This is a genomic window from Sphingomonas fuzhouensis (assembly GCF_034659795.1).
Lineage (GTDB): Bacteria > Pseudomonadota > Alphaproteobacteria > Sphingomonadales > Sphingomonadaceae > Sphingomonas > Sphingomonas fuzhouensis.
Map to the genome: position 1 here is coordinate 300,867 of NZ_JAXSQY010000001.1, position 53,629 is coordinate 354,495.

General features: G+C 67.2%; 58 protein-coding genes and 1 pseudogene (2 of these 59 only partly in view). 46 read left to right on the top strand and 13 right to left on the bottom strand.

Features of this window, described 5'->3' with window-relative positions; translation table 11 throughout:
* Positions 1-63 carry the start of an isochorismatase family protein gene (locus tag U1H82_RS01445; protein ID WP_322963145.1) on the bottom strand. The gene continues 507 nt to the left of window position 1, outside the view, so only the first 63 of its 570 coding nucleotides appear in the window; it begins with the start codon at positions 61-63; its stop codon lies off the left edge, out of view.
* Positions 64-209: 146 nt separating this feature from the next.
* Between U1H82_RS01445 and U1H82_RS01450 the strand changes: the two genes are divergently transcribed.
* Entirely contained in the window at positions 210-1,592 is a 1,383-nt protein-coding gene (locus U1H82_RS01450) for a hypothetical protein (protein ID WP_322963146.1), read from the top strand.
* Between the two features lie 47 nt (positions 1,593-1,639).
* Complete coding sequence (locus tag U1H82_RS01455) at positions 1,640-1,978, top strand: DUF3140 domain-containing protein (protein ID WP_322963147.1); 339 nt, start codon at positions 1,640-1,642, stop codon at positions 1,976-1,978.
* Positions 1,979-2,011: 33 nt separating this feature from the next.
* Here U1H82_RS01455 and U1H82_RS01460 read toward each other — a convergent pair whose 3' ends face one another.
* Positions 2,012-2,278 (bottom strand): hypothetical protein, encoded by a 267-nt coding sequence (locus U1H82_RS01460; RefSeq protein WP_322963148.1) that lies wholly within the window; start codon positions 2,276-2,278, stop codon positions 2,012-2,014.
* Positions 2,279-2,426: 148 nt separating this feature from the next.
* On the bottom strand, positions 2,427-4,181 hold the full coding sequence (locus U1H82_RS01465; protein WP_322963149.1) for a fatty acyl-AMP ligase: 1,755 nt from the start codon (positions 4,179-4,181) through the stop codon (positions 2,427-2,429).
* Positions 4,182-4,310: 129 nt separating this feature from the next.
* Between U1H82_RS01465 and U1H82_RS01470 the strand changes: the two genes are divergently transcribed.
* The 5 genes and pseudogenes from U1H82_RS01470 to U1H82_RS01490 form a co-directional block, all read left to right on the top strand.
* Positions 4,311-4,841: a regulatory protein RecX gene (locus U1H82_RS01470; RefSeq protein ID WP_322963150.1), complete on the top strand. Its 531-nt coding sequence runs from the start codon at positions 4,311-4,313 to the stop codon at positions 4,839-4,841.
* 132 nt (positions 4,842-4,973) lie between these two features.
* Positions 4,974-5,543 carry a cold-shock protein gene (locus U1H82_RS01475; protein ID WP_322963761.1) on the top strand — a complete coding sequence of 190 codons (570 nt, stop codon included), beginning with the start codon at positions 4,974-4,976 and terminating at the stop codon, positions 5,541-5,543.
* Positions 5,540-6,022 carry a DUF192 domain-containing protein gene (locus U1H82_RS01480; protein WP_322963151.1) on the top strand — a complete coding sequence of 161 codons (483 nt, stop codon included), beginning with the start codon at positions 5,540-5,542 and terminating at the stop codon, positions 6,020-6,022. The genes U1H82_RS01475 and U1H82_RS01480 overlap by 4 nt, the downstream gene beginning before the upstream one ends.
* Positions 6,023-6,283: 261 nt before the next feature.
* A complete protein-coding gene (locus tag U1H82_RS01485) occupies positions 6,284-6,676 on the top strand; it encodes an NADH:ubiquinone oxidoreductase subunit NDUFA12 (RefSeq protein WP_322963152.1) in 393 nt (130 codons plus the stop codon).
* Between the two features lie 206 nt (positions 6,677-6,882).
* Positions 6,883-7,116, top strand: a pseudogene (locus U1H82_RS01490) (DUF2155 domain-containing protein); the annotation flags it as partial.
* A 35-nt stretch (positions 7,117-7,151) separates the two neighbouring features.
* On the opposite strand, the gene aat reads toward U1H82_RS01490, so the two are convergent.
* The 3 genes from aat to U1H82_RS01505 all read right to left on the bottom strand — a co-directional run bounded on the left by aat (position 7,152) and on the right by U1H82_RS01505 (position 9,124).
* Complete coding sequence (gene aat / locus U1H82_RS01495) at positions 7,152-7,910, bottom strand: leucyl/phenylalanyl-tRNA--protein transferase (protein ID WP_322963153.1); 759 nt, start codon at positions 7,908-7,910, stop codon at positions 7,152-7,154.
* Entirely contained in the window at positions 7,907-8,620 is a 714-nt protein-coding gene (locus U1H82_RS01500) for a ParA family protein (RefSeq protein WP_322963154.1), read from the bottom strand. Before U1H82_RS01500 ends, aat begins: the two co-directional genes overlap by 4 nt.
* A gap of 117 nt (positions 8,621-8,737) precedes the next feature.
* Positions 8,738-9,124: a hypothetical protein gene (locus U1H82_RS01505; protein ID WP_322963155.1), complete on the bottom strand. Its 387-nt coding sequence runs from the start codon at positions 9,122-9,124 to the stop codon at positions 8,738-8,740.
* Positions 9,125-9,292: 168 nt separating this feature from the next.
* Between U1H82_RS01505 and U1H82_RS01510 the strand changes: the two genes are divergently transcribed.
* From U1H82_RS01510 to U1H82_RS01615, 22 genes are all read left to right on the top strand, one after another.
* The gene (locus U1H82_RS01510; protein ID WP_322963156.1) at positions 9,293-10,258 is read left to right on the top strand and encodes a cysteine synthase A; all 966 of its coding nucleotides are present in this window, start codon (positions 9,293-9,295) and stop codon (positions 10,256-10,258) included.
* Between the two features lie 63 nt (positions 10,259-10,321).
* Entirely contained in the window at positions 10,322-10,600 is a 279-nt protein-coding gene (locus U1H82_RS01515) for a hypothetical protein (RefSeq protein ID WP_322963157.1), read from the top strand.
* Between the two features lie 457 nt (positions 10,601-11,057).
* Positions 11,058-11,543: a division/cell wall cluster transcriptional repressor MraZ gene (locus U1H82_RS01520; RefSeq protein ID WP_322963158.1), complete on the top strand. Its 486-nt coding sequence runs from the start codon at positions 11,058-11,060 to the stop codon at positions 11,541-11,543.
* Positions 11,540-12,508: a 16S rRNA (cytosine(1402)-N(4))-methyltransferase RsmH gene (gene rsmH / locus U1H82_RS01525; protein ID WP_322963159.1), complete on the top strand. Its 969-nt coding sequence runs from the start codon at positions 11,540-11,542 to the stop codon at positions 12,506-12,508. The genes U1H82_RS01520 and rsmH overlap by 4 nt, the downstream gene beginning before the upstream one ends.
* Entirely contained in the window at positions 12,505-13,170 is a 666-nt protein-coding gene (locus U1H82_RS01530) for a hypothetical protein (RefSeq protein ID WP_322963160.1), read from the top strand. The genes rsmH and U1H82_RS01530 overlap by 4 nt, the downstream gene beginning before the upstream one ends.
* Complete coding sequence (locus U1H82_RS01535) at positions 13,167-14,885, top strand: peptidoglycan D,D-transpeptidase FtsI family protein (RefSeq protein WP_322963161.1); 1,719 nt, start codon at positions 13,167-13,169, stop codon at positions 14,883-14,885. The genes U1H82_RS01530 and U1H82_RS01535 overlap by 4 nt, the downstream gene beginning before the upstream one ends.
* A 10-nt stretch (positions 14,886-14,895) precedes the next feature.
* Positions 14,896-16,326: a UDP-N-acetylmuramoyl-L-alanyl-D-glutamate--2,6-diaminopimelate ligase gene (locus U1H82_RS01540; protein WP_322963162.1), complete on the top strand. Its 1,431-nt coding sequence runs from the start codon at positions 14,896-14,898 to the stop codon at positions 16,324-16,326.
* Positions 16,323-16,454, top strand: coding sequence for a hypothetical protein (locus U1H82_RS01545; protein ID WP_322963163.1), 132 nt, complete (start codon positions 16,323-16,325; stop codon positions 16,452-16,454). Before U1H82_RS01540 ends, U1H82_RS01545 begins: the two co-directional genes overlap by 4 nt.
* Positions 16,451-17,824 carry a UDP-N-acetylmuramoyl-tripeptide--D-alanyl-D-alanine ligase gene (locus U1H82_RS01550; RefSeq protein ID WP_322963164.1) on the top strand — a complete coding sequence of 458 codons (1,374 nt, stop codon included), beginning with the start codon at positions 16,451-16,453 and terminating at the stop codon, positions 17,822-17,824. Before U1H82_RS01545 ends, U1H82_RS01550 begins: the two co-directional genes overlap by 4 nt.
* 4 nt (positions 17,825-17,828) lie before the next feature.
* The gene (mraY, locus tag U1H82_RS01555) at positions 17,829-18,899 is read left to right on the top strand and encodes a phospho-N-acetylmuramoyl-pentapeptide-transferase (RefSeq protein ID WP_056434228.1); all 1,071 of its coding nucleotides are present in this window, start codon (positions 17,829-17,831) and stop codon (positions 18,897-18,899) included.
* Positions 18,896-20,182, top strand: a complete 1,287-nt coding sequence (gene murD, locus U1H82_RS01560; protein WP_322963165.1) for a UDP-N-acetylmuramoyl-L-alanine--D-glutamate ligase — start codon at positions 18,896-18,898, stop codon at positions 20,180-20,182. Before mraY ends, murD begins: the two co-directional genes overlap by 4 nt.
* Positions 20,179-21,408 (top strand): peptidoglycan glycosyltransferase FtsW, encoded by a 1,230-nt coding sequence (locus U1H82_RS01565; protein WP_322963167.1) that lies wholly within the window; start codon positions 20,179-20,181, stop codon positions 21,406-21,408. Before murD ends, U1H82_RS01565 begins: the two co-directional genes overlap by 4 nt.
* The gene (gene murG / locus U1H82_RS01570) at positions 21,405-22,556 is read left to right on the top strand and encodes an undecaprenyldiphospho-muramoylpentapeptide beta-N-acetylglucosaminyltransferase (RefSeq protein WP_322963168.1); all 1,152 of its coding nucleotides are present in this window, start codon (positions 21,405-21,407) and stop codon (positions 22,554-22,556) included. Before U1H82_RS01565 ends, murG begins: the two co-directional genes overlap by 4 nt.
* Positions 22,553-23,968 (top strand): UDP-N-acetylmuramate--L-alanine ligase, encoded by a 1,416-nt coding sequence (murC, locus tag U1H82_RS01575; RefSeq protein WP_322963169.1) that lies wholly within the window; start codon positions 22,553-22,555, stop codon positions 23,966-23,968. The genes murG and murC overlap by 4 nt, the downstream gene beginning before the upstream one ends.
* Positions 23,965-24,852 carry a UDP-N-acetylmuramate dehydrogenase gene (gene murB, locus U1H82_RS01580; RefSeq protein WP_322963170.1) on the top strand — a complete coding sequence of 296 codons (888 nt, stop codon included), beginning with the start codon at positions 23,965-23,967 and terminating at the stop codon, positions 24,850-24,852. The genes murC and murB overlap by 4 nt, the downstream gene beginning before the upstream one ends.
* 169 nt (positions 24,853-25,021) lie before the next feature.
* Positions 25,022-25,954: a D-alanine--D-alanine ligase gene (locus tag U1H82_RS01585; RefSeq protein WP_322963171.1), complete on the top strand. Its 933-nt coding sequence runs from the start codon at positions 25,022-25,024 to the stop codon at positions 25,952-25,954.
* Entirely contained in the window at positions 25,951-26,895 is a 945-nt protein-coding gene (locus tag U1H82_RS01590; protein ID WP_322963172.1) for a cell division protein FtsQ/DivIB, read from the top strand. Before U1H82_RS01585 ends, U1H82_RS01590 begins: the two co-directional genes overlap by 4 nt.
* Positions 26,896-26,916: 21 nt before the next feature.
* A complete protein-coding gene (gene ftsA / locus U1H82_RS01595) occupies positions 26,917-28,176 on the top strand; it encodes a cell division protein FtsA (protein ID WP_322963174.1) in 1,260 nt (419 codons plus the stop codon).
* A 120-nt stretch (positions 28,177-28,296) separates the two neighbouring features.
* A complete protein-coding gene (ftsZ, locus tag U1H82_RS01600; protein ID WP_322963175.1) occupies positions 28,297-29,835 on the top strand; it encodes a cell division protein FtsZ in 1,539 nt (512 codons plus the stop codon).
* Between the two features lie 182 nt (positions 29,836-30,017).
* Positions 30,018-30,506: a cupin domain-containing protein gene (locus tag U1H82_RS01605; RefSeq protein ID WP_322963176.1), complete on the top strand. Its 489-nt coding sequence runs from the start codon at positions 30,018-30,020 to the stop codon at positions 30,504-30,506.
* Positions 30,507-30,626: 120 nt separating this feature from the next.
* On the top strand, positions 30,627-32,621 hold the full coding sequence (locus tag U1H82_RS01610; RefSeq protein ID WP_322963177.1) for an SPOR domain-containing protein: 1,995 nt from the start codon (positions 30,627-30,629) through the stop codon (positions 32,619-32,621).
* On the top strand, positions 32,618-33,784 hold the full coding sequence (locus U1H82_RS01615; protein WP_322963178.1) for a deoxyguanosinetriphosphate triphosphohydrolase: 1,167 nt from the start codon (positions 32,618-32,620) through the stop codon (positions 33,782-33,784). Before U1H82_RS01610 ends, U1H82_RS01615 begins: the two co-directional genes overlap by 4 nt.
* Before the next feature lie 101 nt (positions 33,785-33,885).
* On the opposite strand, the gene U1H82_RS01620 is transcribed toward U1H82_RS01615, so the two are convergent.
* A complete protein-coding gene (locus tag U1H82_RS01620; protein WP_322963179.1) occupies positions 33,886-34,473 on the bottom strand; it encodes a hypothetical protein in 588 nt (195 codons plus the stop codon).
* A 157-nt stretch (positions 34,474-34,630) separates the two neighbouring features.
* Positions 34,631-34,930 (bottom strand): hypothetical protein, encoded by a 300-nt coding sequence (locus U1H82_RS01625; RefSeq protein WP_322963180.1) that lies wholly within the window; start codon positions 34,928-34,930, stop codon positions 34,631-34,633.
* Between the two features lie 229 nt (positions 34,931-35,159).
* Between U1H82_RS01625 and argS the strand changes: the two genes are divergently transcribed.
* Genes argS through U1H82_RS01640 form a run of 3 tightly spaced genes read left to right on the top strand, consistent with a single transcriptional unit; the run spans position 35,160 to position 38,642 of the window.
* Positions 35,160-36,884, top strand: a complete 1,725-nt coding sequence (gene argS / locus U1H82_RS01630) for an arginine--tRNA ligase (protein ID WP_322963181.1) — start codon at positions 35,160-35,162, stop codon at positions 36,882-36,884.
* Entirely contained in the window at positions 36,884-37,627 is a 744-nt protein-coding gene (locus tag U1H82_RS01635; RefSeq protein ID WP_322963182.1) for an SPOR domain-containing protein, read from the top strand. Before argS ends, U1H82_RS01635 begins: the two co-directional genes overlap by 1 nt.
* A gap of 10 nt (positions 37,628-37,637) precedes the next feature.
* Positions 37,638-38,642 carry a glycoside hydrolase family 3 N-terminal domain-containing protein gene (locus U1H82_RS01640; RefSeq protein WP_322963183.1) on the top strand — a complete coding sequence of 335 codons (1,005 nt, stop codon included), beginning with the start codon at positions 37,638-37,640 and terminating at the stop codon, positions 38,640-38,642.
* 3 nt (positions 38,643-38,645) lie between these two features.
* Here U1H82_RS01640 and U1H82_RS01645 read toward each other — a convergent pair whose 3' ends face one another.
* Positions 38,646-39,278, bottom strand: a complete 633-nt coding sequence (locus U1H82_RS01645) for a TetR/AcrR family transcriptional regulator (RefSeq protein WP_322963184.1) — start codon at positions 39,276-39,278, stop codon at positions 38,646-38,648.
* A gap of 97 nt (positions 39,279-39,375) precedes the next feature.
* Between U1H82_RS01645 and U1H82_RS01650 the strand changes: the two genes are divergently transcribed.
* The 5 genes from U1H82_RS01650 to tatC all read left to right on the top strand — a co-directional run bounded on the left by U1H82_RS01650 (position 39,376) and on the right by tatC (position 42,363).
* Complete coding sequence (locus tag U1H82_RS01650; RefSeq protein WP_375339493.1) at positions 39,376-40,104, top strand: segregation and condensation protein A; 729 nt, start codon at positions 39,376-39,378, stop codon at positions 40,102-40,104.
* Positions 40,101-40,715, top strand: a complete 615-nt coding sequence (gene scpB / locus U1H82_RS01655) for an SMC-Scp complex subunit ScpB (protein ID WP_322963185.1) — start codon at positions 40,101-40,103, stop codon at positions 40,713-40,715. Before U1H82_RS01650 ends, scpB begins: the two co-directional genes overlap by 4 nt.
* A 141-nt stretch (positions 40,716-40,856) precedes the next feature.
* On the top strand, positions 40,857-41,093 hold the full coding sequence (locus tag U1H82_RS01660; RefSeq protein WP_042489978.1) for a Sec-independent protein translocase subunit TatA: 237 nt from the start codon (positions 40,857-40,859) through the stop codon (positions 41,091-41,093).
* 32 nt (positions 41,094-41,125) lie between these two features.
* On the top strand, positions 41,126-41,581 hold the full coding sequence (gene tatB, locus U1H82_RS01665) for a Sec-independent protein translocase protein TatB (protein ID WP_322963186.1): 456 nt from the start codon (positions 41,126-41,128) through the stop codon (positions 41,579-41,581).
* Positions 41,578-42,363 carry a twin-arginine translocase subunit TatC gene (gene tatC, locus U1H82_RS01670; protein WP_322963187.1) on the top strand — a complete coding sequence of 262 codons (786 nt, stop codon included), beginning with the start codon at positions 41,578-41,580 and terminating at the stop codon, positions 42,361-42,363. Before tatB ends, tatC begins: the two co-directional genes overlap by 4 nt.
* A 488-nt stretch (positions 42,364-42,851) precedes the next feature.
* Here the strand turns inward: tatC and U1H82_RS01675 are convergent, their stop codons facing one another.
* The 3 genes from U1H82_RS01675 to U1H82_RS01685 form a co-directional block, all read right to left on the bottom strand.
* Positions 42,852-42,986 (bottom strand): entericidin A/B family lipoprotein, encoded by a 135-nt coding sequence (locus U1H82_RS01675; protein WP_322963188.1) that lies wholly within the window; start codon positions 42,984-42,986, stop codon positions 42,852-42,854.
* Positions 42,987-43,270: 284 nt separating this feature from the next.
* Positions 43,271-44,857 carry a sensor histidine kinase gene (locus U1H82_RS01680; protein ID WP_445977867.1) on the bottom strand — a complete coding sequence of 529 codons (1,587 nt, stop codon included), beginning with the start codon at positions 44,855-44,857 and terminating at the stop codon, positions 43,271-43,273.
* A 12-nt stretch (positions 44,858-44,869) separates the two neighbouring features.
* Positions 44,870-45,040, bottom strand: a complete 171-nt coding sequence (locus tag U1H82_RS01685) for a NepR family anti-sigma factor (protein WP_322963191.1) — start codon at positions 45,038-45,040, stop codon at positions 44,870-44,872.
* 247 nt (positions 45,041-45,287) lie between these two features.
* Between U1H82_RS01685 and U1H82_RS01690 the strand changes: the two genes are divergently transcribed.
* The 4 genes from U1H82_RS01690 to U1H82_RS01705 all read left to right on the top strand — a co-directional run bounded on the left by U1H82_RS01690 (position 45,288) and on the right by U1H82_RS01705 (position 48,146).
* Positions 45,288-46,088 carry a response regulator gene (locus tag U1H82_RS01690; RefSeq protein ID WP_322963192.1) on the top strand — a complete coding sequence of 267 codons (801 nt, stop codon included), beginning with the start codon at positions 45,288-45,290 and terminating at the stop codon, positions 46,086-46,088.
* A gap of 51 nt (positions 46,089-46,139) precedes the next feature.
* Positions 46,140-46,277 carry a hypothetical protein gene (locus tag U1H82_RS01695; protein WP_322963193.1) on the top strand — a complete coding sequence of 46 codons (138 nt, stop codon included), beginning with the start codon at positions 46,140-46,142 and terminating at the stop codon, positions 46,275-46,277.
* Positions 46,278-46,383: 106 nt separating this feature from the next.
* Complete coding sequence (locus tag U1H82_RS01700; protein WP_322963194.1) at positions 46,384-47,031, top strand: sigma-70 family RNA polymerase sigma factor; 648 nt, start codon at positions 46,384-46,386, stop codon at positions 47,029-47,031.
* A 110-nt stretch (positions 47,032-47,141) separates the two neighbouring features.
* The gene (locus tag U1H82_RS01705) at positions 47,142-48,146 is read left to right on the top strand and encodes a DUF6624 domain-containing protein (RefSeq protein WP_322963195.1); all 1,005 of its coding nucleotides are present in this window, start codon (positions 47,142-47,144) and stop codon (positions 48,144-48,146) included.
* A gap of 5 nt (positions 48,147-48,151) precedes the next feature.
* Here the strand turns inward: U1H82_RS01705 and U1H82_RS01710 are convergent, their stop codons facing one another.
* On the bottom strand, positions 48,152-48,316 hold the full coding sequence (locus U1H82_RS01710; protein ID WP_322963196.1) for a hypothetical protein: 165 nt from the start codon (positions 48,314-48,316) through the stop codon (positions 48,152-48,154).
* A 112-nt stretch (positions 48,317-48,428) separates the two neighbouring features.
* On the opposite strand from U1H82_RS01710, the gene U1H82_RS01715 reads away from it, so the two are divergent.
* The 5 genes from U1H82_RS01715 to erpA form a co-directional block, all read left to right on the top strand.
* Entirely contained in the window at positions 48,429-51,104 is a 2,676-nt protein-coding gene (locus U1H82_RS01715; RefSeq protein WP_322963197.1) for a bifunctional [glutamine synthetase] adenylyltransferase/[glutamine synthetase]-adenylyl-L-tyrosine phosphorylase, read from the top strand.
* A complete protein-coding gene (locus U1H82_RS01720; RefSeq protein ID WP_322963198.1) occupies positions 51,088-51,546 on the top strand; it encodes a peroxiredoxin in 459 nt (152 codons plus the stop codon). Before U1H82_RS01715 ends, U1H82_RS01720 begins: the two co-directional genes overlap by 17 nt.
* Positions 51,543-52,367 (top strand): ferritin-like domain-containing protein, encoded by an 825-nt coding sequence (locus tag U1H82_RS01725; RefSeq protein WP_322963199.1) that lies wholly within the window; start codon positions 51,543-51,545, stop codon positions 52,365-52,367. Before U1H82_RS01720 ends, U1H82_RS01725 begins: the two co-directional genes overlap by 4 nt.
* Before the next feature lie 138 nt (positions 52,368-52,505).
* Positions 52,506-53,210, top strand: coding sequence for a M23 family metallopeptidase (locus U1H82_RS01730; protein WP_375339477.1), 705 nt, complete (start codon positions 52,506-52,508; stop codon positions 53,208-53,210).
* Positions 53,211-53,409: 199 nt separating this feature from the next.
* Positions 53,410-53,629 carry the 5' portion of an iron-sulfur cluster insertion protein ErpA gene (gene erpA, locus U1H82_RS01735; RefSeq protein ID WP_322963202.1) on the top strand. It continues 119 nt past the right edge of the window, so 220 of the gene's 339 nt are visible here — the first part of the coding sequence; its start codon is at positions 53,410-53,412; its stop codon lies off the right edge, out of view.

Genomic DNA, 53,629 nt, shown 5'->3' on the forward strand with positions numbered 1-53,629 from the left:
GTCGATCCGGTGCTGCATCTCCCTCTGCATGTCGATGATGATGAGTGCGCGATCGGTCGTCATGCTGGGCCCTTCATGTCGCGGGCCGATGATGCCCGCCGCGCGACCTTTCGGCCTGGCGATGACGCGCCGCAAGACGCTTGCGGGCAGCGGCACGCCGCATTCCGCTTGCGAAACAGTCGGTTTTGGCCGCATCGGTCGCATCCGTCATGACCAGAGCCTTTTCCCACCGTCTGCGCATCATCGTCGCGGCCTTGTTGCTGTTCGGGCTCAGCCTGATCGTCTTCGCGCCGGGCTATGTCGAATATGACAGTGTCGGCCAATATAGCCAGGCGCTGACCGGCCACTATGACGACTGGCACCCGCCGATCATGGCGCGGCTCTGGTCGCTGTTCGGACATCATGGGGCGGGGCCGATGCTGGCGCTGCAACTGGCGGGATGGTGGCTGGGGCTGGGGGCACTGGCGGCGGCGATCGTCGACCGGCGACCCCGCGCCGCGCTGATGGTGCTGGCGGTCGGATTGGTGCCGCCCTGGCTCGGCTGGCAGGTCGCGATTCTGAAGGATGCGCAGATGACCGCCGCGGCGGTGGGCGCCGTCGGGATCATCGGCTGGTGGCGGTTGCGCGACGAGCCGGTGCCGCGCGGGGCCTGGGTGGGGGCGGGGCTGCTGCTCGCCTATGCCGCGCTGGTCCGCGCCAACGCCATCTTCGCGATCGCGCCGCTCGTCGCATTGCTGGTGACGGAACGCTGGCCGCGCCGGATCGCAATCACCGTGGCGCTGACCCTGGTGACGCTGGCGGTGGCGCCCGTCATCAACCACCGCGTCCTGGGTGCGGCGAATAGCGGCGTGGCGCGGACCCAGGCACTATATGACCTGGCGGGGATCGCGGTGCGGGTGCCCTATGATCCCCGGCTGGGCCTGTCCCCGGCCGAGGTGGCGGAAATCCGCGCCAAGCATTGCGTCAAGCCGTTCTTCTGGGACCCGCTGGGCGAGCCCAGCCGCTGCGGCACCCGGCTCCAGCGTTATGAGACGACGCCGCCGGGGCAGATCTATGCCCGGCTCGCACCCGCCATCCTGCATCATCCGCTGGCCTATGCGGCGCAGCGGCTGGCGCATGTCAATTCGACCTGGCGGCTCTGGGTGCCGCCGCGCTGGCCCAATGCCGCGCCGCCACAGGGCAGCGAGCCCAACGACCTCCACCTCGGACAGCCGGGGCGGACCGCGCTCGCCTGGCAGAAGATGGCGAGCCCCTGGGTCGATGTGCCGATCATGTGGCCGATCGTCTGGCTGGTGCTCGCCGCCGGGGGACTGGCGGTGACGCGCGGCGACGGACTGGCGGGGGCGCTGTTCGGCTCGGCGCTGGGGCTGGAGGCGAGCTTCCTGGTCATCAGCGTGGCATCGGATTTTCGCTACCATCTCTGGCCGATCGTCGCGTGCGCGCTGGGACTGATCCTTGCCAAGCCATGGCATGGCGATCGGCGGATCATGTGGGCGACAGGCGTGGTGCTGGCGGCGGTGCTGATCCTCGGCGGGATCGCGCGTGTGACCCTGCCGATACCGCCACAAAGCTATCAGGCGATGCTGATCTGAACCCCAAAGCCCGCGCGCGGCGTTGAGCCGCCCGAAAGGAGCCGCGCATGGCCGACGATCAGGACCAGATTTACGCCGATTTCCAGGAGGCGGTGAACATGGCCCCCGCCGAACTGGAGAAGTTTCTAGAGACCGACGAGTCGCAGGACGTCGGCCAGAAGAAGGGCGGCTCGGGCGAGAGCGTCGGCCATGAATCGGGGCGCAAGATCGTGGCGATCAAGCGGACCAAAAAGGCCGATCTGACCGACGACGATTATGCGCATATGAAGAAGGTCGTCGGCTATGTGCACCGGCATCTGAAACAGGGCGGGCCGGACAAGGATGTCGAGCATTCGCCCTGGCGCTATTCGCTGATGAATTGGGGACATGATCCGCTGAAGGATTGAGCGGGGGCGAACGCCTCCGCCCCGGTCGGTCGCTCAGTTGGGGCGGCTGCGCTCGTTCGTGCTGGTCATGTTCAGCGCCCGGCGAAACTCGCCCACGCCCTGCTGGCCGATACTGTCGAACCTGCGCCACTCTTCGTCGGTGTTGCAGACGCGGGTGGGGAGGAACGACCCGGTCGGCGTCAGCGAGCGGCAGGTCTTCTTGACCTTGGGCTTCTCCGCCGTCTGTGCCGATTGCGCGATGGCCGGGGCGGCGGTCGTCATGACGGCCAGGGTCATCATCATTGCGCGAGCGTAGCTCATACCGGCCGTCTCCCCTTGCATTGTGGCAGGATGCGCCAGCATTGCAGACGTATCAAGCGCCTATGGATGCGCGAACGGACCTTTTAACCCCATGAAAAAGGCCCGGTCTTTCGACCGAGCCTCTTTCTCGCAATCCCGATGCGAAAGATCAGGCCGCGACGTCGTACGGCTTGATCTCGCCCGCCAGATACAGGTTGCGGGCCTTGGCGCGGCTCAGCTTGCCCGAGCTGGTGCGCGGCAGGGTGCGCGGCGGGATCAGTTCGATCACGCAGTTCATGCCGGTCACCGCGCGCACCCGCTCGCGGATTTCGTCGCGCAGGCGCAGCCGCTCTTCGTCATCCGAGCTGCGGCACTGGACCAGCACGGCGGGGGTTTCCTCGCCGCCCGGCGTGGTGATGGCGAAGGCGGCGATGTCGCCCGCCTTGAAGCCCGGCAGCTGCTCGACCGCCCATTCGATATCCTGCGGCCAGTGGTTACGGCCGTTGACGATGATCATGTCCTTGGCGCGGCCGACGATGTAGATATAGCCCTTGGACATATAGCCCATGTCGCCGGTGTCGAGCCACCCGTCGACCAGACAGGCGTCGGTCGCCTCCTGATCGCGGAAATAGCCGACCATGACCGATGGGCCCTTGCACCAGACCTTGCCGATCGCGCCGTCGGGCAGGGGGGTGCCGTCCTCTTCGCGAATCTGGATTTCCATGTCGCGCGCGGGCTTGCCGCAATTGACGATGGCGCGGAAACGCTGCGGCCGGTCGGTGCCGCGGGCGCCGCCCGACAGCTGGGTTTCCTCGACCAGCTCGACGCGGATGCCTTCGCCCGGCGGCATGATCGACACCGCCAGCGTCGCCTCGGCCAGGCCGTAGGAGGGCAGGAAGGCGGTCGCCTGGAACCCGGCATCGGCAAAGGCGTCGACGAAGGACTGCATCACGTCGGGGCGGATCATGTCCGCGCCATTGCCCGCCAGCCGCCAGCGCGACAGGTCGAACCGGTCCGACGCCTTGGTCTGCGACGAGATGCGGCGCGCGCAGATGTCATAGCCGAAGGTCGGCGAATAGCTGACCGAGGTGCCCGGATTGCGGCTGATCATGTCGAGCCAGGCGAGCGGACGGCGCGCGAAATCCTCGGTCTTCAGATAGTCGGTCGAAACCTGGTTGGCGATCGGCGACAGGAAGCAGCCGACCAGACCCATGTCGTGATACCAAGGCAGCCAGGAGATGCAGCGGTCGCTCTCCTGGATCTTCATGCCATGGCTGTGCGCCGCCAGATTGTTGAGCAGCGCACGGTGGGTGATCGCCACGCCATGCGGAAAGCGGGTCGAGCCGCTGGAATATTGCAGATACGCGATCGCGTCCGGGTTCGCCTGAGGCAGCTCCACCTCGGCTGCGTCGCGCGTGGCGAAGCTGTCCCAGTCGATGCCCTCGACCCCGGCGGCCTCGGCGGCGGCTCCCGCCATCTGCGCCAGTTCGGGCGGGAAGATCAGCATCTTGGGGTCGCAGCTGGCGAGTTGGACGCGAAGCTGCTCGATATAGCTGTCACGCCCGCCGAACGAGGTCGGCAGCGGCAGCGGCACCGGCCAGGCCCCCGCATAGACCACGCCGAAGAACAAGGCGGCGAATTCCGGTCCCGTCTCGGCGACCAGCGCGATCCGATCCTCGGGCTGCACGCCGCTGGCGATCAGGCGGCGGGCGCAGGCCAGCGCGTCCTTGCGCAGTTCGGCGAAGGGATAGGGGCGGTTCAGCACCCCGCGCGCGTCATGGAAGTTCAGGCCGCGCGCGCCCGAGGCAGCATAGTCCAACGCGTCGCCCAGCGTATCGAAGTCGGCGAAGCGGCGCGGCAGCGCATCCTCGGTCGGCGTCGCGATGATGGCGCGCGCGTCGTCCTGATGGTGCTCGATCGTCATGGCCTTGCCTTCGTTCCTTATGCTTTTGCGCCCCCGCCAAATGGTCGCGCGGGGACGAATGATTCTTTTCCGCCGAGGATGGCGGCTTCCCGCGTTCTAAATCCGGTGTCAGTGTGGCACAAACAAGGCGTGTCCGCCGATCGTCGCCCTCCGAAACCCCTTGACCCGAAAACGCTGGAGACTCTGGCGTTACGCTATGTCGAGCGATTTGCCACCACGGAAGGCAAGCTGGTCGATTATCTGACCCGCAAGCTGCGCGAACGGGGCTGGGCGGGGGAGGGCGCGCCCGATTCGCGCGGGCTGGCGGCGCGGATGGTCGCGCTCGGCTATATCGACGACCGCGCCTATGCGGAGGCCAAGGCCGCCTCGCTGGCGAGGCGAGGCTTGGGCGCGCGGCGGGTCGCCCAGGCGCTGCATGCCGCGCGGGTCGGGGCGGAGGATCATGAGGCGATCGCGCGGCAGGTGGCCGAGGCGGCGCGCGAGGCTGCGCTGGCCTTTGCCCGGCGGCGGCGAATCGGCCCTTACGGGACCGAAGAGGTGGATCGGCCGACCCGCGAGAAGCAGTTTGCCGCGATGATGCGTGCCGGTCACGCCATGGACCTGTCCCGGCGGATCGTGTCGGCGGCACCCGGCGCCATGCCGGACGTGGAAGATTTCTGATCCAGCGCAAGATCATAGGCCGCCGGTATCGATTTTTGCGCCGTCGTCCCACTCCGGACCAGCAAAAAAGCGAACGTCATTGCATTGCGAGCGCGAACAATGATGCTAGCAGTTGGGCACAAGGGTGCGATGATGCTGGAAGAAACGCCAAGTGAAGGGGGCGGCATCGACAGCGAAACGGCGGAAACGGCCGTAAGGCTGGCGGGGGTCGTAAAATGGTTCGACGTGACGCGGGGCTTCGGCTTCGTGGTGGCGGACGATCCGATCTACGGGGATGTGCTGGTGCACTTCACCGTGTTGCAGGCGCATGGGCGGCGCAGTCTGCCCGAAGGCGCGCGGGTCGAGCTGCTCGGAGTGCGCGGCGAGCGCGGCTATCAGGCGCGCGACGTGCTGACCATCGACCTGACCCATGCCGTGCCGGAGCTTCCCAAACGCCCGCGTTCGCCCGACCGGATCGATCCGGTGGCGCTGGTCGACGCGGCGGGCGACCCCGAAGAGGTTGCGGTCAAATGGTTCAACCGGCTGAAAGGCTATGGTTTCCTGCTGCGCGACCGTGACGGGGCGGATGTCTTCGTCCATATGGAGACGCTGCGTCGCGGCGGTATCCTGGATGTCGAACCCGGTCAGCCGCTGGCGGCGCGCGTGGTTGAGGGGCCGAAGGGCCCCTTGGCGGTGGTCGTGACGCCGAGAGGAGCCGAATGATTCGGGTTATGATGGTGGCGCTGGCTCTGGCGGGTGCCGGGCTGGCGGGATGCTCCGGGGAGAACGCCCCCTCGGCACAGGCCGGGCAGAAGGCTGCGACGGTGCCGGTCATGATCACGACTGCGCAGGGCAAGCATCGATTCGATGTCGAGGCCGCCCGCACCAGCGCCGAACAGGCGCAGGGGTTGATGTACCGCACCGACCTGAAACCCGATGGCGGCATGTTGTTCGCGCCCTATCCGCCCGAGGGCGGGGCGCCGCGCGTGGCGAGCTTCTGGATGAAGAACACGCCCACACCGCTCGACATCCTGTTCATCCGCGCCGATGGCACCATCGCGCGGATCGCCGAAAACACCGTGCCGTTCAGCGAGGCGCAGATCCCCTCAGGCGAACCGATCGCCGCCGTGCTGGAACTGGTCGGCGGGCGTTCGGCGGAACTGGGTATCTCCGAGGGCGATTCGGTGTCCTGGCCGAAGTGATGCTTAGTTTGAGTGGTTCGCCTGATCTCCGAGCGAGCCGCTTATCGGCAACACGAAACGTTGCCCGATGCACGCCCCTCCCGCAGGCGGGAGGGGATGGGGGAGGGCAGGCCGTCTCACGGAGACCGGCGCTCGTGGAAGAACCCCCACCCCAAACCCCTCCCCCCTGCCGGGAGGAGGGGCTTCAAGCGAAGTCATGAACTGTCCCCAATCACGCGAACGCGGTTGAAGGGCGGCGATAGCCGGGCTACACGGCGCGTCATGGGCATCAACCTCAATCCCTTCACCTGGTGGAACGGCGCCACCATCGGCACCTGGTTCGGTCTGCGCGGCAAGGCGCAGGTGGGCGAGGACGCGCATGGCAACGTCTATTATGAAGGCGGCCGCGATACCGCCGGTCGCCCGCGTCGCTGGGTGATCTACAAGGGCTCGAACGATGCCAGCCGGGTTCCGGCGGAATGGTTCAGCTGGCTACATCATCAGGTGGAGGATGTGCCCGATCGCTCGCTGCCGCCGCGTCGCGCGTGGCAGAAGCCTGCTATTCCGAACATGACCGGCACCGCCATGGCCTATCGCCCGTCCGGCGCGCTCGAAAAGGGTGGTCATCGCCAGGCGGCGACCGGGGATTACGAAGCCTGGACGCCTGAGGGGTGAAGATTTCGCGCTGGCTGGCTGGCGGTGCGCTGGTCGCCTTGCTGGGGGTCGGCGGCTGGTTCGGCTATCAGGCGCTGACCGATCATGGCGGGGCCGACGCCACCGAATCGACGGTCAGCCAGATTCTGCCCGATAGCCCCGGTGCGGCCTCGGGCATCGAATCGGTCGATGGGGCGCAGGCCGCGCTGCCGACCGGCGGTACGCCGATGGCGCAGCGCGTCGCGGTGATCGGCTTGCTCAACAAGCGCAACGGCGTTTCGCGCGACCTGACGCTGAAACCCGGCCAGGCGATCCGCGTCGGCGATGTCGTGGTACGTCTGCGCGCCTGCGAGAAGACCGCGTCCTGGGAGCCGGAGCCGCTGACCGGGGCCTTTGTCCAACTCGATGTGCGCGGCGCGAATCAGCGGTGGCAGCGGGTCTTTTCAGGCTGGCTGTACAAGGAGCGCCCGGCGCTCAACGTCGTGCTCCACCCGGTCTATGACGTCTGGACCAAGAGCTGCACGATGTCCTGGCCCGAAACGGGGCCGGATACGGTCCCGGCGTCGCTGCCCGGTGCCGCCCCCAAACGGTCGAGCGCGCCGAAGTCGCCCGAGGCGGACAGCCCCGCGGCGGACGCACCCGGCGCCACCACGCCCGCCAATGCGTCGGAGAGCAGCGCGACATAATCGTCGCGTCCGATCTCGACCGCGCCCATGGTCGCCAGATGCGCGGTCTGGAACTGGCAGTCGAGCAGGCTGTAGCCTCCGGCCCGCAGGCGCGCGACCAGCCAGACCAGCGCCACCTTCGACGCATCGGTCCGGCGGCTGACCATCGACTCGCCGAAAAAGGCACGGCCCAGTGCCAAGCCATACAGCCCGCCGACCAGCTCGTCGCCGTCCCAGCATTCGATCGAATGCGCAAAGCCCATGTCGAACAGGTCGATGAAGACCCGTTCGATCGCATAGTTGATCCAGGTTTCCGGTCGGTCGGGGACACTCTCCGCACAGAGGCGGATGATCGATTCGAAGGCGGTGTCGGCGGTGACGCGGAAACGGTCCTTCGCCACCGTCTTGCGCAGCGAGCGCGACAGGTGAAAGCCGTCGAGCGGCAGGACGGCGCGCTTGCGCGGCTCTACCCAATAGACATGATCGGTGTCGCGCGTATCGGCCATCGGGAACACGCCGACCGCATAGGCCCCCAGCACCAGATGCGGGGTCAGCCGTTCGACGGCGCCGGGTTCCTCGCGGCGGCTCATCCCCCCGCCAGCCGCCCTTCAATCGCCCGCCACAGATCGGCATAAGCGCGGGCGGCGGCGCTGCGCGGGGCAAAGGCGCCGACGGGCGCGCGGTGCTGGCCCATCGCCTCGACCAGACTGGCCATCGGGACGACCGGCCAGTCGGGATGCGCGGCCAAGGCCTCGGCATGGAGGCGGCGGCGGCGATCGACCATGACATGGACCGGCAACAGGGGCACGCGCCCGCGGACATGGCCGTCCACCACCGCCAGCGCCCGGGTGGCGAGCGCCGAGGGCACGACCGGCACGACGATCAGGTCGGCCGCCCGCAGCACCTGCTCGGTCGTCTCGGTCAGGCCGGGCGGGCAATCGAGGATGACGCTGTCATAATCGTCCAGCCCCTCGATCAGCTTGCCCAGCCGCTTCTTCTTCTCGATCGTGTGGAACAGCAGGTCGAGCCCGCGCAGCGAATCGTCCGCACCCAGCAGCGACAGGCGGGGGAAGTCGGTGCAGCGCACCAGCCGGTCGACGGGGATGTCGCGGGAAAAGACCGCCTGCGCCCGGTCGCCATGCGCCGCGCCGCCCAACAGCCAGGTCGAGGCGGCCTGGGGATCGAGGTCCCATAACAGGGTCCGGCGTGCACACAGGGCCGATGCGCACCACGCCAGATTGACCGCCATGCTGGTCTTTCCGACACCTCCCTTGAGGCTGTAGATCGCGATCGCGGCCACGGCTGTTCGTCCGACCTCCCGGTTTAGGCCCAAGAAAAAGGCCGACGGAGATATCCCCGCCGGCCGGTATTCGATCAAGTCCTTATCGTCGGTTAATCGACGCCAAGGATGATGGGATCAGATGTGGCAGACCTGCGCCGCCTTTTTCGGGGTGGTCAGGGTGATCGCCTTTTCGTCGCCGGTCATCTTCCAACCGCCCTCGGCGGTCAGCGGCTCACCGGCTGCCGGGGCCTTGAGGATCACGGGAGCCTCGCCCTGCTTCAGGCGGACATTGGCCTGCTTGTCGCCCTGGAAGAAGGTGACGAAGACGAGGCTGTTGTCCTTGCAGCGGAAGCTCTTGTCCGCCTTGATCGCAGGCGGCAGTTCGACCGGCGCGCGGTTGGCGAGGATGTTGGCCATGGGGTCGGGATTGGTATCGACGACCTCGGGCTGGCTGGGCTTGGAATTGCACGCTGCCAGGGCGAGCAGCGGTGCGGCGACGAAAACGGGGAGGAGGCTTTTCATAGCGGGGCGGTGCTTCGCAAATGCAGCAACCCGGCGTCAAGCATGACCTTCGCGTCAGGGTCCCATTGTCCAACAATTCCTGTGTCCGAACAGGCCCCTCCTTATCCTTGATAGGGGCCAAGCAAGGCTTTGCTTGCCGGAAAGCGGGGCAGGGGCCATCTAGGCGCCATGCATGTGACCTCCGACACGCTGGCCCTGATTGGCAATACCCCGCTCGTCCGTCTGAAGGGGCCGAGCGAGGCCACGGGATGCGATATCTTCGGCAAGTGCGAATTCGCCAATCCGGGCGCCAGCGTGAAGGACCGCGCCGCGCTGTTCATCGTCGAGGATGCCGAGGCGCGGGGGCTGTTGCGCCCCGGTGGTACGATCGTCGAGGGGACGGCGGGCAATACCGGTATCGGCCTGGCGCTGGTCGCCAATGCCAAGGGCTATCGCACGATCATCGTGATGCCCGAGACGCAGAGCCGCGAGAAGATGGACACGCTGCGCGCGCTGGGGGCCGAACTGGTGCTGGTGCCCGCCGCGCCCTATTCCAGCCCCTGCCATTTCGTCCACACCTCGCGCCGGATCGCCGAGGAGACGGACAATGCGGTCTGGGCCAATCAGTTCGACAATATCGCCAATCGGCGCGCACATATTGTCGGCACCGCCGAGGAAATCTGGAACCAGATGGAGGGGCGGATCGACGGCTTCACCTGTGCGGCGGGGACCGGCGGCACCTTTGCGGGCGTCGGGCTGGGGTTGAAGGCGCATGACGAATCGGTGGTGATCGCGCTCAGCGATCCGCATGGCGCGGCGCTCTACGACTATTACGCACATGGCGAGTTGAAGTCCGACGGCTCTTCGGTCGCCGAGGGGATCGGGCAGGGGCGGATCACCGCCAATCTGGAAGGCGCGCCGGTCGATACCCAGTTCCGGATTTCCGATGCCGAGGGATGGTATTGGGTGCAGCGGCTGCTCAGCGAAGAAGGGCTGTGCCTGGGCCTGTCCTCGGGCATCAACGTCGCGGGCGCGGTGGCGCTGGCGCGGGCGCTGGGTCCCGATAAGCGCATCGCAACCATTTTGTGCGATACCGGGTTTCGCTACCTCTCCACGCTCCATAATCCGGCGTGGCGGGCGGAAAAGGGACTATAGCCGCCACCCTTTCGCGCCGGAGGTCGACAGAATGCGGCGTAAGAGATAGTATAACCGAATTCCATGAAGTCACCCGACCATCATCATATCATGCAGCGCGTGAAAGTCGGCATGATCGGCCTGGCCGCCGTCATCCTGCTCATCGCGATCGCCAGCACGATCCTGGGCTCCCTCAACCGTGACGAGCCACCGGCGGTCTCGACCGGTGCGGCGCAGAGCAACATGGTTGCCGACGCAGGCGTGACGAACAGCACCGCCCCGACAAGCAGCGAGCCCCTGGCCGAACTCGGCGTCGCGCCCGCTCCCGTCAACACCCAGGCCCCCGCCGAGCCCGTCCAGTAACGCCTCCGACTGCGTTCAAGGGCGGGGCGCATCCGTCATCTTGCCTGCTCACATGCCGCTGGGATTCGCTCCGGCGGAGCGGCGACTCATGGCCGGACCGGCCTTTTTGCTTAATAAAAGTTAAGCATAAGGTGATCGCTTTTGTCGTTCGATACTGCCGGGGAAATCCGGGGAAACCGGGCCACAAGCGCGGATTTCCGGGCTTTTCGGCCGCCCTCGGGATGCGTGCGATCCCGCGCCCCGCCTAGCCATTCGTCGCATATCACCGGTTTTGGCCATGATTTCCCCGTTCATCCCCAAAAATCCCGTTGCCTCCCGGTTCTGCTATAGGTAAACCCGTTCCAACAGAGGGGCAGGCTCACTGTGATCCAGAAATGGTCGGGATTCGGCGAGGGCCGTTTTTCGAAACGGTGAGGCCGTGCGCGCCATGTGCGAGGTTGGCGTGTCCGAAAGGGGTTTGTATCAGGGAAGTGGCATTGGCCTTGTCGACGACAAGGGCCGCGTCGCCATCCCCAATGCACTCCGCTCCACGCTGGCTCAAAATGCGCCGCGCCCCGACGGAAAGGATGGCGGGACCATCATCATTGCGGTCCATGAAACCGAGCGCTGTCTGATCGCCTATGATCCGGGTTATGTTGCCGTGCTGAAGAAGGAACTGGACGCGCGGACCGAGATGTCGCGTGGCCCCGATGGCCGGATCGATTACAATATCAAGCGCGACCTGGCGAATGGCGAGGCGGTGCCCTTTGACGGGTCGGGTCGCTTCATCATGCCGGGCTTTCCCCGCTTCCATGCCGGGATCACCGGCCATGCCTTTTTCTGGGGTACGTTCGACTATATCGAAATCTGGGACCCCAAGACGCTGGTCGAGACGCCGGGCCTGCCGCCCAAGATGATCTCCGCGGCGCGCTTCCATTGCCAGGAAAAGGGGATCGTCCTGTGAACGACGCGCCCCACATCCCCGTCCTGCTCGACGAAGTCCTCGACGCGCTCGCCATCGCCCCCGGCGAGACGCATGTCGACGGCACGTTCGGCGCGGGCGGCTATACCCGTGCGATGCTCGCGCGGGGGGCGAAGGTCATCGCCTTCGACCGCGATCCCGATGCGATCGCGAATGGTCAGGCGCTGGTCGCCGCCGAGCCGGGTCTGACCCTGATCCACCGGGAGTTTTCCGGGCTGGATCAGGCGCTGGAGGCGCGCGTTGACGGTGTGGTCCTCGATATCGGCGTGTCCTCGATGCAGCTCGACCAGGCGGCGCGTGGCTTCTCGTTCCAGGGCGATGGCCCGCTCGACATGCGCATGGCGCAGGCGGGCGAGTCGGCGGCCGATTTCCTCAACACCGCCGACGAAGCCGCGATCGCCGACGTCCTCTATCATTATGGCGAGGAGCCGCGTTCGCGCCGTGTCGCCCAGGCGATCGTCGCAGCGCGCCCGCTGACCCGCACCGGCGAACTGGCCGCCGTGGTGCGCCGCGCGCTCGGCTATCGCCCGCATGACAAGAAGGACCCGGCGACCCGGACCTTCCAGGCGATCCGCATCCATGTGAACCGCGAACTGGACGAGCTGGCCGACGGGCTGGCGGCGGCCGAGCGTGCGTTGAAGCCGGGTGGTCGCCTGGTGGTAGTCACGTTCCACAGTCTGGAAGATCGCATGGTCAAGCGCTTCTTCCGCGAGCGCGCCGGGCAGATGCCGGGCGGATCGCGCCATCTGCCCGAACAGGCGGCGGCGCGGGCCCCGAGCTTTGCCCAGGTCGGCAAGGCGGTGCGCGCGGGTGAGGCGGAACTGGCCCGCAATCCGCGCGCGCGCTCTGCGACGCTGCGCTTTGCGACGCGGACAGATGCACCCGCCTGGTCGGCGGGTTTGGGTAATTTGCCGGGGGGCGAGTTGAGTCAGGAGTTGGGCATATGACGGCGGCGTATCGGTTGAAGGGGATAGGGTGGTTCGGGAGCTGCGTCGCAGTCGTCCTGGGCTTTTACCTCGTCTCGTTGCAGGTGGCGGCCGAGCGCAAGAAGCTCGACGACGTCAACGCCCGCATCGCCGCCGCCCAGCGTGACATCCGCGCGCTGGAGACCGAGTTCGACACCCGCGCCAATCTGGTCCAGTTGGAAAAGTGGAATGGCGACACGCTGGCACTGACCGCGCCGGTGGCGGGGCAGTTCGTCGGTGACGAGGCGCAGCTCGCCTCGCTCGATGTGACGCGTGGGCCCGCCAATGGCGCGGTCCAGACCGCCGCCCTGCTCGTGCCCTCGCAGCCCGCTCCGGTCGCCCCGCTGGATGCCACGGCTGTCGCTGCCGTTTCTGCCCCCGCCGCCAAGCCCAACGCGCCCGCCCCCGTCGTTCGCCTCGCCAAGGTCGCGCTGCCCAAGCCCCAGATCGTCCAGGCCGTGTCCGAGCGGGTCGTCAGCTCCAAAAAGGCCAAGACCGCCCCGATCGCCACCGTCCGCACCGCCGCTGCCGTGGCGAAGGTCCGGCCGGAGGCGGTGGCGATGCTCGACCGCCAGCTGCTGTCCGACACGACGCTGGGTGACATTCTGAAGGGCGCCAAGACCGAATCGCGGCGGCGGCGTTGAGCGTTCTGGTCGCGCGTCCCGCCGGAACGCAGCGTACCGCCGGCCAGCGCCACGCGCTGGTCGCGACGACGCATATGCGTCTGATGATGCTGATGATGCTGTTCGGCGCGGCGGTGCTCGTCGTGATCGGGCGGCTGATGCTGCTAGCGGTGTTCGCCGGACCCGCCGATGCGGCGGCGCGAACCGCCACGCTGGCGGCGCGCGGTGATATCGTCGACCGTAACGGGGCGCCGCTTGCCCGCACGATCGACAGCTGGACGATCGCGGTCCACCCCAAGAAACTGATCGGCGATCCGATGGAGATCGCCGCGCGCCTCGCCGCGCTGATGCCCGATCGCGGCGATCAGGCCTGGTTCTACAACCAGCTGACCCGCAAGGCGAATTTCGTCTATCTGCAACGCCGCGCCAGCCCGACGCTGGTCGAGCAGGTCAATGCCATCGGCGAGCCGGGCCTGGTCTTCGACCGCGAGACGCAGCGCCTGTACCCGCAATCGACGCTCGCCGCCCATGCGCTGGGCTTCCTGTCGACCGACGGGCACGGCATGAGCGGCATGGAGCGCGTGCTCGACCACCGGCTGCTCGACCCGGCCCAGGCGGGCAAGCCCGTCGCGCTGTCGATCGACACCCGTGCCCAGGCCGCGCTGGAAAGCGAACTCGGCCGGGCGATGAACACCTTCGCGGCGCGTGGCGGCGGCGGCATCATCCTGGACGTGCATACGGGTGAGGTCATCGCGATGGTCTCGCTGCCCACCTTCAACCCCAACCGGGTCGGGATGGCGGGCTCCGACGAGTTGCGCAACATCACCACGCAGAGCGTGTTCGAGTTGGGGTCGACCTTCAAGCCGATCACCATGGCGACCGCGATGGAGAATGGCGTCGTCACCTCGATGGCGCGGCGTTTCGATGCGACCCATCCGCTGAAGGTCGGCGGCTATACCATCCATGACGAACAGGGCGATCCGAAGCGCTGGCTGAACATGGCCGAGACGCTGATCTATTCGTCCAATATCGCCACCGCGCGGATCGCCGACGAGATCGGGCCGCAGCGGATGCAGACCATGTTCAAGAAGCTGGGTTTCGACACCAAGCCCGATATCGAGCTGCGCGAAAAGGGGCGTCCGCTGCTGCCGACCTATTGGGCGCGCACGACGACGATGACGACCGCATACGGGCACGGCATCGCGGTTACGCCGCTGCACCTGGCATCGGCCTATGCGGCTTTGGTCAATGGCGGCATCTGGCGGCCTGCGACCCTGTTGAAGGTCGCGCCGGGCCATGCGGCGGCCGGACGGCGGGTGATCAGCGAGGCGACCAGCTACAAGATGCGGCAGATGTTGCGTCTGATCGTGATGCGCGGCACGGGGCGCAAGGGCGATGCGCCCGGCTACCGCGTCGGCGGCAAGACGGGCACCGCCGAGGCGGCGGTCGCGGGCGGCTATGATCGGTCGCGCAACGTGGCTACCTTTGCAGCGGCGTTCCCGATGGATGCGCCGCGCTATGTGGTGCTGGCGATGCTCGACTCGCCAAAGGGTACGAAGGAGACCGGAGGGTGGAAGACCGCAGCCTGGAACGCCGCGCCCGTGGTCGGGCGGACGATCACGCGGGTCGGCGCGATGCTGGGCGTCGTGCCGGATGCGACCAAGGATATCGACGAGTCGGACATCCTGCCCACCCTGTGGCAGGACCCCAAGGCACCGCCGGTGGACGGGCGATGAGGGGCACGGCATGAAGTTGCATCAACTGGACCAGAGCATCACGGGCGAGGGCGGCGACGCCCTCGTTTCCGGTTTCGCGATCGACCATCGCAAGGTCGCGCCCGGCACCATTTTCGGCGCATTCCAGGGCGCGCGGGTCAATGGCGAGGATTTCATCGCCGATGCCGTGCGCAGCGGCGCGGTGGCGGTGGTCGCGCGGCCGGACGTGACGGTCGAGGGCGCGGTCCATATCGCCTCCGACGAACCGCGTGCGACCTTCGCCCGGCTGGCGGCGGCGTTCTTCGCGCCATTCCCGGCGATGGCGGTGGCGGTGACGGGGACCAACGGCAAGACCTCCACGGTCGAGATGACGCGCCAGCTCTGGCGCATGGCGGGGCATCACGCCGCCTCGATCGGCACGCTGGGCGTCACCACCGCCGACGAGCGAACCTATACCGGGCTGACCACGCCGGATGTCGTCACCTTCCTGTCGAACGTCGCCGGATTGGCGCGCGAAGGCGTGACCCATCTGGCGTTCGAGGCGTCGAGCCACGGCCTGACCCAGTACCGCACTGAGGGGCTGGCGGTGTCGGCGGCGGCCTTCACCAATTTGTCGCGCGATCACCTCGATTATCACGGCGACATGGGCGCCTATCTCGCGGCGAAGATGCGGCTTTTCTCCGAAGTCCTGTCGCCGGGCGGTACGGCGGTCGTCTGGGCCGATGACGTGCAGAGCGGCCGGGTGATCGATCTGGCCCGCGCGCGCGGCGACAAGCTGGTGACGGTCGGCGAGCGCGGATCGACGCTGAAGCTGGTCGAGCGGCATCCGACCCTGCTGGGGCAGGGGCTGGTGATCGAGGACGAGCATGGGCAGGTGCACAAGGTCCAGCTGCCGTTGATCGGTGCCTATCAGGCCGCCAATGCGCTGGTCGCGGCGGGCCTGGTGCTGGCGACGGGTGGCGACATTGCCACGACGATCGCCAATCTGGGCCGCTTGCAGCCGGTGCGCGGACGGCTGGAGCGTGCCGCCATCGCAAAGAGCGGTGCGCCGGTCTATGTCGACTATGCCCATACCCCCGACGCGATCGAGGCGGCGATCGCCGCGCTCAAGCCCCATGCGGGCGGGCGGCTGATCGTCGTGCTGGGCGCGGGCGGCGACCGCGATCCGGGCAAGCGCGAAGTCATGGGGCAGGTGGCCTCGATGCACGCCGACCGGGTGATCGTCACCGACGACAATCCCCGCACCGAAGACCCCGCCGCGATCCGCGCGCAGGTGATGCGGGGGGCGACCGGCGCGATCGAGATCGGCGACCGCCGTGCGGCCATCGCTGCCGCCATCGCCGAAGCGGGCGAGCAGGATATCGTACTGATCGCGGGCAAGGGGCATGAACAGGGCCAGATCGTCGGCGACCTCGTCCTGCCGTTCGACGACGTGACCGTCGCGCGGGAATGTGCGGCATGACCGCGCAAGCCCCGACCAAGACGCCTCCGACGGAAAAGACCGATGCCGCGCAGGCGGAGGTGCCCGTACGGGTGCGCCCTAAGCTGTCGCTGCACTATGGCGCCAAGACGGGCGAGGAGCGCAAATGACCCTCTGGACCGCGCAGGACATTGCCGCTGCGACCGGCGGCACCGCGTCCGCCGACTTCGCCGTTTCGGGTGTCGCGTTCGATAGCCGCGAGGTTGGTCCCGGCGACCTGTTCGTCGCGATGCTGGGCGAGGCGACCGATGGCCATCGCTTTCTCGACCAGGCGTTCGCCCAAGGGGCGGCGGGAGCTCTGGTTAGCAACCCGACCGACCACCCGCATGTTCGTGTCGCTGACAGCTTCCATGCGCTGGAAGACCTCGCCCGCGCCAGCCGTGCCCGGACGGAGGCAACCATCATCGGCGTCACCGGATCAGTCGGCAAGACCAGCGCAAAGGAAGCACTCTATGCCGCGCTCGAACGTGGCTGGCGAGGAGCGGTGCACCGCTCGGTCAAGAGCTACAACAACCATACCGGCGTGCCGCTGAGCCTTGCGCGGATGCCCCGCGATTGCCACGCGGGCGTGTTCGAGATGGGCATGAACCATGCGGGCGAACTGTCCGCGCTGACCGCGATGGTGCGCCCGCATATCGCGATCGTCACCGCCATCGCGCCTGCGCACACCGAATTCTTCGCGGACGAATCCGCCATCGCCGATGCCAAGGGCGAGATTTTCCGGGGGCTTCAGCCCGGCGGCACGGCGATCATTCCCTATGACAGCCCGCACCGCGATCGCCTGATCGCCGCCGCCAAGCCCTATGCCGACCGAATTGTGACCTTCGGCTTCGATGCGGCCGCCGATGTTCGCGCGGTCGAGGCGATGCGCGGGGCGACCGGCGGCAGCTTCGTCACTGCCAAGCTGGGCGACAAGGAACTGAACTTCACCCTGTCGCAGCCGGGGCGGCATTGGGTGTCCAACGCACTGGCGGTGCTCGCCGCCGTCGATGCGGCGGGTGGCGATCTGGGGCTGGCGGGGCTGGCGCTGGCCGAACTGGGTGGCCTGGCCGGGCGTGGCGCGCGATTCCGGGCCGCCAATGGCGCGCTGGTCATCGACGAAAGCTACAACGCCAATCCCGCCTCGATGCGCGCGACGCTGGCCGTGCTGGCCGAGGAACCGGGCCGCCATGTCGCAGTGCTGGGTGAGATGCGCGAGCTGGGCGAAGACTCCGCCGACTATCACGCTGGGCTGGCTGAGCCGATCCTCGCCGCGCGCGTCGAACGGGCGCTGTTGGTCGGCGAATCGATGGCGCCGCTGGCCGCCGCGCTTGAGGGGCGGGTCGATTTCGTTCATGTGGCGGATGCGAAGGCCGCGCGCGAGGCGCTGGCCGCTATCATCGCACCCGATGACGTGGTGCTGATCAAGGGGTCGAACGGGGTCGGGCTGTCGCGTGTCGTGGCGGCCCTGCGCGGCGACATCCCAACGGGCGGGGCGTGAGTTAATGCTGTACTGGATCGCGGAGCATCTCGGTTTTCCGGGGCTTCTCAATCTCATCCGTTACCAGTCGTTCCGCACCGGCGCGACGGTGGCGACCGCCTTGTTCATCGGCCTGATTATCGGGCCGCGCTTCATCGGCTGGCTGCGCGTCCGCCAGGGCAAGGGGCAGCCGATCCGTGCCGACGGGCCGCAGACCCACCTCGCCAAGCGCGGCACGCCGACCATGGGTGGGCTGATGATCCTGACCAGCATGACGCTGTCCATCCTGATCTGGATGAACGTGTTCAATCCGTTCGTCTGGGCGTGCCTGTTCGTGACGCTCGGCTTCGGCGCGATCGGGTTCCTCGACGATTACGACAAGGTGCGGAAGGCCTCGACGGCGGGCGTGTCGGGCAAGACGCGGCTGCTGCTCGAGTTCGCGATTGCGGGCGTCGCGGCGTGGATCATCATGGGGCAGAACGGGCCGCACCTGTATCTGCCCTTCACGTCGCGCATGTATCTCGATCTGGGCTATTTCTATCCGCTGTTCGCCGCCTTCACGATCGTGGCGTTCGGCAATGCGGTGAACCTGACCGACGGGCTCGATGGCCTCGCAACCATGCCGGTCATCATCGCCAGCGTCGCGTTCATGGTCATCGTCTATCTGGCGGGTAACGTGAAGTTTGCCGATTACCTGGGCATCCCGCACGTACCCGGCGCGGGTGAACTCGCCATCTTCTGCGGCGCGGTGGTGGGGGCAGGGCTCGCGTTCCTGTGGTTCAACGCGCCCCCGGCGGCGGTCTTCATGGGCGACACCGGCAGCTTGGCGCTGGGCGGGGCGCTCGGCACCATCGCGGTGGTCGCACATCACGAGATCGTGCTGGGCATCATCGGCGGCCTGTTCGTGGTCGAGGCGATGTCGGTCATCATCCAGGTCTTCTTCTACAAACGGACCGGCAAGCGGGTGTTTCGCATGGCGCCGATCCACCATCATTTCGAACAGCTCGGCTGGTCGGAGCCGACGGTGGTGATCCGCTTCTGGATCATCGCCTTCGTGCTGGCGCTGGCGGGCCTGTCGACGTTGAAGCTGCGATGATCGTTTCGCGCGACTGGGCGGGGAAACGGTACGCGGTGCTGGGGCTCGCACGCTCCGGCGCCGCGACCGTTTCGGCGCTGCTGGCGGGCGGGGCGCGTGTCGTCGCGTGGGACAGCGATCCGGCGAAGCGCGAGGCCTTTGCCCCGCATGACCGGCTGAGTATCGCGCCGCTCGATGATCTGTCGGGCTTCGACGCGCTGGTCGTGTCGCCGGGGGTGCCGCTCAACACCCATCCGCTCGCCGCTGCCGCGCGGGCGGCTGGGGTGCCGGTGATCGGCGACATCGAACTCTTCGCCCAAGCCCGCAAGGACCTGCCGCAGCACAAGGTCGTCGGCATCACCGGCACCAACGGCAAGTCCACCACCACCGCGCTGGTTCACCATATCCTGAAGACGGCGGGCGTGCCGACGCTGATGGGCGGCAATATCGGCCTGCCGATCCTGGGGCAGGAGCCTCTGACCGAGGGCGGGGTCTATGTGCTGGAGCTGTCCAGCTATCAGATCGACCTGACACAGAGCCTGGATTGCGACGTGGCGGTGCTGCTCAACATCACGCCCGATCATCTCGACCGTTATGACGGGTTCGCGGGCTATGCTGCATCCAAGGCGCGGCTGTTCGCGATGCAGTCGGCTGGGCATGTCGCCGTCGTGGGCACGGGCGACGAAGCCTCGGCCAATATCGCGCAAGGGCTGGCCGGGCGGGCTGACGATCTCGTCACCATCGCAGCCAGCGCCATCGATCAGAGCCGCTGGCCCGCGCTGCAAGGCCCGCACAATGCCCAGAACGCGTTGGCGGCGATTGCCGTCGCCCGTGCGCTGGGCCTTGCCGAGGATGTGATCGAAGCGGGCCTACGCACCTACGCGAGCCTGCCGCACCGGATGCAGCATGTCACGACCCGGAACGGTGTGGCGTTCGTCAACGACTCCAAGGCGACGAACCCGGAGTCGACCGCGCCCGCACTGGCGGCTTTCCCGCGCGTCCACTGGATCGTCGGCGGCAAGCGCAAGGGTGACGACCTCGACGCCTGCGCCGCGCATCTGGATCACGTCGTCGCGGCTTATACGATCGGCGAGGCCGCGCCGCTGTTCTTCGATCTGTTGAAGGGCAAGGTGCCCGTGGTCGAGCAATCCGGCACGCTGGAGGCAGCGGTCGCCCATGCGGCGGCGGCGGCGCGGCCCGGTGACACGGTCCTCCTGTCCCCCGCCTGCGCCAGCTTTGACCAGTTTCGCGATTACGAAGCGCGTGGCGACGCTTTCCGCGCAGCGGTGGAGGCCCTGGCATGAGCGAACGCACGCCCAAGACCCCGCGCCCCGGCCTAATCGGGTCGATGAAGGGCCGTGGCGGGCGCGGCGACCGCTCGCCGCTGGGCACCTGGTTCTGGGACATCGATCGGGTGCTGCTGCTGCTCACCCTGTTCCTGATCGCGATCGGGCTGATCGCCGTCGCCGCCGCCAGCCCCGCCACCGCGATCCGCTATTCGGGCGAGCATCGCAAATTCGCGCCGCTCTATTATTTCTGGCGGCAGGTGATGTGGGTCGGCGTCTCGCTGCCCGTGTTGTTCGCCGTCTCGATGCTGCCCGTCGTCACCGCGCGCCGCATGGCGGTGCTGGGCACGGCGATCCTGATTGGGGTCCTGGCGCTGACGCCCTTTATCGGCGTGTCGATCAACGGCGCGCGGCGCTGGGTCGGCTTCGGCATCGCGCAGTTCCAGCCTTCCGAGTTTCTGAAGCCGATGTTCATCGTGACGACGGCCTGGATATTGTCGCTACGGGCCAAGGAGAAGGATCTGCCCGCCACGCTCATCACCATGGGCATGACGGCGCTGGTCGCGGGGCTGCTCATGCTGCAACCTGATTTCGGGCAGACGATCGTCTTCTGTCTCGTGTGGATCGCTCTGCTGATGATCTCGGGCACGCCGATACGGGTGATGCTGGCGATCGGATCGCTGGCGCCGATCGGGCTGGTCACGGCCTATATGTTCTATGGCGTCGCGCGCAGCCGCATCAACGCCTTCCTCTTCCCCGATGTCGATGGCGAGGGCGCGGCCGACCATTTTCAGGTCAACGCCGCGCATAATACGCTGACCGCGGGCGGCTGGACCGGGACCGGGCCGGGCGGGGGGACCGCCAAGTTCGGCCTGCCGGAGGCGCATACCGACTATATCTTTTCGGTGATCGGCGAGGAGTTCGGGCTGATCGCCTGTTCGATCATCGCGCTCGTCTTTCTGGCGATCGTGGTGCGCGTGTTCGTGAAGCTGCTTGACGAACAGGATGAGTTCAAGCTCTACGCCGCCTCCGGGCTGGCGGTGCAGTTCGGCGCGCAGGCGCTGATCTCGATGGCGGTGAATACGGGTCTGGCTCCGTCGAAGGGGATGACCCTGCCGTTCATCAGCTATGGTGGCTCGTCGATGATCGCGCTGTCGATCGGGATGGGGTTGTTGCTGGCGTTCACCCGGCGCAACCCGTTCCTGACGCGCAGCCCCTATGTAGTCAGGTGGAGCGGGCAATGAGCCGTCACTTCGTCCTCGCCGCCGGGGGTACCGGCGGCCATATGGTTCCCGCCGCGGCCCTTGCGGCCGAACTGACCCGGCGCGGCCACCGCGTGGCGCTGGTGTCGGACGCGCGCGGCGTGCGCTTTCCGGGACTGTTCGAGGATATCCAGACGCATGTCCTTCCCGCCGGGCGCTTTGCGGGCGGGCCGGTCGGCTGGGCCAAGGCGCTGCGCGAGATGTGGCGCGGCCGGGCGATGGCGCGCGAACTCTACAAGACGTTCCGCCCGGCGGCGGTGATCGGCTTCGGCGGCTATCCGGCGATGCCAGCCCTGTTGGCGGCGTTCGCGGAAGGCATCCCGACCGCGATCCATGAGCAGAATGCCGTGCTGGGCCGGGTCAACCGGCTGGTCGCAGGGAAAGTCGACGCGATTGCTTTGTCCTATGAGGATACGCAACGGCTGAGCGCCAAGCATGCCGACAAGACCCGGCTGATCGGCAATCCGGTGCGCGACCAGGTGTTGGCGCTGCGGGCGCGGCCCTATCCGCTGCTGGAGGAAGACGGCATCTTCCGCGTCCTCGTCACCGGCGGCAGCCAGGGGGCGAGCATCCTCAGCCAAGTCGTGCCCGACGGCCTCGCCATGCTGCCCGTCACCTTCCGGCGGCGGTTGCAGGTGACGCATCAGGCGCGGATCGAGGATATCGACGCGGTGCGCGCCAAATATGCCGAGCATGAGATTCCGGCCGAACTCGCCACCTATCTGCCCGACCTGCCCGAGCAGCTGGCCTGGGCGCATCTCGTGATCGCGCGCGCCGGGGCCTCGACGCTGGCCGAGCTGACGGTCGCGGGTCGCCCGGCGATCCTGGTGCCGCTGCCTTCCGCGACCGACGATCACCAGACGGTGAACGCGCGCGAGATGACGAAGGCGGGCGGCGCGCGGACCATCCCGCAAAAGGACTTCACGCCGGTCGAACTCGCCAAGCAGATGCAGAAGCTGGGCCTCGACCCGGCGGCGCTGGAGAATGCGGCGGGCCGTGCGCGCGCCTGCGGACGGCCCGAGGCGGCGAGCGATCTCGCCGATCTGGTCGAAAGCCTGGATGCGCCGCGTATGGTGCTGCCGGTGGGCAAATCGCAAAGGAACAGGAATTTGGCGGGAGCAGGCGCATGAAGGGCGTCGCGACGGATATCGGCACGATCCACTTTGTCGGGATCGGCGGCATCGGCATGTCGGGCATTGCCGAGGTGATGAAGAATCTCGGCTACCGCGTGCAGGGCTCCGACGTGGCCGAGGGCTATGTGGTCCAGGGCCTGCGCGACAAGGGGATTCCGGTCGCCATCGGGCACGGCGCCGACAATCTGGGCGATGCGGCGGTGGTCGTCACCTCGACCGCGATCACCCGCTCCAACCCCGAAGTCGAAGCCGCGCTCGAACGCCGCATTCCCGTGGTGCGCCGGGCGGAGATGTTGGCCGAGCTGATGCGGCTGAAGTCCACCGTCGCGGTGGCGGGCACGCATGGCAAGACCACGACCACCTCCATGGTCGCCGCGTTGCTGGATGCAGGCGGCGTCGACCCGACCGTCATCAATGGCGGCATCATCAACAGCTATGGCTCGAATGCGCGTCTGGGCGCCAGCGACTGGATGGTCGTGGAGGCGGATGAGAGCGACGGCAGCTTCCTGCGCCTGGACGGCACGATCGCGGTCGTGACCAACATCGATCCCGAACATCTGGATCACTACGGCTCGTTCGACCGGGTGAAGGACGCATTCGTCGAGTTCGTCGAGAATGTGCCCTTCTATGGCGCGGCGCTGCTCTGCCTCGACCACCCGGAGGTGCAGAACATCCTGCCGCGCGTCCGCGACCGGCGCGTCGTGACCTATGGCTTCTCGGCACAGGCCGATGTGCGCGGCGTCAACGTCACGCCGATCCCCGGCGGCAACCGGTTCGAGGCGATCATCCGCCACCGCGACGGCTCCAGCCGCTCGATCGAGGGGATCGAACTGCCCATGCCCGGCCGCCATAACGTCCAGAACGCGCTGGCCGCGATCGGCGTGGCGCTGGAGCTGGGCATCGACGATGCGACCATCCAGCAGGGCTTCAGCCAGTTCGGTGGCGTGAAGCGGCGCTTCACCAAGGTCGGCGAGATCGCGGTCGATGGTGGCACCGCGACCGTCATCGACGATTACGGCCACCATCCGGTCGAGATCCGCGCGGTGCTGGCCGCCGCCCGTGAGGGCGCGCGCGGTCGCGTGATCGCGGTGGTACAGCCACATCGCTTCACCCGGCTCGGCAATTTGATGGAGGAGTTCCAGACCGCCTTCAACGACGCCGACCGCGTGCTGGTCACGCCGGTCTATGCAGCGGGGGAGCAGCCCATCGAAGGCGTCGATGCCTCCGCGCTGGTCGAGGGACTGAAGCGGCGCGGGCATCGCTCGACCGCGACGGTCGCCGACGCCGATGCGCTGGCCGAGGAACTGGCGGGCTCGATTCGCGCGGACGATATGATCGTCTGCCTGGGCGCGGGCGACATCACCAAATGGGCGGCGGGTCTGGCGAGCGCCATCGAGGCGCGCCGATGACCCTGCCCGACACCGCTGGCCGATTGACCCCGGCTGCGCCGCTGGCGCCGCTCGTGTGGTTCAAGGCGGGCGGACCGGCCGAATATCTGCTGGAGCCGAAGGATGTCGACGATCTGTCGGCATTCCTGAAGGCGCTTGAGGGCGATGTGCCGGTCATGGCGCTGGGTCTCGGCTCGAACCTGATCGTGCGTGACGGCGGCGTGCCGGGGGTCGTGATCCGGCTTGGCAAGCCATTCAGCTATGCGCGGGCAGGCGAGGGGCACCGCATCACCTGCGGCGGCGGCACCTCGGGCATCCTGGTTTCGTCCAATGCGCGCGATGCCGGGATCGGCGGGCTCGAGTTCCTGCGCTCGATCCCCGGCACGGTCGGTGGCTTCGTGCGGATGAATGGCGGGGCTTATGGGCGCGAGGTCGCCGATGTGCTGGTCTCCGCCACCATCGTCCGCCGCGACGGCACGGTCGAGACGCTGGGCGTGGCGGACCTCGACTATACCTATCGCCACTCCAACCTGACCGACGGGACGGTGGTGGTCGAGGCGACCTTCCAAGGCCACGCCGCCGAACCTGCCGACATCCAGGCGGAGATGGACCGCATCGCCGCCGCGCGCGAGGCGTCGCAGCCGCTGCGCTCCAAGACCGGCGGTTCGACCTTCAAGAACCCGGACGGGCACAAGGCCTGGGCGCTGGTCGATGCGGCGGGCTGTCGCGGGCTGACGCTGGGCGACGCGCAGGTGTCGGAAAAGCATTGCAATTTCCTGCTCAACCTCGGCAACGCCACGGCGGCGGAGATCGAGGCGCTGGGCGAGGAAGTCCGGACGAAGGTCAAGGCGCAGTCGGGCGTTTGCCTCGAATGGGAAATTCAGCGGGTGGGAGTGGCGAAGTGAAGGTCGCCCGCCCAGTCCTCCCCATCTCCGATGGGGAGGGGGACCGCCGCGAAGCGGTGGTGGAGGGGCGAGGGGCGTGGGGCCCCCCCCCGCCGCGCGGGGTCGCCCCCCCCCCCCCAACAAGGGGGGGGATTGAAGAAGACTCCACGCAAACAACAAGGATCGCGTGATGCATATCGTCGTACTGATGGGCGGCTGGTCGGCGGAGCGGCCGGTGTCGCTGATGTCGGGCGCGGGCGTCGCCGATGCGTTGGAGCGGAACGGCCACCGCGTCACCCGGATCGACATGGACCGCGACCTCGCGGCCAAACTCACCGAGGCCAAGCCCGATCTCGTCTTCAACGCGCTGCACGGCTCGCCCGGCGAGGACGGTACGGTGCAGGGGATGCTCGACCTGATGGGCGTGCCCTATACCCATTCGGGCCTCGCCACCTCGGTCATCGCGATCGACAAGGTGCTGACCAAGCAGGCGCTGGTCCCGCACGGCATCCCCATGCCCGGTGGCCGCATCGTCAAGTCGGAAGACCTGTTCGCTGCCGACCCGCTGCCGCGCCCCTATGTGCTCAAGCCGGTCAATGAAGGCTCGTCGGTCGGCGTCGCGATTGTCACCGACACTAGCAACCATGGCAGCCCGATCGCACGTGACGCGGCGGGGCCATGGGCCGAGTTCGAGGAACTGCTCGCCGAACCCTATATCCGGGGCCGCGAGCTGACCACGGCGGTCCTTGGCAACCGTGCCCTTGGCGTGACCGAACTCAAGCCCAAAAATGGCTGGTACGACTTCGATGCGAAGTACACCGACGGCCTGACCGAACATGTCTGCCCCGCGCAGATCCCCGACGAGATCGCCGAGGCGTGCAAGTCGCTGGCGCTGGAGGCGCACCGTATCCTGGGCTGTCGTGGCGCCTCGCGCTCCGACTTCCGCTGGGATGACGAGCGCGGTGTCGACGGGCTGTTCCTGCTGGAGGTCAACACCCAGCCGGGCATGACCCCGCTCAGCCTGGTGCCCGAACAGGGTCGCCATGTCGGCATGGATTACGACACGCTCGTCCAGGCGATCGTCGACGAGGCTATCGCCTGGTACAAGGATCAGGCGGGATGAGCCGCACGATCAAGCGCGGCCCGCCGCCGCGCCGTCCGGCGCCTCGTCGCCGCCAGCCGGTCAAGCGCGTCACCTTGACCGAGCGGCTGCTGGCCAAGGTGCCGATCAGCGAAGAGACGATCAAGAAGGCCGTGACCTGGACGATCCTGGGCGGCGCGGGTGCGGCTGCTCTGGCGGTCGCGACCTATGTCGGCGTGCCCGGCATGATCGGCACCGCGATCGCCGAACAGGCGGGCCATGCCGGTTTCCGCGTCCAGCAAATTGAGGTCACGGGCCTGAAGCGCATGGACCGGATGACCGTCTATGCCGTCGCGCTCGATCAGCAGAGCCGGGCGATGCCGCTGGTCAATCTGGAGGAAGTGCGCGCCAAGCTGTTGCGGTACGGCTGGATCAAGGATGCGCATGTCTCGCGCCGTCTGCCCGACACGCTGCTCGTCGATATCGAAGAGCGCACCCCGGCGGCGGTGTGGCAGGACAATGGCCAGCTGACCCTGATCGACGCGAGCGGCGTCCTGTTGGAGCCCGTGCGGCCCGAGGCGATGCCCGACCTGCCGCTCATCATCGGGCCGGGCGCGAATTTGCAGGAGCCGGCCTATCAGGCGCTGCTCTCTGCCGCGCCCGCCCTCAAGCCCCGCGTGAAGGCGGCGACCTGGATCGGCAATCGCCGCTGGGACCTGACCTTCGACAGCGGCGAGACGCTGGCGCTGCCCGAGGACGGCGCGGGGGCGGCGCTGATGAAGTTCGCGGCGATGGACGGCTCGCGGCCGCTGCTCGGACGGGGCTGGTTGCGCTTCGACATGCGCGATCCCACGAAGCTGGTTGCGCGAAAGCCCGGTTTGAATCAGAATCATGCGCTGGCCGAACCGGCGCAGGCCGGGGCGGCGGCCACCGGCCAACCCGCCGCGGAGGACGCCGTCAACGACGGGGAAAATCAGGGATAACCAGACAGGGGTAACAGGGGCATGGCAAAGATTGCACCCGAAGGATTGATTACCGCGCTGGATATCGGGTCGTCCAAGGTCTCCGCGCTGATCGCGCGCAAGGGCGATGGCGGCGAGTTGATCGTGCTCGGCACGGGCCAGCGCGAAAGCCGGGGCGTCAAGCGCGGCTATATCGCGGATATGGGCGCGACCGAGGCGGCAGTGCGCGAGGCGGTCGAACAGGCCGAGCGGATCGCAGGGCTCAATATCGAGAATGTCTGGGTCGGCTTTTCGGCCGGTGGCCTGGTGTCCGACGTCGCCGAGGTCGAGTTCGAACTGGGCGGCCACCGGGTCGAGCAGGGCGATATCGACGCGCTGCTGGCGGCCGGGCGCAACTCGATCGACCCGCAAGGCCGCATGGTGCTGCACGCGCAGCCTGCGCTCTATACGCTCGACGGGCTGACCGGGGTGAAGAAGCCGCTCGGGCTCCACGCCGACCGGCTGGGCGTGCATATCCATGTCGTTGCCGCCGATGGGTCGCCGGTGCGCAATCTCGATCTGTGCGTTCGTTCGGCCCATCTGGAGGTTAAGTCGATCATCGCCGCGCCGGTCGCGACGGGGCTGGCCTGTCTGTCCGACGAAGAGCGCGAACTGGGCGTCGCGCTGGTCGAGATGGGGGCGGGGATCACCAATGTCTCGCTGTTCGCCGGGGGGATGCTGGTCGGGCTGTGTTCGCTGCCCATGGGGGCGGCGGACATTACCGATGATGTCGCCTCGGCCTTCGGCACGCGGCGGCAGATGGCCGAGCGGATGAAGTGCTTCCATGGCTCGGCCAATGCGTCCCCGCGCGACAATCACGACATGCTCCAGGTCACGCCGATCTCGGCCGAGGATGGCGGCGACACGATGCAGATCACCAAGGCGCAGCTGATCGGTGTGATCCGCCAGCGGCTGGAGCATCAGATGGGTGAGATTCGCAAGGCGCTGCAACAGCTGAAGTTCGAGGGGCCGGTCGGGCGTCAGGTCGTGCTGACCGGCGGCGGTGCGGAGCTGAAGGGCATCGCCGATTATGCGCAGCAGGCGCTGGGCCGTTCGGTGCGGATCGGCCGACCGCGCGGGCTGACCGGCCTGCCCGATGCGCATGGCGGCCCGGCTTTCGCGACGCTGGCGGGTCTGGCTTTCTATGCCGCGACCGACCCGATCGACCTGCGCAGCATCCCGGCGGTGAACCAGACGGTGCACCGGCCAAGCGGCATGGGGCTGTTCCGGCGGCTGATTCAGGCCGCGAAGGCAAATTATTAGAGAAAAGCGTCATACGCTTGACGCTTTTGGGTTGGCACTTGGCACAGGTCTGGTGCACTAACGGTTAATTCAGGGGCCCGGTCTTTGCGTACCGATCGGGAACGGTGGAGTAGAATTGGGATGAGCATCGAATTCATCGCACCCGAGGTCGACGAACTGACGCCGCGTATCGCGGTGATCGGTGTCGGCGGTGCCGGCGGCAATGCGATCGCGAACATGATGCGTGCCGAGGTGCAGGGCGTGGATTTCCTCGTCGCCAATACCGACGCGCAGGCGTTGAAGCAGTCGATCGCGCCGCAGCGTATCCAGCTGGGTGCCAAGATCACGCAAGGGTTGGGCGCGGGCAGCCGTCCGGAAATCGGTCGCGCCGCGGCCGAGGAGACGATCGAGGATCTGTCGCGTCTGCTCGAGGGCAGCCATATGTGCTTCATCGCGGCGGGCATGGGCGGTGGCACCGGCACCGGTGCGGCCCCGGTCATCGCCAAGGCGGCGCGTGACATGGGCATCCTGACGGTCGGCGTGGTGACCAAGCCCTTCGCATTCGAAGGCAATCGTCGCGCCAAGTCGGCCGATGGCGGCATCGAGGAGCTTCAGAAGTACGTCGATACCCTGATCGTCATCCCCAACCAGAATCTCTTCCTGATCGCGAACGCCAACACGACGTTCAAGGAAGCCTTCTCGATGGCGGACGAGGTGCTGCAACAGGGCGTGCGCGGCATCACCGACCTGATGGTCATGCCGGGCCTCATCAACCTCGACTTCGCCGACGTCCGTTCGGTGATGCAGGAAATGGGCAAGGCGATGATGGGCACCGGTGAAGCCACCGGCGACAATCGCGCGATCGAGGCGGCGCAGAAGGCGATCGCCAACCCGCTGCTCGACGGCGTGTCGATGCAGGGGGCCAAGGGCGTCATCATCTCGATCACCGGCGGCGATGACATGCGCCTGCTGGAGGTGGACGAAGCGGCGAATCACATTCGCGAGCTGGTCGATCCGGAAGCCAACATCATCTGGGGTTCGGCATTCAATCCCGAACTCGAAGGCCGCATTCGCGTGTCGGTCGTCGCGACCGGTATCGATGCGGACGTGAAGCCCGGTGCGACCGCCCCGGTCGAGGCGCAGCGCAGCAGCTTCAGCATGGGCGGCATGGCGCGCAAGTCGGACGACACGCCCAGCTATCGCCCGAGCGAGCCTGCCGCTGCGGCGCCGCAGGCCCAGGCCGCGCCTGCGGCCCCCGTCGAACCGATGGTGGCGGCGCCTGCGCCCGCACCGACCCCGGCCGCACCGGTGGCGGCTCCGGTCGCATCGACCGCGGCCGCGCCGGTGGCCAAGCCCGCTCCGGCCCCGACGCCCGCTCCGGCAGATGACGAGCTGGTGCTGGGGGCCGACACGATCCTTCCCACCGCGACCACCCCGTCGCAGCCCGCCGCCGTCGAACCTGCGCCGGGTAGCGAAGAGGCGCGCCGCCGCTGGCTCGCTCCCGGCAGCGAAGCAGGCGAGGTGCCCGCACAGCCTGCGCCGCGCGTGAAGCTGGGTGGTACGCTGTTCGAGCGTATGTCGAACGCGGCGCGTGGTGCGCAGCGTGATGACAATGCGCAGGGCGGCTCGGACTCGTCGCTCGACATTCCGCGCTTCCTGCATCGTCAGAACAACCAGTAATCGCTCGCCCGGCGTGCCGGGTGACATCTGGGGAAAGGAGCCCGTGCGATTCGATCGCGCGGGCTTTTTTCTGTCCGGCCATCTTACAGGAAGTTCACTCGCCAGCGGTCCCCGGTGATGCGATCTGCCCGGTCCGGGACGCGCCGATCATGACCGGCGCTGCTGTGACGAGGAGACATGCGATGAACCCCGATTTCCTGCCATTCTGCCGCAAGCTGACCCCGGCACTGACCCCGGCACTGGCCCTTGCGACGCTGGTGCTGGCGACGGGCCCGGCGAGCGCGGAGCAGGCCCCCGGCCATGACCGCATCCACGCCTTTCGCCTGTTCACTGGTCCCGACGGCAATTCGCATGTCGAGGAAGGGACGGTGACCCCCGGCGTTCCCAGCGCGGTCGACAAGATCCACTTCAAGACCACCGCGCCGCATTCCAGCTTCGACTGGCACAATGATCCCGAGCCGCAATATGTGCTGACCCTGGCGGGCACGCTGAAATTCGTGACCAAAACGGGCGAGAACTTTACCCTGCGCCCCGGCGATGTGCTGGTCGCGGAGGATCATACCGGCACCGGCCATCGCTGGACCATGCTGGGCGACCAGCCGTGGAACCGGGCCTATGTGGTGCTGGCGAAGGCGGCCAAGACCGCATTCGTGGCCAACCCGCATCGCTGATCGGGCCGGATGGGGGCGGGGCGGTCGCCTGTTGGTCGACCGTCCGGAGCGGTCGGGCGCGTCGGTGAAGGGTTAGCCATTGCCGCGGCCCGCGAAACACGCTTTATGGGCGATGGTCCCATGACGTTCGCATTTTTTCCCCGCGCTTCGCTCGCGCTCGCGTTGGCCCTCGCCGCCGCGCCCGTGCCCCTCTTCGCGCAGGAAGTGGTTCAGCCGCTTCCCGGCACCACCGATGCCGACAAGCTGGGGGACGTGATGCGCCGTGTCGCGCAGAACCCCCGCAATGTCGACGCGCTGATCGAGGCGGCGGATCTGTCGATCCATCTCGACGACCTGTCCGGTGCCGCCTCGCTGCTGGCGCGGGCCGAGAAGGTCGATCCGCGCGACCCGCGGGTGAAGGCGGGCATGGCATCGATCCTGGTCCGCTCCGAACGGCCGGGCGAGGCGTTGCGCTATTTCGCGCAGGCCGAGGCGGCGGGGCTGCCCGTCGCCCGGTTCGCGGGCGATCGGGGGCTGGCCTATGACCTGATCGGCGATCAGGCGCGAGCGCAGCGCGACTATCGCCTGGCGCTGGCCAACGCACCGAGCGACGAGATCGTGCGCCGCTATGCGCTGTCGCTGGGCATTTCCGGGCAGCGGGACCAGGCGCTCGAACAGCTCGATCCGCTGCTTCGCAAGACCGACCGTGCGGCCTGGCGGGCCCGCGCCTTCATCCTGGCGATGGGCGGCGACCTGCCCGAGGCGACGCGAATCGCCACCACGATGATGCCGCCGCAATTGGCGCAGGGGCTGCAACCCTTTTTCCAGCGGCTGCCGACCTTGCCGGCGATCGACCGCGCCTTTGCGGTCCATTTCGGTGAAACGCGCGCCACGCCCGAACGGCTCGCCGATGCGCGTCTGGCCCCCAGCCTGCCGCCGCTAACCCCGGATGCGCCGGTCGCGCTGGCTTCGGCGCCCGTCACCGCACCCGTTCCGGCGACGACACGGGATGACCGGCGGCGCGGCGGGCGGAACACGCGTGGGGTAGCCGTGGCGGCCGTGACGCCGCAACCGGCGACGCGCACACCTGTCGCGACTACGCCGATCCAGATGGCGGCGGCATCGCCGATGAAGACGGTTCCGCCGCAGCCGGGCTTCAGCGGCGCGCTGCCGACGGCGTCCGAAACGCGTACGCCGGCCGAAACCGCGTCGAACACGGCGCGTCCGATGATCCAGCCGCTTCCTGCCGCGCCGGTGACGACGCCGACCACCACGACCTCGGCGCCGTCGACGATGGTCATGGTGCAGCCGCTGCCCGCTTCGCCTGCGCCGAACCCTGCGCCGCCCGTTCAGATGGTGCAGGCCGTACCGGCCGAGACGCCCGCCTCGCCAACCCCCGTCGCGACCGCGATGGTGCAACCGCTGCCCAAAAAGGTCGAGGAACCGGCTGCACCGCGTCCGACCCGCGCGTCGGCCCGTCGTCCGTCGCTGGCATCGGCACGGGCGGTCCGCGAGGATTCGGTGCTCGCGCGCATCGTCGCCAATCTGTCGATCCCCGCCTCCGAACTGGGCGTGGAAGGCCCCGAGCGTCCCGTCGCGATCGCCGCCAACACGCCGAACAGCGGTGCGCAGCGGGTGGTGGCCGAGGCCCGCGCCAAGACCCAGCGCGATCGCGAAGCCCGCGAAAAGGCCGCCGAGGCGGTCGAGTCGCCGCCGCGTGCGCCCACCGCCGCGGAACGCAAGGCCGCCGCCGCCAAGGCCGCTGCCGAGAAGAAGGCGCTTGCCGCGAAAAAGGCCGAGGCCGAAAAAAAGGCGCTCGCCGCCAAAGAAGAGGCCGAGGAAAAGAAGCGCGCCCGCGCGAACCCCGAGCGTATCTGGGTACAGGTCGCGGGCGGCGCGAACGAGGACGATCTGCCCAAGGCCTGGGCCGCGACCAAATCCAAGGCGCCCGAGCTGTTCGCCGCTCGCAAGGGGTATAAGACGCCGAACCGCGCGACCCACCGCGTCCTGACCGGCCCCTTCAAGACCGAGGCGGAGGCCCGCGCCTTCGTCAACCAGCTCGCCAAGAAGGGGGTTTCGGCCTTCCCCGTGACCAGCGATGCGGGGCAGGCGGTAACGCGGCTCGACGCCAAGTGAGCCGCTTCGCCCCCTGGGCGTCCTTTCCCGAGCATAGCCGGGGCCGTCGCCATGACGAGGCCACGGCCCTGGCGCGGGGACCGCGCGATGCGTTCCAGCGCGACCGCGACCGGATCATCCATTCGATCAGCTTCCGGCGGTTGCGGCACAAGACTCAGGTCTTCATGGCGCCCGATGGCGACCATTTTCGCGTCCGCCTGACCCACAGCCTGGAGGTCGCGCAGATCGGCCGCACCATCGCGCGCACGCTGGGGCTGAACGAGGACCTGACCGAGGCGCTGTGCCTGGCGCATGATATCGGCCATCCGCCCTTCGGCCATGCGGGGGAGGATGCGCTGAAGGCTGCGCTCGCCGATCATGGCGGCTTCGACCATAACGGCCATACGCTGCGCACCTTGACCGAAATCGAGCGACCCTATCCCCGCTGGGACGGGCTGAACCTCAGTTGGGAGACGCTGGAGGGGCTGGCCAAGCATAACGGCCCGGTACGTCACCCCGGCTGGGCGCTGCGCGAGGCGGATGCGGGCTTTCCGCTCGATCTGGACAGCCATGCCTCGCTGGAGGCGCAGGTCGCCGCGCTGGCGGACGACATCGCCTATGACAATCACGATATCGATGACGGCCTGCGTGCCGGGCTGCTGACGCTCGACCAGTTGCTGGCGGTGCCGCTGGTCGCGCGCGGCTGGGACGCGGCGCGGGCGCAGTTTCCCGATGTCGCGCCCAAGCGGCTGGCGAGCGAACTGATCCGCTCGCAGATCGGTGTGATGGTCAACGATCTGGTCGCCGAAACCCGGACCCGCATCGCCGAGAGCGGGGTAGGGGATGTGGCCGATGTCCGCGCGGCGGGCCGGGCGCTGGTCGGCTTTTCCGACGCGATGCGGATCGAGGAGCGCGAGCTGAAGCGCTTCATGTACGCCAATCTTTATCACCACCCGCTGCAACTGGCGGCGGCGGACGCGGCGCATGGCATCGTCAAAGGCCTGTTCGCGGCCTATCATGCCGACCCTGCGCAACTGCCCGAGGAATGGCGCGAGCGCCTGCCGAGTGAAGAACCGGCGCGCAGTCGGCATATCGCGGACTTCATCGCGGGTATGACCGATCGCTATGCGGTGCGCTGCTATCGCGAAAGGGTGGGGGACATCGACCTGCCCGAGGGGTTTTGACCGAACGGGCCTGCCGGGATGGATTTCCCGGCTGGTGGCCGCTGCAACCGTCATGCCACCCCGACTAAGCTGCGGTGTAATCTGATCGGCCTCCAGGCCCGCTATTTCGCGAGCGGGGTACCCGCTTTCATCTTCGTCAGACGCTCTTCCTGCTTCGCCTGGGATGGAACGCCCAGCGCGGCGCGCAGCGAATCCGGTATCAGCTTGCGGTCATAAGGCTCCATCGTGGGGCCGGTTTCACGGCTGCTCAGATATTGGGTTCCGTAAATCTGCTTCTGGCCGATGGTCTGGAGATAGCGGTCCAGTGTCGCCGCTGCGATCCAGGCAGCCTCCTTGTTGCCCTTGGTCGCGGATGCCAGAGCCAGACTATGGGCCAGCAGGTAATTGTCCGGCGTATTTCCATGCTGGAAGATGAACGCGGCGCGATAAAAGTCATTGGCCGTTTGCAGCTGGCCTTCCTGCAGAAGAACCTGGGTACGCTCACGCCGCATGCGATCCTGGTCGATCATTCGCGTAACGAAGGCCCGGTCCTTGATCTGTTCGGGCTTGATATTCTTCCGCACCGACTGGTCTGCGGTGAAGAGGTTTGCGATTTCGGGATTGTCACCCGCCGCAAGATTCTGCGCTGAGGCCGGGACCGATAAGATGGTTGCGGTCGCCAACAGCGATAGTCCGGTCAGACATTTCATGGCTATTCCCCCGAATGCGAACCCGCCGCAGCATCGCACTGGGAAGCAAGTTAGTAAATCGAAGGCGGGCACGCGTTTTCCGCAAAATCCAAAGAAAAAAGGCCCGCTCCTCCCATCGGAGGAACGAGCCGTTTTCCTTCAAGCCGTCAGGCCGCGATCAGCGAGCGCTGGTCTCGACGCCCGCGCCCAGGGCGCCGCGCGCTTCGTCGGTGGTGAAGGCGACTTCGGTGTTGCCGGTCGTGCCGGTCACGCGGTGGCCCTTCACGACGAAGCGGAACGGCTCGCCACCCGGATAGCGACGGCCCTGGATCACCGAACGGCCGTTCTCGGTCGAACGGGTATAGACATAGGTGCTGCCCTCGTGGACGAAACGCTGCTCGCCCTCGGCGGCGATCGCACCGATGGTGGGGACGGCGGCGGCGACGGTGGCGGCCAGGATCAGAATGGTCTTGCGCATGATCGAAACTCCCGCATGTGCGTTGAGCCGGATCAGGTCCTCTCGCGCTTTGTTAGCGCTTCTACTTTCGCCGTCCGAAATATTGCGATGCAGCATTGTCGGCAACTGCAAAGGGATTCCGCCTGATTGCACTCGGCGCAATCGTCCCACGACCCGGCACGCCATGATTTGAAGCGGGCGCGCGATTTCGCTAGAGCGCAACGCTTTGCTACCCCGATCGGACGATGTGATGACCCTCTACACCCGCTTTGCCGCGCATATCGACGCGGCGCTGGACACGCTGGTCGCCGCCGGCACGCTGCCCGGCGGGCTGGATCGCCGCAACGTGACCGTGGAGCCGCCGCGCGACGCGAGCCATGGCGACCTCGCCACCAACGCCGCGATGGTGCTGGCCAAGCCCGCAGGCACCAATCCGCGCGCGCTGGCCGAGGCGATCGCGGCCGAACTGGGCAAGCTGGACGAAGTGGACAGCGTGTCGGTCGCGGGGCCGGGCTTCCTCAACATGCGGTTGACCGATGCGGCATGGCGCGACGAGCTGGCTGCGATCCCGCAGGCGGGCGGCGATTATGGCCGTTCGACGCGCGGGAAGGGCGTGACCGTCAATATCGAATATGTCTCGGCCAATCCGACGGGGCCGATGCATATGGGCCATTGTCGCGGCGCGGTGGTGGGCGATGCGCTCGCCACGCTGCTGGAGTTTGCGGGTCACAAAGTCATCCGCGAATATTATGTTAACGATGCAGGGGGGCAGGTCGACGTCCTCGCCCGCTCGGCGCACTTGCGCTACCGCGAGGCGCTGGGCGAGACGATCGAAATCCCGGAAGGCCTGTATCCGGGCGAGTATCTGAAGCCGATCGGTGCCGAACTGGCGGCCGAATATGGCGACAAGTTCGTGGATGCGCCCGAGAACGAATGGCTGGTCCAGTTCCGTACCCGCGCGGTCGCGGCGATGATGGCGATGATCCGCGAGGACCTCGCGCTGCTGGGCATCCATCACGACATCTTCTCCTCGGAGGCCGAACTCCAGGCGGCGGGCAAGCCCGAGGCGGCCGAGGCCGAGCTGCGTTCGCGCGGCCTGGTCTATGACGGCGTGCTGGAGGCTCCCAAGGGCGAGACGCCCGAGGATTGGGAGCCGGTCGAGCTGCCGCTGTTCCGTTCCAGCCAGTTCGGTGACGATCAAGACCGCCCGATCAAGAAGTCGAACGGCGCCTGGACCTATTTCGGCGCCGATCTGGCCTATCATTATCAGAAGGCGCAGACCGCCGACCAGCTGATCGACATCTGGGGCGCCGACCATGCGGGCACCGTCAAGCGGATCGTCGCGGCGGTCGAGGCGCTGACCGGCGGCAAGACCAAGTTCGACGTGAAGCTCGTCCAGATGGTCCGCCTGCTGCGCGGCGGCGAGCCGGTGAAGATGTCCAAGCGCGCGGGCAACTTCGTGACGCTGGCCGATGTCGTGCGCGAGGTCGGCAAGGATGTGGTGCGCTTCACCATGCTGACCCGCCGTGCCGATGCGCAGATGGACTTCGACTTCGCCAAGGTGGTCGAGGCGTCGAAGGACAATCCCGTCTTCTACGTCCAATATGCCCATGCCCGCATCGCCTCGCTGAAGCGCCGCGCGGCCGAGGCGGGGATCGAAGGGGGCACCGCCGACCTGTCGCTGCTCGACGCCGAGGACCTCGCGCTGGTGAAGCTTGCCGCCCAGTTTCCGCGCATCGTCGAGACGGCGGCGACCGCGCGTGAGCCGCACCGTATCGCCTTCTATCTCTATGACCTGGCCGCCGCCTTCCATGCCGCCTGGAATGTCGGCAACGACCGCGTCGATCGCCGCTTCCTGATTGCGGAAGACGCCGAACTGACCCGCGCGCGTCTTTTCCTCAGCGACGGGATCGGGCAGATCATACGCAACGGCCTGGCGCTGATGGGCGTCGAAGCCGTGTCGGAGATGAAGTGATGGCGAACGAAACGGACGGTCGTGCCCTGGATCTGGACGAGGCGGATCGCCTGCCCTGGCTGGAAACCGTCGAGGCCGATGAGCCCGAGGGCGTCGGCATCGGCAAGGTCGTGGCGCTGGTCATTATCGGCCTCGCCATCCTGGCGGCGATCGGCTTCGGCTTCTACAAATGGCAGGCGCATCAGGCCGCCGCAGACGGCGACGGAGCGGTGATCGCCGCGCCCGAAGGCGATTATAAGGTCCGTCCGGCCGATCCCGGCGGGTTGAAGGTCAAGGGCGAGGGCAACACGGCGATCGCGACCAGCGCGGGCAAGCCCGGCGGCACCGGCGCGATCGACCTGCGCGCCGTGCCGGAAGCGCCGATGAACGGCACCCGCGTCGTTCAGAAGCCCGCCGAGCCCAATGGCGGTCGCAATGCCGTGGCGCAGGTGCCGGAATCGGGTGGCAAGCTGGTCGCGCCTGCGCCCGTCGCTGCCGCGCGCGCGCCCGCCGCCGCGCCGACCGGCAGCGGTGCGATGGTCCAGCTGGGTGCCTATCCCAGCGAGTCCTCGGCCAATGCCGCCTGGGACCGCTTCTCCAAGCGCTTCTCCTATGTCGCGGCGCTCGGCAAGGTGGTGCAGCCGGTCGCGTCGAACGGCAAGACCCTCTACCGCCTGCGCGTGAATGCCGGTTCGGCCAACCAGGCCGCCGACATTTGCGGTCGCCTGCGCGTGGCGGGCGAAAGCTGCTTCGTCGCCAGCTGATCGCCCGGCCATGATCCCCGTCATTTTCGGCCTGTCCGGCCCGGTGCTGACCTCCGACGAGCGCGCGTTCTTCGCCTCGGTCGAACCGGCGGGCTATATCCTGTTCAAGCGCAACATCGTCGACCGGGCGCAGGTCCGCGCGCTGACGGACAGCTTGCGGGACCTGGCGGGGCGCGACGATCTGGCGATCCTGATCGATCAGGAAGGCGGTCGGGTCGCGCGCATGGGGCCGCCCGAATGGCCCGCTTTCCCGGCCGGACCGGTCTTTGCCGGGCTGTATGACAAAGCGCCGATGTCGGCGATCCAGGCGATGCGCGCCAACGGCCAGGCTTTGGGCGCGATGCTGCGTGAGGTCGGGATCACCGTCGACTGCGCGCCGCTGCTCGACGTGGCGCAACCCGACACGACCGAGGCGATCGCCTGCCGCGCTTATGGCAGCGCGCCGATGCCGGTCGCCGCACTGGGCCGCGCGATGCTGGAAGGGCTGGCGGCGGCGGGCGTCGTCGGGGTGGTCAAACATATGCCGGGCCATGGCCGCGCGCTGGTCGACTCGCACCATCTGCTGCCGACCGTCACCGCCAGTGAGGCGGAGTTGGAAGTCGACCTCGAACCCTTCATCACCCTGTCGGGCGCGGCGATGGGCATGACCAGCCATATCGTGTTCGAGGCTTGGGACGCCGAGCGGCCTGCGACCCTGTCCCCGACTGTGATCGAGCGGATCATCCGGGGGCGGATCGGCTTTGACGGGCTGCTGATGACCGACGATATCGACATGAAGGCGCTGTCCGGCACCGCGGGCGAGAAGGCGGCGGGTGCGCTGGCGGCGGGATGCGATCTCGTCCTCGATTGCTGGGCGCGGATGGACGAGATGGTCGAGATCGCCGGGCGCGTGCCTCCGATCACGGACACCGCGCGTTCGCGCCTCGACCGGGCGATGGCGAGCGTCGGCGCGGGCGAAGGCGACTTTGCTGAGCTGATCGCCCGCCGCGACGCATTGCTGGCGTTGGTGGACTGACGATCAGTCACGCACGAACAGCGCCAGGACATTCTGGACGAACGCCTCCCGCCGCGTCGGGTCGTCCAGATCGTCCAGCGTCACCGACCGCATCATCAACGGCATCGCCACGGCCCCCAACAACAACCCGATATAGAGTTCCGGGTCGCTGCCCGAACGCTCCCGCCCCCGCGCCGCAGCGACGACGGGCAGCATGGCGTCGCGATACACGCGCCACATCCGCGCGATCACATAATCCCGGCGCAGTCCCGGCCGTGACACCTGGTCGATAAAGAACCGGCCGAGATCGGGCAGTGCGAGGTTGAGCCGGACAAAGGCCTCGACCGTCACCGCCAATCGATCCTGCGGGCCCGCATCGGCTGCGATGGCGCTGGCCGTGAACATCTCTTCCAGTCGTCGTGACACATCGTCGACGATCGCCTGCCACAGGCCCATCTTGCCGTCATAGCGTCGGGCGATGAGCGCGGTATCGACGCCCGCCGCCTCGGCCACCTGCCGCAAATGGGTGCCCTCCCAGCCATGCCGGGCAAAGGCAGTGACGGCCGCGTCGAGGATATGGCGCGGGGAGGGGCCTTCATCCTTGCGCGGGCGTCCGCGCTGGCGGCGTATGTCTGGGGTCGAAGCGATCATCGTCATGACGTGGCAATAAATCAACGTTTGATGATTTAAAAGGGGTTCGGCGATGGCTGCGTACTGCCGCGTCTCGCTATCGTGGCGGATCGCCGCTAAGCTGATGCCGATGACGGGGGAACAACTGACGCTCGATCTGGACGGATGGGAGGGGCCGCTCGACCTGTTGCTGTCGCTTGCCCGTTCGCAAAAGGTCGATCTGCGGCAGATTTCGATCCTGGCGCTCGTCGAACAATATCTGCGCTTCGTCGACAAGGCCGGGCGGATGCAGTTGGAACTGGCCGCCGATTATCTGGTGATGGCCGCCTGGCTCGCCTATCTCAAATCCTCGCTGCTCTTGCCCCGCCCGCCCGAGGAAGAGCCGGACCCCGAGGAAATGGCGCTGCGCCTGCAACTCCGGCTGGAGCGGCTGGCGGCGATGCGCGAATGCGGTGCGCGGCTGATGGCCCGCGACCGGCTGGGCCGCGACGTGTTCCCGCGCGGCGCGCCCGAGGGGCTGGCGGTGCAGCGCAAGGCGATGTGGCAGGCCGAGCTGTACGACCTGATCTCCGCCTATGGCCGGATCAACGCGCGGACCCGCCCAGTCATGCATGTCGTCGCCGATCGACAGGTCATGACGCTGGAAGCCGCGCTGGAACGGGTGTCGATGCTGGTCGGCAGCCGGGTCGACTGGTCCGCGATCGAGACCTTCCTGCCCGAGGGCAGCGAAAGGCTGCGGCGATCGGCGCTGGCGTCGAGCTTCCTGGCGGTGCTGGAACTGGCGCGTCAGGGTAAGGTGGAACTCCGCCAGGCCGCCCCCTTCGCGCCGCTGCTGATCCGCCAGCCCGCATGACCGAGATCGACCCGACCGTCCGCGCCGTGGAAGCGGTGCTGTTCGCCTCGCCCGAGCCGATGGCGATCGATTCGATCCGGGCCCATGTCGGCGTCGGCAAGGGCGGGGCGGATATCCGCGCCGCGCTGGAACGGCTGGAGGCCGATTATCGCGGGCGGGGCATCGTTCTCGTTCGCCGCGGCGACCGCTGGCATTTCCAGACCGCGCCCGACCTTGCTCACCTGCTGCGCCGTGATCGCGAGGAGGCGCGCCGCCTGTCGCGGGCCGCGATCGAGACGCTGGCGATCATCGCCTATCACGAACCCGTCAGCCGCGCCGAGATCGAGGCGATTCGCGGCGTCGCCATCTCCAAGGGCACGCTCGACGTGCTGATGGAGGCGGGCTGGGTCCGCCCCGCCGGGCGGCGCGAGGTGCCGGGGCGGCCGCTCATCTATGCGACCACGCCCGCCTTTCTCCAGCATTTCGGGCTGACCAGCCGGCGCGACCTGCCGGGGTTGGAGGATCTGCGGGCTGCCGGGCTGCTCGACCCCGTCGATCTGGCGCTGGAGCGGATGGGGGATGACGATATGCCCGATGCCGCAACGGATTCGACCGAGGCCCAGCCCGATTGAGCGCTTTTCTTTGCGTCATGGCCGCGTCACAATGCTCGGCCACGGCCTCCGCATCCCCGGATCGGGGCCATTCCCACCGGTCGACCATTGCCGCTGGCGATGCCAAGCCCTAGATAGAACATAAATTCCAGGAGACGTGCCATGGGCAGCTTTAGCCCGATCCACCTTCTCGTTCTCGCGGTCGTCGCGATCCTTCTGCTCGGCGGCGGGCGTTTCTCCAACCTGATGGGCGACGTCGCCAAGGGTGTGAAGAATTTCAAGAAGGGCATGGCCGAGGAAGACGAGACGTCCGCCAAGCCATCGGCGCGGATCGAAGCGCAGAAGTCGGCCGAGCCCGCCTTCGACCGCGACGGCGAGCGCGTGCGCGACGATCGCTGATCCGGTCCGCTTAGACCCAGCACCGGACGTCCATGTTCAACATCGATTCCAGCGAGTTTTTGCTGGTCGCCATCGTCGCGCTCGTCGTGATCGGCCCCAAGGACCTGCCCAAGGCGATGCGGGTCGTCGGCTATTGGGTGGGCAAGGCGCGTGGCGTCACGCGCCAGTTCCGCCAGGGCTTCGACAATATGGTTCGCGAGGCCGAGCTGGAGGAAATGGAAAAGCGCTGGGCGGCGGAAAATGAGCGCATCATGCGCGAGCATGCCGCCGAGACACCCAGCGTGACGCATGTCGATACCGACGCCGCTGTCCCGGCGGCGCCGTCTGCCTTGGCCGATACGACGCATCCGACGATGACGTCCGACGCGCCGCATCACGATTCTCATCAGGATCATAGCGACAAGCCGGTGATGGTCGAAAAGCCCGTCGTCGCGCCCGCGCCCGCCAGCGAGCATCCCCCGCGCGGGACCGAAGGGGCGGCATCGTGAGCGATCATGACGAGATCGACGCAAGCCGTGCGCCCTTGCTTGAACATCTGATCGAACTGCGGCGGCGGCTGCTCTACTGCATCATCGCCATCGGCCTGGCTTTTGCCGTGTCGATGTATTTCTCCGAGGCGATCTTTGGTTTTCTGGCCAAGCCGCTGCTCAAGGCGGGGCAGGGGACGCTAGTCTATACCCAGATTTTCGAGGCGTTCTTCGTTCAGGTGAAGGTGTCGTTCTTCGCCGCGATGATGATCTCGTTCCCGGTGATCGCCAATCAGCTGTGGCAGTTCGTCGCGCCGGGGCTGTACCGCAAGGAAAAGAAGGCGCTGCTGCCCTTCCTGCTGGCGACACCGGTGCTGTTCCTGATGGGGGCGGCGATGGCCTATTATATCGCCATCCCGATGGCGCTGCACTTCCTGCTGGGCTTCGACGGCATGGTCGGCGGCGTGAAGCGCGAGGCGCTGCCCGCGATCGGCAATTACCTGTCCTTCGTGATGCAGTTCCTGTTCGCCTTCGGCCTGGCCTTCCTGTTGCCGGTCCTGCTGATGCTGCTGGAGCGGGCGGGGATCGTCACGCGCAAGCAGCTGATTGGGGCACGGCGCTATGCCATCGTTGCCGCCACGGCGGTCGCGGCGGTGCTGACCCCGCCCGACCTGATGTCGCAGGTGCTGCTCGCGGTGCCGCTCATCATTCTCTACGAACTGGCGATCATCGGCATCTGGTTCACCGAACGCGCCCGGTCCAAGCAGGTGGCCGTGGACGAGGATGCCGACGCGACGGCGTAATTGCCGCAGATTTGGGTTTGGAAAGGGTTCCGGTGAAAGCCGGGGCCCTTTTCTTTTGGACGACGCGGCGGCGTGGATGATCGGTGCCGATCGCCGGAACGCGATATCCTTGGTGCCGATACGAAGCCTGCCGCGGCACCCAGGTTTTTGCCGGGATGGTGCGTTAGGGCGCGATGACATTGCATTGAAGCGATGCGAGCCCCTCCCCTTCAGGGGAGGAGTTGGGGTGGGGCATTGCCACGAGCGACAAGCTTGCGGACGCGCCCCACCCCCGGCCCCTCCCCTGAAGGGGAGGGGTGAGTCCATCTCATGTCATCCGCCTCTATGGAAAGGAAATCACCTTTCGTAGCGACGCGCGGCAAGGGTTGGCCGTTTGGGGCCATATGTGCCCCTTGGCCCGGTTCCATCCCCGCATTCCAGCCGGAAACGGAAAGGGCCCCGGCGGGATACCGCCGGAGCCCTTTCGCCTTGTCAGCCGGGTGAAGGGCTTACTTGGCGTCGTTCGCCGTCTTGGCGACGGTGTTGCCCGCCGAGCTCACGTCGCGGCCGACGCCCTCGACGGTGTTGCATGCGCTGACCATCAGCGCACCGGCGACGATCGCCAGACCCATGAGCTTCCGCATTCTTTGTCTCCTCGGTGAATTCCGTCGCCGATCAATGCGCCACGCGCCCATTCGTTCCGCGTTCGTCACGGATCAGGCCTTGGAAGAAGGAAGCGGGAAGAAAGGAAGGCCCCAAAAAGGTTAAGGCCTGGAAGCGTCACCGGGGGGGGGGAGGGTGGACGCTTCCAGGCCTATGGCTTGGACAGCGAGAGCGGGGGGGCATAAGTTCGCTATCCGAAGAGCAGAACCCACTGGCGGATCAAGGGTTCCCGACTTTCTTCGCGCCAGCCAATCTTTTTTGCGGATCAGTCGCGCCCGACGATCGGGATGGCGATTTCATAGGCGCCGGTCAGCGGATCATGGTGCAGCGGCGCGCGAAGCTGGCGCGCAAGACCCTCCATCACCCGGCCATAACGCTTGCCGATCAGGTGGCGCAGCTCGTCCGTTTCGACCAGCGCGCGGGAGACGACGCGGACCACGGCCCGGCCTTCCTGCTCGGCAGGCTTGATCGCGACGCGGATCTGCGCGGCAGGATCGCAATTCATCGCCAGCTCGATCGTCTCGGTGACGAGGAAGGCGACCGCGACCGCCACGTCCTGATTGACCAGCAGTGGCGCGACGTCGAGCGAGATGCCGATCCCGGCGGCATTTTCCGGCGCGGTGGCGCGGATATTGGCGGCCAATTCCCCGATCATCGTGCGCAGGTTCAGCCCGCGATTCTCCTCCAGTTCGGCGAAATGATGGCGGTGGACCACCGCCAGCGCGTCGACCCGCCGCTGGATCGAGGAATAGGCGGCCATCGCCTCCGGTCCCGTTGCGCCGCGCGCATGGAAATTGATGAGGCTGGAGATGACCTGAAGGTTGTTCTTGACCCGGTGATGGACCTCGCGCGTCAGCTTGGTCTGGCGCACCAGCCCTTCGGCCAGCCCGGCCTCATGGGTCGCGACGGTCCGGGTGATCGCCTCGAACGTGTCGGCCAGGTCGCGGATTTCCTGCGCGGGCGCGGCCTCGACCTGCGAGATGTCGAGGACTTCGCCCGGCTGATAGGTGGCGACGATGGCGCGCAACCGCCGCAGCGGCCGGATCAGCAGCCGGTCGACGATGAACCAGCCCAGTACCACCGCCGCCAGCCACATCAGCAGGGGGAGCGCAAGCGCGACGATCAGCGACGAGGTGATCGGCGCGCTGGGCGTCGAGGTGCGCAGGGCCAGCCCGGCAATGCCCAGCTCGGTGCGCATCGACTTCATCCGTTCCAGCGTACCCGGCCGGGCGATCTGATGGATCGGCAACGCCTCACCGTCCAGCTCCAGCACCGATTCGACCGGGCTCGACGGCGTACTCTGGTCGACCAGCGAACGGAGGAAAGGCAGCGGGAAGAAGGCGCGCGCCTGGGCGCGACCGTCCTGGCTCTGTACCGACAGCACCAGGCCCTTGCCGGGCAGCAGGTCGGCCCCGATCGGCGATCCGTTGGCCGGCGTCGGCAGCGCGGCGGGCAGGGGATCGCCGCACAAGGTGCGACCCGAACGATCGGTGATGAGGAAACGGGCGCCGCTCAGCGATTGTTGCGCGAACACGCCCTGGGCGCGGGCGCAACTGGGCATGTCGAGCGGGTCCTGCCCCATGGCCCGCACCGCGACACGCAGCGCAGTCATGTCGCCCATCAGTTCGGCGGCGATGGCGCGGGCATCTTCGTTCGCCGAGATACGCAGGCGACCGGCAACCTCGCTATCGGCGAGGCGTGTCGTCTGGAGCGTGGCGAAGACGGCGATCGCGGCCAGGATGAACAGGGTGCTGCCGAGCACCAGAACGAGCTTCGCTCCCGTGGTCAGACGGGGCGGGGCGGGGCGGAGGCGTTCTTGGGCCTCGATATCTTGGGGAGGAGCGCTGGCCATTCAGCGGGACGTTCAGTCCAGCTTGCTGAGAAGGTCAAGCATCTCGTCTGGGATCTTTTCGTCGACCGCGCGCTGATACGCCTGGCGAAGGGCCTGGCCCGCATCTTTCTCACCACCCTTTTGGGGCGGAGAGGACGGCGTTTTCTTCGTCTTGTTGCCCAAACTCAAAATATCCCCCTGCACGACCCACTAGCGGGGCAACCGACGCAATGGCGGCCCGTGGCACCGCCGGTTGGCGTCATGCCAGGGCCATAGTTGATGTGGCGATGAAACCAAATTCGATCTTGTTGGTTCCCGATGCGATACGAAAAAACCGAAAGGCGTGCCGATATGGCATGGCGGGCGGGGTTTTCGGGAAACGGCATTGAAAACACGCGCGGGGGCCAGCACATCAGGCTTTCGCGAATACCTCAGGGAGTGATCATTACCCATGTCGCTTGGACAGCAGCTTGCGCCCCATCTTCCCTTCCTGCGGCGCTATGGCCGGGCCCTGACCGGCAGCCAGATGCACGGCGACAAATATGTCCGCGCCACGCTGGAGGCGATCGTCGCGGCCCCGGACCAGTTCCCGCGTGACGTCGATCCGCGTCTTGGTCTCTACCGGATGTTCCAGGGCATCTGGTCGTCGGCCAATTATGACGAACTGGACAATGACGGTGTCGATACCGACGGCAATGAAGGCGTGGCGCGGGCCCGTCTGGCCCGGATGACGCCGCTGTCGCGCCAGGCGCTGCTGTTGACCGCGATGGAGGGCTTCACGCCCGAAGACGCGGCCTATCTGATCGATGTCGAACCCAGCGAGGTCGAGGCCCTGGTGTCCGAGGCGCTGGCCGAGATCGAGAAGCAGACCCGCGCCCGCGTCCTCATTATCGAGGACGAACCGATCATCGCGATGGATATCGAGACGATCGTGCGCGACCTGGGTCATGAAGTGACCGGCGTCGCCGTGACCCGTGACGAGGCGGTCGCGCTGGCGATGGAGGATCGTCCGGGCCTGGTGCTGGCCGACATCCAGCTGGCCGACGACAGCTCGGGCATCGATGCGGTCAAGGACATCCTGGCCGAGTTCGAGGTGCCGGTGATCTTCATCACCGCCTTCCCCGAGCGTCTGCTGACCGGTGAGCGGCCCGAGCCGACCTTCCTGATCACCAAGCCGTTCCAGCGCTCGACCGTGAAGGCCGCGATCAGCCAGGCGCTGTTCTTCGACCAGAGCACCGTTCCCGCCGAATAAGAAAGACGATCAGTTACGGACCCAAAACGGTCGAGAGGCGTTAAGGCAGACATGGTTGATCCCAATGAACCCATTCATGTCGCCAAAGAGGACGCTCGGGCAGGATCGACGCCGCATGTCACGCGGTATGTCCTGCCCATCTCGCTGGTGCTCGTGATCGTCATCTTCGCCTTTCTGGTGTTGCGCTGACGCGGGTCTGGGCGATTAGGCCCTTGGGACGGCTGGCTATTTCAGGGTCGGCCCCTTATATTTCGAAATGGTCGCACCGGCGGCCGTTTCCGACGATCGGATTTTCATGACGCAGCCACTGACGCGGGACGAATTCGAGGACGACGCACCCGCTGCGCCCGTCGAGCACGTCGCGCTGCCCGATTCCGAGTTCAAGGCGGAACTGGCCCGCGTGATTCCCCATCTCCGCGCCTTTGGCCGGTCGCTGTCGGGCAGCCGCGATCTGGCCGACGATCTGGTGCAGGAAACGCTGCTCAAGGCCTGGGCGGCGCGCAAGCGTTTCCAGGCGGGCACCAATATGCGCGCCTGGACCTTCATCATCCTGCGCAATCTCTATCTCTCCCAGATGCGCCGGGCGCGCTTCAAGGGCGAGTGGGACGATCTGGTTGCCGACCGTATCCTGGCGGCGCCCGCCAGCCAGGATCGCCATGTCGAGCTGGGCGATATGCAGCGTGCGCTGATGCACCTGCCGCAGCCGCAGCGCGAGGCGTTGATCTTGGTCGGTGCAGGCGGCTTTGCTTACGAAGAAGCGGCCGAAATCTGCAACGTCGCGGTCGGCACGATCAAGAGCCGTGTCGCGCGTGGCCGGGTCGCGCTGGAGGCGATTCTGACCGAAGGCTCGCTGCCGTCGCGGCGTGAGCATGAGACGGATAGCAGCAAGACCGCGCTCGACAGCATCATGGGTGATGTCGACCAGTTGAGCGGCGGGCGGTAAACGCTTTTTATTGTCGGAAAGAAATAGCCGTCCCGGTTTCTATCGGGGCGGCTTTTTGTGTCGGGCGTGATTTTCTTGACAGCGATCGCGTAACTTTGTCCGATCCGTCAATGCGCGTCCTGACCCTGATCTTTTCGCTCTTTCTATTGACCGCTGCTACGCCGCCGGTCCCGGATGTCGTGAAGCCCTATATCGACGGTGGTCGTTTTAATCCGGGCGATTACAAATGGATGAAGGGGCGGTTCGCGGATGCGACCGCCGCCGAGAAGGCACAGGCCAAGCAAGTTCAGGCATGGCTGATGGCCTGTTACGAATCGGATTTGGCGCAGGTCCGTACCGAACTTCGGGCCTTGGGCGTGGTCGATCCCAAGATGAACAACAATGCCGGTCGCGATCCCCTGTGCGCCCAGGTCGGCTTTGCGCCTGATCCGACCCGCTGGCCCAGTTTCGAAGCATTCCAGCGCTCGGTCCAAGAGGCGACGCCGATCGCCGACACATATCTGATGGCGGTCAACGTCGCCAAGACCATGGGGGCGGCCCATACGCCGAAGCTGCATGACATTCTGGTGGCGCGTCCGCTCGCCGAACAGATGTTGCGTGTGGGTGCGGGCTGGGGCGAGGGGGATATGGCCAAGGCGCCGCCGGTATCCGAGGATGTCAAAGCCGTGATCGTCTCACGCATCGGTACGGCGAATGCGCTTGAAGATCATGAAAATACCGAATGGCTCAAGGCGCTGGTTGCCAGGAACGGCTGGCCGAAGCGGTCGGAGGTCGGCGAGGATGCCGCCGAGCAGGCTTGGTTGCTCGCGCAACATGCCGATGCCGATCCGGCCTTTCAGCTGAGCGTATTGCGCGCGATGGAGCCGCTCGTGCCGAGCGGCGAGGTGTCGAAGAGCGATTACGCCTATCTATACGACCGCGTGATGCTGAAGATCGCTGGCAAACAGCGTTACGGGACCCAGGCCATGTGCCTGAAGGGCAGGCGTTTGGCGCAGCCGCTGGAGGATGAAACGGCGGTGGACCGGTTGCGGGCGGGGGTAGGGCTCGATCCGTTGGCCAGCTATCTGAAGAATATGGACGCCAGCTACGGCCATTGCCCGCCGGACAGGCAATAGCGGCATCAGGACGGCCGGGACCGCCGATCCAGCCGCGCCAGCAACCGCACCCAATGATTCGGCAACCGCATCGGCTCCGAATAGGCCGAGCGCAGCGCGCAGCCGACATCGTCGGTGCGCTGCGGTGCGCGGACGATGCGGATGTCGCTGGTCCCAGGTTCGGTGCTCATCATGGCAACATAACCGATCACTGCTTGACAAGTTGCAAATCCTCTGAAGCGATCCTGTTAACCTTGTTGAAAGTCGTTTGTCGGCGAGGACAGGCGGCGTAGAAGCAGGTCTATGAACCCTCCGTCCTTGTCCACCTTGCCCGATGCCGTGGCGCGTGCGCGTCGGCATTCGTCGTTTCTGGCCATGCTGCTCGACCGGGAGCCGGAGATCGAGGCCAGGGCGCGGGAGGGCGTGCTGCTCGAACCCTCGCCGCTCACCGCCGATTTGCCCATCGGCATCGCGCTGCGCCGGGAGCGGCGGGCCCTGGCGCTGACCTTGGCGCTGGGCGATCTGGCGGGGCTCTATGACCTGACCGACGTCACCCACCGGCTGACCGATTTCGCCGATCGCGCGCTGACTCGGGCGATCCGCGCCGCGATCGAGGAGCGCACGCCGGGGGCGGAGCCGGTCGGTTTCGCCGCCATCGCGCTCGGCAAGCAGGGAAGCCGCGAACTGAATTATTCGTCGGATATCGACCCGATCCTGATCTTCGATCCGCAGACGCTCCCCCGCCGCCCGCGCGAGGAGCCCGAGGATGCGGCGGTGCGGATCGGCAAGCGGGTGGTCGAACTGCTCCAGGCGCGCGATGGCGAGGGTTATGTGCTGCGCGTCGACCTGCGGCTGCGCCCCTCGCCCGAGGCGACGCCGATCGCGATTCCGGTGGAGGGCGCGATCGCCTATTATGAAAGCCAGGCGCTGACCTGGGAGCGGGCGGCGTTCATCCGGGCGCGGGCGGCGGCGGGCGATCTGGCACTGGGGCAGCGGTTCCTTGACGCCATCCGCCCGTTCGTCTGGCGGCGTGCGCTGGACTTCGGCGCCGTGGGCGAGATTCGCGACCTGACGCGCCGCATCCGCGATCACCATGCGCAGGGGCAGGCGATGGGGCCGGGCTATGACCTGAAGCGCGGGCGCGGGGGCATTCGCGAGATCGAGTTCTTCGCGCAAATCCACCAGCTGATCCATGGCGGGCGCGATCTGGCGCTGCGGGCGCCCGCGACCCGCGATGCGCTGGCGAGGCTGGCGGAGGCGGGGCGGATCGATGCGGGCGATGCGGCGATCCTGACCGACGCCTATGTCCTGCTGCGCACTATCGAGCACCGGGTGCAGATGATCGACGACCGCCAGACTCATCAATTGCCGATCGGCGACGGGTTGCCCCGTGTCGCGCAACTCCATGGGCTGGCGGATGGCGAGGCACTGGTGGCAATGCTGGCGCCGGTGACGGCACAGGTCGGGCGGCTCTATGATGCGTTGGATGCCGACGAACGGCCGCGCCTGCCGCACGATCCGGTCCTGCTGAACGCGCGGCTGGTGGCGGCGGGCCTGCGCGACCCGGAGGCGGCGGCGCGGCGGATCGCGGCTTGGCGGGGCGGGGACTATGCGGCGCTGCGCAGCCCGGCGGCGCGCGAGGCGCTGGACGCGGTGCTGCCGACCCTGGTCGAGGCGCTGGGCGAGGCCCCCGATCCCGACGCCGCGTTGCTCAAGCTCGATTCGCTGTTCGAGCGGATGACGAGCGCGATCAACATCTTCCGTCTGCTGGAAGCACGACCGGCACTCGCCAGTCTGACCGTCGCGATTCTCAGCCATGCGACACCACTGGCCGCCGAACTGGCGCGGCGTCCGGCCCTGCTCGACGGGCTGATCGACGCCTCTGCCTTTGAGCCGTTGCCCGCCGTCAAATTCCTCGAACGCGCGATGCGCGGCGGCGAGAGCGGCCAGGATTATCAGGATCGGCTGGACCATGTCCGCCGCGTGGTCGGCGAATTGCGCTTCGCCCTGGGCGCACAGATCGTCGCCGGGCGGGCCGATCCGTTGGAGGTGGCGGGCGGCTATGCCCGCGTCGCCGAAGCGGCGGTGGGGGTCCTGGCGCAGGCGACGGTGGACGAATTCGTTGCCACGCATGGTCGGGTGCCGGGCAGCGAGCTGGTGATTCTGGCGCTGGGCCGGATGGGTGGCGCGGCACTCACCCATGCCTCGGACCTCGACCTCGTCTATCTGTTCACCGGCGATTTCGCCGCCGAGTCGGATGGGCCAAAGCCGCTGGGCGCGACCCTCTATTATAACAGGCTGGCGCAGCGGGTGACGGCGGCGCTGTCGGTGCCGACCCAGGCGGGGCCGCTCTATCCGGTGGACACCAGGCTGCGGCCGTCGGGCACGCAGGGCCCGCTGGTCGTCTCGGTCGAAAGCTTCGCGCGCTATCAACGCGAAGACGCCTGGACCTGGGAGCATATGGCCCTGACCCGCGCGCGGCCGATCTTCGGCTCGACGGAGGCGCGCGTAGAGGTGTCCGCGATCATCGCCGATGTGCTGAACGGCAACCGACCCGCCCGCGACGTGGCGACCGAGGCGGGCGAGATGCGCGCCGAGATGGCACGCCACAAACCGCCGCAGGGGCCGCTCGACATCAAGCTGCTGCCCGGCGGACTGGTCGATCTGGAGTTCGCGGTGCACCGGGCGCAGCTGATCCATCGGAGCGGCTTCGACCCCGATCTGGGCGTGGCGATCGCGGCATTGGTCGCAGGCGGCTTGATGCCGCCGTCCATGGTCCAGGCGCATGACGTGCTGACTCGTGCGCTGGTCGCGTTCCGCCTGCTGGTGCCCGATGGGCAGGAGCCGCCCGAGCCCACCCGCCCGCTGATCGCGCGCGCCATGGGCCTGTCCGACTGGGCGGCGGTGGTTGCCACGCTGGAGGCGACGCGGCAGGAGGTGGCCCAGGTCTGGCAAGGAGGCAATGATGCAGCAGGGTGACGCAATTCCGCCGGTGACGGTCAAGACCGCGAACGACGAACCGCTCGCACTGGGCGATCAGACCGGGCCGTTGGTGGTCTATTTCTATCCCAAGGACGACACGAGCGGCTGCACGCGCGAGGCACAAGACTTCACCGCCCTGGCCAGGGCGTTCGAACAGGCGGGCGTGCGGGTGATCGGCATCTCCAAGGACAGCCCGGCCAAGCACCGCAAATTCGCCGAGAAACATGCGCTGACCATCGAACTCGCCAGTGACGAGGACGGCACCGCCTGCGAGGCGTTCGGCGTGTGGGGCGAGAAGAAGCTCTACGGCAAGACCTATATGGGGATCGAGCGCGCGACCTTCCTGTTCGGCCGTGACGGCAAGCTCACGCAGAGCTGGCGCAAGGTGACGGTGCCTGGCCATGCCGAGGCCGTGCTGGAGGCGGCGCGCGCGCTTTGACGACGATCGCCCAGGCCTGCGCAGCCGTCCTGCGCGAAAGTGACCCGCTCGCCAAGGTTCGGGCCGCGCGGGCGGTGGCGCGCGGCTGGCGTCGGGGAGCGCTGGCGCATGCGTTCGACGTAGCCATGCCCGATGCGCCGGGGCGGCCCGACCGGCCCGAATTGCTGCCGCCCAACCGGATGCCCAAGCGCGGGCGGGGTGGGTCGGAAAAGGGGCGGATCGCGTTGCTCCACGCGCTGGCGCATATCGAGTTCGCGGCGATCGACCTGGCCTTCGACGCGGCGGGGCGGTTTGGCGGGCAGTTTCCACGTACCTTCGTCGACGACTGGATTTCGGTGGGCGCGGACGAGGCGATGCATTTCGCGGTGCTGCATCGCCGGTTGAAGACTTTGGGCTCGGGTTACGGCGAGCTGCCGGCCCATGCCGGGCTCTGGGAAGCGGCGGAGGAAACGGCGCACGATGCCATGGCGCGGCTCGCCGTCGTGCCGATGGTGCTGGAGGCGAGGGGGCTGGATGTCACGCCGGAGACGGTCGCCCGCTTCCGCGCCGGGGGTGACGAGCCGTCCGCGCGCATCCTCAACCGCATCTATACCGACGAAATCCGGCATGTCGGATTCGGCGCCAAGTGGTTCGGATATCTGGCCGCCGGGCATGACATCGCGCCCGCCGAACACTGGCGGATGCTGGTCCGCCGCCATTTTCGCGGGGTCGTTAAGCCACCGTTCAACGTTTCGGCGCGCGATACAGCCGGTCTGACGCGCGATTTCTATGCGCCCCTTGCGGACGAGGAACCCATAAAGGCACAAGCTGACCGACTGTAACGCGGTGGGGCTGCGCAACAGCATAGGATGAACGAAGCCGGGCTATTCCGACTGCGGGATCGTGCGGCGACAAGGGTTCGGGGATCGATGAGTCAGTTTCTATTCTCGGGTAAATCGATTGCATCGCGCGTCCGGTCTGTGTTCGTTGTCGCTGTGACGATCGGCCTGTCGGGCCAGATGGCGATGGCGGCACCGGTTCCGGCGCACAGCGCGCCGCATGCCCCTGCCGCCCCCAAGGCCTCGACCGCTGTGGGCGGCGAGTTCATCCCCGCCAATAGCGCCGAAGCCTCGGCCGACCTTCGTACCGACCAGCAGTTCCGCACTCTGTTCCAGACCTGGAAGAAGATGGATGCGCGGCCGAACGGCGTAATCGCCATCCCCTCGGTCCACCCGGTCGAAAAGCTTCAGTTCACCAGCAATTTCGGTATCCGTTCCGACCCGTTCCGCGGCACCGCCGCGATGCATGCCGGGGTCGATATTCCGGGTCCGGTCGGCACCCCGATCTACGCGACCGCCGACGGCATCGTCGATCATGCCAGCTGGCAGGGTGGCTATGGCAACATGGTCGAGATCAACCATGGCAAGGGCATTGCGACCCGCTATGGCCACCTCTCGAAGATTCTCGTCGCCGATGGCGCGCACGTCACGCGCGGCCAACTGATCGCACTGATGGGCTCGACCGGCCGTTCGACCGGTCCGCACCTTCATTACGAAGTCCGCATGGACGGTCATGCCGTCAATCCGGTGCCCTTCCTGACCACCGGCGACTATCTGACCGCGTCGCAGGATCATGCGATCCATCAGATTCCCGTCTCGACCGACGGCCCCGCCGCGCAGGACTAAATTCTTCAATTCCTCCCCAAGCTGTGCTTGGGGAGGGGGACCATCGCAACGCGATGGTGGAGGGGCATGGGCGGTCGCGGTATATTTCCCGCCACCGTGACACCCCTCCGTCAGACCTTCGGTCTGCCACCTCCCCTTGCAGGGGAGGAATAGCGCGATCGGGATTGCCCCAGTCGGCCCCCGCGCCTATCTCACCCCCATGGCCACCAGCATTTCCGAAATCGCGCTGACCCCGGCCGCCGCGGCTCGCGTCGCGACGATCGCCGAGCGGCAGAACAAGCCCGCCATCCTGCGTCTGTCGGTCGAAGGCGGCGGTTGTTCGGGCTTCCAGTACAAGTTCGGCTTGGCCGATGCGCCAGCCGAAGACGATGCCGTTGCCCAGACCGATGGCGTCACGCTGGTTGTCGACAGCATCAGCC

What these genes read in the sequence shown, in the direction of transcription:
- U1H82_RS01700 (WP_322963194.1), top strand. Translation starts at nt 46,384, where the DNA reads ATGACGCAGCCACTGACGCGGGACGAATTCGAGGACGACGCACCCGCT.
- U1H82_RS01650 (WP_375339493.1), top strand. Translation starts at nt 39,376, where the DNA reads ATGCCGATGACGGGGGAACAACTGACGCTCGATCTGGACGGATGGGAG.
- U1H82_RS01540 (WP_322963162.1), top strand. Translation starts at nt 14,896, where the DNA reads ATGAAGTTGCATCAACTGGACCAGAGCATCACGGGCGAGGGCGGCGAC.
- U1H82_RS01695 (WP_322963193.1), top strand. Translation starts at nt 46,140, where the DNA reads ATGGTTGATCCCAATGAACCCATTCATGTCGCCAAAGAGGACGCTCGG.
- U1H82_RS01480 (WP_322963151.1), top strand. Translation starts at nt 5,540, where the DNA reads ATGATTCGGGTTATGATGGTGGCGCTGGCTCTGGCGGGTGCCGGGCTG.
- U1H82_RS01645 (WP_322963184.1), bottom strand. Translation starts at nt 39,278, where the DNA reads ATGACGATGATCGCTTCGACCCCAGACATACGCCGCCAGCGCGGACGC.
- U1H82_RS01610 (WP_322963177.1), top strand. Translation starts at nt 30,627, where the DNA reads ATGACGTTCGCATTTTTTCCCCGCGCTTCGCTCGCGCTCGCGTTGGCC.
- U1H82_RS01660 (WP_042489978.1), top strand. Translation starts at nt 40,857, where the DNA reads ATGGGCAGCTTTAGCCCGATCCACCTTCTCGTTCTCGCGGTCGTCGCG.
- U1H82_RS01690 (WP_322963192.1), top strand. Translation starts at nt 45,288, where the DNA reads ATGTCGCTTGGACAGCAGCTTGCGCCCCATCTTCCCTTCCTGCGGCGC.
- argS (WP_322963181.1), top strand. Translation starts at nt 35,160, where the DNA reads ATGACCCTCTACACCCGCTTTGCCGCGCATATCGACGCGGCGCTGGAC.
- aat (WP_322963153.1), bottom strand. Translation starts at nt 7,910, where the DNA reads ATGAGCCGCCGCGAGGAACCCGGCGCCGTCGAACGGCTGACCCCGCAT.
- U1H82_RS01530 (WP_322963160.1), top strand. Translation starts at nt 12,505, where the DNA reads ATGACGGCGGCGTATCGGTTGAAGGGGATAGGGTGGTTCGGGAGCTGC.
- U1H82_RS01635 (WP_322963182.1), top strand. Translation starts at nt 36,884, where the DNA reads ATGGCGAACGAAACGGACGGTCGTGCCCTGGATCTGGACGAGGCGGAT.
- U1H82_RS01605 (WP_322963176.1), top strand. Translation starts at nt 30,018, where the DNA reads ATGAACCCCGATTTCCTGCCATTCTGCCGCAAGCTGACCCCGGCACTG.
- U1H82_RS01565 (WP_322963167.1), top strand. Translation starts at nt 20,179, where the DNA reads ATGAGCGAACGCACGCCCAAGACCCCGCGCCCCGGCCTAATCGGGTCG.
- murC (WP_322963169.1), top strand. Translation starts at nt 22,553, where the DNA reads ATGAAGGGCGTCGCGACGGATATCGGCACGATCCACTTTGTCGGGATC.
- U1H82_RS01475 (WP_322963761.1), top strand. Translation starts at nt 4,974, where the DNA reads ATGCTGGAAGAAACGCCAAGTGAAGGGGGCGGCATCGACAGCGAAACG.
- U1H82_RS01465 (WP_322963149.1), bottom strand. Translation starts at nt 4,181, where the DNA reads ATGACGATCGAGCACCATCAGGACGACGCGCGCGCCATCATCGCGACG.
- murD (WP_322963165.1), top strand. Translation starts at nt 18,896, where the DNA reads ATGATCGTTTCGCGCGACTGGGCGGGGAAACGGTACGCGGTGCTGGGG.
- tatB (WP_322963186.1), top strand. Translation starts at nt 41,126, where the DNA reads ATGTTCAACATCGATTCCAGCGAGTTTTTGCTGGTCGCCATCGTCGCG.
- U1H82_RS01675 (WP_322963188.1), bottom strand. Translation starts at nt 42,986, where the DNA reads ATGCGGAAGCTCATGGGTCTGGCGATCGTCGCCGGTGCGCTGATGGTC.
- U1H82_RS01705 (WP_322963195.1), top strand. Translation starts at nt 47,142, where the DNA reads ATGCGCGTCCTGACCCTGATCTTTTCGCTCTTTCTATTGACCGCTGCT.
- murB (WP_322963170.1), top strand. Translation starts at nt 23,965, where the DNA reads ATGACCCTGCCCGACACCGCTGGCCGATTGACCCCGGCTGCGCCGCTG.
- ftsA (WP_322963174.1), top strand. Translation starts at nt 26,917, where the DNA reads ATGGCAAAGATTGCACCCGAAGGATTGATTACCGCGCTGGATATCGGG.
- U1H82_RS01450 (WP_322963146.1), top strand. Translation starts at nt 210, where the DNA reads ATGACCAGAGCCTTTTCCCACCGTCTGCGCATCATCGTCGCGGCCTTG.
- U1H82_RS01550 (WP_322963164.1), top strand. Translation starts at nt 16,451, where the DNA reads ATGACCCTCTGGACCGCGCAGGACATTGCCGCTGCGACCGGCGGCACC.
- U1H82_RS01545 (WP_322963163.1), top strand. Translation starts at nt 16,323, where the DNA reads ATGACCGCGCAAGCCCCGACCAAGACGCCTCCGACGGAAAAGACCGAT.
- scpB (WP_322963185.1), top strand. Translation starts at nt 40,101, where the DNA reads ATGACCGAGATCGACCCGACCGTCCGCGCCGTGGAAGCGGTGCTGTTC.
- U1H82_RS01590 (WP_322963172.1), top strand. Translation starts at nt 25,951, where the DNA reads ATGAGCCGCACGATCAAGCGCGGCCCGCCGCCGCGCCGTCCGGCGCCT.
- murG (WP_322963168.1), top strand. Translation starts at nt 21,405, where the DNA reads ATGAGCCGTCACTTCGTCCTCGCCGCCGGGGGTACCGGCGGCCATATG.
- U1H82_RS01505 (WP_322963155.1), bottom strand. Translation starts at nt 9,124, where the DNA reads ATGAAAAGCCTCCTCCCCGTTTTCGTCGCCGCACCGCTGCTCGCCCTG.
- U1H82_RS01515 (WP_322963157.1), top strand. Translation starts at nt 10,322, where the DNA reads ATGAAGTCACCCGACCATCATCATATCATGCAGCGCGTGAAAGTCGGC.
- U1H82_RS01720 (WP_322963198.1), top strand. Translation starts at nt 51,088, where the DNA reads ATGATGCAGCAGGGTGACGCAATTCCGCCGGTGACGGTCAAGACCGCG.
- U1H82_RS01455 (WP_322963147.1), top strand. Translation starts at nt 1,640, where the DNA reads ATGGCCGACGATCAGGACCAGATTTACGCCGATTTCCAGGAGGCGGTG.
- U1H82_RS01460 (WP_322963148.1), bottom strand. Translation starts at nt 2,278, where the DNA reads ATGAGCTACGCTCGCGCAATGATGATGACCCTGGCCGTCATGACGACC.
- U1H82_RS01715 (WP_322963197.1), top strand. Translation starts at nt 48,429, where the DNA reads ATGAACCCTCCGTCCTTGTCCACCTTGCCCGATGCCGTGGCGCGTGCG.
- U1H82_RS01625 (WP_322963180.1), bottom strand. Translation starts at nt 34,930, where the DNA reads ATGCGCAAGACCATTCTGATCCTGGCCGCCACCGTCGCCGCCGCCGTC.
- U1H82_RS01710 (WP_322963196.1), bottom strand. Translation starts at nt 48,316, where the DNA reads ATGAGCACCGAACCTGGGACCAGCGACATCCGCATCGTCCGCGCACCG.
- mraY (WP_056434228.1), top strand. Translation starts at nt 17,829, where the DNA reads ATGCTGTACTGGATCGCGGAGCATCTCGGTTTTCCGGGGCTTCTCAAT.
- U1H82_RS01585 (WP_322963171.1), top strand. Translation starts at nt 25,022, where the DNA reads ATGCATATCGTCGTACTGATGGGCGGCTGGTCGGCGGAGCGGCCGGTG.
- U1H82_RS01680 (WP_445977867.1), bottom strand. Translation starts at nt 44,857, where the DNA reads ATGGCCAGCGCTCCTCCCCAAGATATCGAGGCCCAAGAACGCCTCCGC.
- U1H82_RS01510 (WP_322963156.1), top strand. Translation starts at nt 9,293, where the DNA reads ATGCATGTGACCTCCGACACGCTGGCCCTGATTGGCAATACCCCGCTC.
- U1H82_RS01620 (WP_322963179.1), bottom strand. Translation starts at nt 34,473, where the DNA reads ATGAAATGTCTGACCGGACTATCGCTGTTGGCGACCGCAACCATCTTA.
- U1H82_RS01485 (WP_322963152.1), top strand. Translation starts at nt 6,284, where the DNA reads ATGGGCATCAACCTCAATCCCTTCACCTGGTGGAACGGCGCCACCATC.
- U1H82_RS01640 (WP_322963183.1), top strand. Translation starts at nt 37,638, where the DNA reads ATGATCCCCGTCATTTTCGGCCTGTCCGGCCCGGTGCTGACCTCCGAC.
- ftsZ (WP_322963175.1), top strand. Translation starts at nt 28,297, where the DNA reads ATGAGCATCGAATTCATCGCACCCGAGGTCGACGAACTGACGCCGCGT.